Raw genomic sequence first — 57,671 nt, forward strand, 5'->3', positions numbered from 1 at the left:
TCCTTTTGTTGATTATGTTCTTGGCGAACAATCAACAGGATACGCCACCTAATTTATTTTTCACATACACCAGATTCGAGCATAACTCCTTTAAATCCTTTGGCTTCAAAAAATGGTTTTGCTGTGATGCTTACTTCAGAAACACCCTCTTTAGGTTCAAGTCATTTGCCTTCTTAAAGATTTCATTCGAGCTATTAAACACCTTCTTAGTTTTAATATCATATATTTTTGCTGTGCCATCCAAGCTTAAATAAAAACGATGGGTTGATGTAGGTTTTATGATAACTGCACGAAATATAATTCCTGGATAGACAAGTGATATCGAATATCCATCAAAGATGTTGGCAAATCACTGAAAACAGTAAGAGTAAAATTACTCTTTACTTTAAGCTCAGCTTTGATTAGTATTTTGATAAATGAACACTTATCAAAAAGGAAATTAATATGCCACGAGGCGGTAAGCGAGAAGGCTCTGGACGACCAAAGGGTAGTAACACCTACGGCGAGAGCACGCATCCATTGCGGATACCGGCCTCACGGTTAGAAGATGTAAAAGCCTTTCTGGCAACTGGCGTTACCAATTATGCGATGCCCTTGTTTTCAAGCACAGTACGAGCAGGTTCACCAACTTCTGCCGATGATTATATAGAAGATTATATCGATTTAAACACTCATTTTAGCAAACAACCAGGGAGTACATTTTTAGTGACTGCCTCTGGTGATTCCATGGTCAATGCCAATATTCAAGATGGCGACATGCTAGTTGTGAATAAAGATATAAAACCCACGCACGGTAAAATTGTAATCGCTTCTGTGGCCGGTGAGCTGACTGTTAAGCGATTGGCAATCCTACCAGGAAGGATTCATTTAGTTGCAGAAAATCCCAATTATTTACCCATTGTTGTTAATGATGAAACGAGTTTAGTCATTTTAGGTGTTGTTACTCATATTATTCATTCCGCCACTTAATTGTAAAACCAGGAGAAAATGTATGCTTACTCTATTAAAGAAAATTTTAAATGCTCCTGATCCAAAAAGGGAATTAAAAAACCGAACAAAGCGCGTAGTTAATTTAGACAGAATTCGAACTATTGATGAATAATTAAATTCAAGAATGTTGGAAGTAGGGACGTTAGTAGTAAATAGCCAAGGAGGGCATGATTTATAGATATCTTCCGTTAGACCAGCATTGCCGATCATGGATAACTACATCTTATACACAGAGTAGCTCCCCATCTTATTCATCACTCTTAATCGTTAGCTATTAAAACAACAGTCAGTCAATAACTGGCTTAGGAATTTATTTATTCAAAATTCTGATGTACGGGATAAGGTGGGCAAAATGTCACAATCAATGAAACAGATTTTACTTGTGGAGGATGAACTTGAAACGCGCTTAATCATTCATCTCATGTTACATCTACGGCAATTCGAGGTGGATTTTGCTGAAGATGGCCAAGCAGCAGTGAAAATGGCTAACAATAAAAAATATGATTATATTTTGATGGATATTGGGTTGCCTAAACTAAGTGGAATTGATGCTTGTATTGCTATAAGAAATAATGAAGCACAAAAAATGCAGCTAAAAGTAACACCCATAATTGCTATTTCTGAGCGTGTTCAACTTCCTGAGATTGAACAATGCCTTGAAGTAGGTATGAACGCTATTCTCCTCAAGCCAATACAACCCCAATGTTTTGAACGATTAATAACTTCTTTAGAGAAAGAATCTTCTTATTGAGAGGAGAGAGTAATTAGACTTTAGATTCAACTGAATAGTGCAACTTTAGACCGAGAAAAACATTAGGTTTTAAAACACCAACGATGTTATTTTTGTCCCATACAAATGATGAGAAAAGAGCGGTTGCATTAAAGAGTTGAATCCGCGCCTCCACAAGCTTCGATAAGTCTGATAAATATATTTAATCAGGCCAAAAGAAGTGGTAAGTCAACGTATAAATTATTTTAATATTAAAAGAGAAGACGATTTAACAGTGAAATCTGAGTACATCATAATAATCAACTCCGACAAAAGATATTAACTTAACACAATTATGGTACTTTAGTTGGATACTGAAAGTGAGATCTTATTAAAGCATTCCACTCAAGGAGAGAATCACATGAAACGTGTATTATTTGTCGGACAGAAACCGGAAACAGTGGATTTTTCCGACCCCGCTTTACCACCAGGCCTCAATGCAGAGAAAATCCATATTGGGATTGCAATTGGGATTAACAAATTGGAAGAACGCGGATGGCAAGCGGATGAATGTATGATCACACCCGACGAAAGGGGTTGCTCAACATTAGAGAGCCAGCTTACATCGACAAACTATGATTGCGTGGTCATTGGTGCTGGCATGCGACTACCATCTAAAGGATTAGTGATGTTTGAAAAGGTGATCAACCTTGTACATAAGGCTGCGCCCACTGCGGCGATTGCTTTCAATACGAGACCGGAGGACACCGCAGATGCGGCTGCAAGGTGGTTACAAGCAAATTGAGTATGTCATGAAACACGGATTGGTAAAAGAAGTTATCGATTGGCCTTACTCAAGTTTCCATCGGTATGTCAGTGAAGGTTTGTTACCGAAAAACTGGAGTAGAGAGTTCTCATGGTGTGATTTTGGTGAATGAGGGATAGGGAATTAAATTGAAATCCTGGTTGCACGCAACCAGGCTACGCTTGATCCCACTTTTACAGATAAATGCGGGCCGGTGAATTATAAAAGCGGGCCGCAACAATTATTGTTTGACTTTTCAACAAAAACCGCTAATTGATCCCCTATCATCCTTGTTCCATGCCTCTTTTATAAAAAACGCATTAATAGCAAAAGTTATGGGTCACTAACAGGTTTATTGAGCGCTTAGCCCCCACTGACTTTTGGAGATGTATCTGCAACGCAATCTTTGCTTGTGGGTTGAGATAAACTCATTTTTTTGAAAAACAGTATTCGATGGGGGGCAATTGACTTAAGATATTTAATTGCTATTTTCTCATTATTTTCAGCTTGGGCAGATAAAGGGTCTGGCTGATTGACCTGAATAGACTCTTGATTTTCTTTATCCTGCTCTGCTGCTTCTTGCTCTGCTGCTTCCTGGGGTGCAAAGCCTGCTTCTGCCGTGGGTAAATCGGGTTCTTTCTCACCAATCATCGTTGCCCATTGAGAATCCTGCATCCAGTCCTCCGGGATATTATTTTGGTCGAAGGGCTCGAAATATCCTGGAAGTTGGCCGTATGCATCTGTCATACGTGAATCAGCCTCTTCCTCAAAGTAGGCACTGTCTTCATCATCGGAATGTTCAAAAATAGCTGGGGGTTTAATCTTTTGTTTGACGTCTTTACTAAACAAAATGCAAGAGATGCGGTGCCACAATTGCTTTACCTCTTCGGGAACCTCAATATCGGTATTACAATGCATGTACTTATCAAAATCAAATAAAAATACATCACCTTCTTCCAAGTCCACATAAAAACCTTCATGGCAAGAATTAGAACTGTTGTTAGTACAAACAAGAACCCCTGGAAAGAAAGTATAGCCGCCTTTATAGGATTTAGTTGCTGGCCCCTCTTGAGCCGGGTTAGATGGGTAGATAACAAATAATGGATTTAACCCCTTTATTCGTTTTTGGTTTTTATCCGTATGAGTTGTAGTTTGCTTGTCGAAATTAGCTTCCATGGTCAACAGATGGCGTGAACCACTCAGGGTAAATGCTTTGGCATATCCCAGATCTTCACAACGCTGTTGGTACTGATTTGGTGCCCATTGCTGGTACAGTGAATCTGCAATTTCTACAATCGGCTTCATCTCAGTTTCGATATCAGGCCTGAATTCAGAAAATAGCGTGGGCCTTACTCGTGCCAAACTTGCGCCTACAATTCCAAAAGGCGCTGATCGGATGAACCGTTTTTGTTTCACATTGCTTTTTTCAACCTTGGATGACGCTCCAATTCTATTTAATGTGGTTTGAGTGATATCGGAAAGATCATTCCTAAGTTTATTGCTTATTAATTCGGGGGGGATAATGCCTCGACGATAAATACCAACTAATGTTCCTTTTTCGTCATAGAAGTTAGTGTCTTTATCAATTTTGAGTGAGTTAGGGAATGGGCTATTAATAGTTTCACCGGGCTTTATCGGTTTTTCTTTATTTTCAATTAAGGTGACTAAAGCAATATCAGTACCTTCCAAACCTTTCAAAGAATCATCGCTCTCACTGCTAACGTTCACCTGAGGCATAATGCGAAGCTTTTCAAATACCGTTTTTCTGGCGAGTTGATCGTAACTTGAGTTAAAGGCTGATTTTAATGATTTTGTAGTATTTTTATCAAAATTAAATCCCTGGAGAGACAAACTTTGTAAAATAACATCCCCTAATTGACTTCCTGTATGCATTCGCAAATAGATGTTACACAATAGGTGGTGTTGATATAAGTACATTAAATTTTGTACTGCAAGTGCCGGATTTGTTTTAGCCACTGGCATGACTTGCGACTCGATATAATTGCGCCTTTTAACAGGATCTTTGTAGAGTTCGCTTCTAGGTAAGCTATCCGCCATTTTTTTAACCGTAAATGGATAAGTAATATGGTGAGAGTAGGTGAACTTTCGTTTCAGTTCTTCTGGAAAGCCCCGTTTAATTTCTTTATGGGTATCGGCTCTTTTACCTATAGACGACACATGCTCCATGGAAAGGCGGCTGTAGTATCTCGCATTTTTTGCCAATATGATCTTTTGTTGCTCTTCCATTTCTGCGCTATTCGCCTTCTTCAACTCAATAAATTCAATTAAGTCAGGTGAAATGATTTTTCTTACTGTCGCGACCTTCTTAGTTTTTCCCTTGGTTTTTTCACTACTTTCTGCACAAACCGTTGGCGCAGAATCTGCATCAGTTGCCTTTTCCTTGCTTTTCTCTGAATCTGCAAGAGGCTTATTGTCCGTCTTTATTCTTTTAGCACGTCTTTTTGAATGGGCAGGGGTACTGGTAGTCGTGGCAGTCGAACTATCAGAAGGCTCTTTACGTTTGTTGGAGTTTTGCTGATCTGAGCGTGGTGCAAATACGTAAGCAGCAGGCGTGGGCGCGTAAGACGCAGGAATCGGGTTATTTTCAGGAGCCAATATTTGACGGCATTCGTCAAGACATGTATTGATAAAAGCGGGGTTACCCGTTCTTTTGATACTTCCCAACACAGAATACAATTTAATTTGCAGGTTTATAAACTCTTCGCTGAGAGGAATACTATCTGACAAGTATTCAGGTTGAACAGGATTAGGCCGGCTGGCAGGGGACTCATGCTTACTTTGCATTTTTAATTTACTCAAATGTCAATTTATATGTTTTTTATAAAATAAAGTAACAATAATACATGAAAGAAGGCACTCAGAAAATCATACAACCATTAAGATTATAAATTGGCCATTGTTTTTCATCCAGGATAAATGAATCTACGCTGCCAAGCTTCTTTCGACAGCTCCCATACTTCATGCTCTTTAAATCCAGGATCTACAAATTTAGCTGGTTCGGTATATAGCAGTCGAGCGCCCATTTTATCTTTAATTCGATGAGATCGGTTATTACCGACGGCATTGGTGAAAATCATTTTTTCAAACCCTAGAACGTCAAATGCGTAGTTTGTAATAGGAATTAAAGCTTCTGTCATAATACCTAGCCCCCAATATTTCTTGCCTAACCAAATCCACGGTTATCTGGATTAGCTATACGCCTCAGTTCAATAGCACCTATCAATTCGCCAGGGGATTTTTGGAGAAATAGACCCCATAGCCATCTTTCTTTACCTAAATAAGGAACGATTTCTTGGTTTAAATAATCCCGAACACCTTCAGCAGGGTATGGCCATGGCACAGAGGCAGTTAAATATCTTATGACCTCATAATCGATGAAATATTTTTCATAGTTTGCTAAATCAGCCTCAGTAACTTCACGAAGAATCAAGCGCTCAGTTTTAAAAGTTGGGATCATGTTGCTTTCCAATTAATGATGAGGATAAATTACGATAGAAAGTAGGCTTGGAATTTTTAAAACCTAACAACGTCTTCGATTGACCGCTAAACGCCAACAGCCAAAACGTCGCCAAGAGGAGCACTTGAGTATCTATAAGGATTCTCAAAGGCTACTATTTCCTCTTTTAGAAACATACATTTCAGAGTCAGCAAGAGCCATCATATCTCCAAGTGTTCGATGCTGTTTTGGATCATATTGGATAACACCCACACTGAATTGGATTGTATAATCTTTTGTTTTTGCAGATTTTAATGAATCTTTTAAGCGTTGAATAATACCAGAGACATCTTTTTGGTTTAGTCCGGAACAAAATACACAAAACTCGTCACCGCCTAAACGTGCAATTACATCATTATAGCGAAAATTTTGGAGAAGGCAGTTTGCGAAAATTTTTAATACCATGTCACCTTCTGCATGGCCGAATTGATCATTGATGGACTTAAATTGATCTAAATCAAAAAATAATAACGTGAAAAGCTGATTTCCACGTTGGCACTTTTGAAACAAATAGGACGCCAGCTTTAAAAATCCCCTACGGTTAGATAATCCGGTTAATTCATCAGTGATAGAGACTTGCAATTGCTCCAAATCCATTTCAACCATTTGAGCAAGATCGTAAATCACATTATGGTCGATTTCATTTCTTGCTCTGGGCTTATTATCAATTAAGCAAATCACACCTACATTGTATCCTTTGATTTTTAAAGGACAGCCTAAATAAAATCTGAAATGGGGTTTTCCCAGGACAAAAGGATTGTCATGAAATCGCTTATCTTTGGTTGCATCTTCAACTACCATGATTTCATCCGAAAGAATCACATGGCCACAGAATGACGTCTTTCTCTCGGCTTCTTTTATGTCAAACCCTTGGGTAGATTTCATCCATTGGCGCTCTGCTTCTAGAAATGAGATAACAGAAATGGGAACTTCAAAAAGCTTGCATGCAATACGTGTTATTCTATCGAAGCGTTCCTCTTGCTCAGTATCAAGTATTTTTAATTTATAGAGCGTAGCCAAGCGCCCGGCTTCATTTTCGGGTATGTCTGGAGGAATCATATTGTCTCGACAAATAAATGCAAAATATCCATATAAAACATTATAGTTGCACTTTCGGGTAGCGACAGAAAATGGGACAAAAATTTTATTAACAACTGGAAGATAAATGGGGCAGGCTTGAATCTTGTATTCAACGCTCAAAACTCAAGCACTGACCCTGACTTATCCCGTCAAATTTTGAAAAAAAAAAGATGTCAGTGGGATTCCACCATCATTGCATATCACGGGGAGCTACAACAATCCGAATAATTCCAGCAGGAGGACTATTTTTACCTCCCGCCGAGGCCCTGCCCCCATAGACTCTCTTAAGGGATCCCGTTTTGAGTTATTTCACCGACTGCTCTCCAGCTTCTGGCAGGAGTAGCATTAAAGCCCAGTGTCATTGGTTTTATTGATCAAAATGTTTAATTATGAAATAATATGAGTTTTTTATGATCTATTTGGTGTTTTAATTTCTGTTTTTTGCCACCTAACTAAGGTTACACCTTTTGGAGCAATTTTGTTAACAAAATTTAAATACGTAATCCTATGCAGTAGGCAATTGAAATTTTAGTCATAAGTGGAGAAAGCATGCAATTAAGTCGTGACGGCCAAACTCTTATTAGAGTTAGTGAGAGTGATATTGTCGATGGTTCTTGTCAAATTCCTGCCAGCATTACAGCCATTGGTAGTGCGGCATTTTATAGGTTTGTCAACCTGAAAACTCTAAGCCTTCCTGCTGGAATCACTGCTATTCATGCTGCAGCATTTCTCGAGTGTATCCACTTAAAAACGATAACCCTTCCTGTTGGGGTCACCGCAATTAGTGCTACAGCATTTGGGGAATGTAGGAGTTTGGAAGCGATAACACTTCCTGCTGGGGTTACGGCCATTGGTAGTGCGGCATTTTCCGGGTGTGTCAATTTAAAAACGCTAACACTTCCAGCTAGCGTCAAAAGCATTGGTGATATTGCATTTCTTCGATGCAACAGCTTGGCCCTAATTATCATCGCGAGCGATGATGAGACAGAGATAGCGCGAATAACTCACTTACTACCTCAAGAATTAAGAAGCAAAGTTATCTCCAAACGTTTATTTGATGAGGTTACTCACTTTCAGGAGCGGCAATTAGCCAGGCTTCTGTCCACACCCCAAACCAATCGTCTTTATCGTTTCTTTCATGATAATAACCTGTTTATGTCTAAACTTGTGGAAAAAAATGAAGCGGGACAAGCAATAAAGAAAGCGTGTATTAAGTTGCCAGACGATATATTTTGGCATATCAATGAGCAGGGAGGTGTTGCTAATCCTTATTACCAACAGGCACAAGTTGCTATTAAGCGCGAACCCCTACCTAAAACAACACAGGAGTTTGAGCGCTATAAAGAGCGCCTAGACGAGCTGGTCACGCAATACATTGTAAAGGCCATGGAACAGGCACAGCGTTTCAGTATGCCTAAAACGCCTAGAGTCGCTAACGAAGAGGTTACTGTGAGCGCTCCTGCCGTTTGATTAAGTTATGGGGGACGCGTGAAAGATTAGCATTACCTTAAACAAGGGTCTGGCCTACTGCAAAAGGTGGTTTAAATTTGGCGCTCGCACAAATGGGGGCAGGGCTTGAATCGTATATTCAACAATCAAAATTTAAGCCCTGCCCCCTATGACACATGCTTGTACAACGAATTTTTTATGTTTTTTTAGTTGTATCTGCTGGCCTTAAACAATAGGGTGGAGGGTTTGGATTAGTTGTTGAACAATTCCCTCCGGCCACTTTATTTAATTCCTCAGTGGATAGTTTTTTACCTTGTTTGAGAGGTTTTTTTGACTTGAGTAATTTTCTATTCATAGCAAACTCCGCACGGCAGATCAAAGACAATTTTCAGTTGGTACTGTATAATTTTAGTACATATAGGTGTCTTTCACATTCTTGGCTTGGCATAACGCATGCGACCAGGCCAGATTTATCTTCATCGAGGGAAGTAGTTTGAGGGAAAACTCTATATACAACAGGGGCTTGGCTTGAATCTTGTATTTAACCACCACCACTCAACCCAAATGGGCTAAACTGGAAAAACGCTCATGGGGAAGTGTAACTTATTCTTTGATCTGGCCTATTTGGCAGAAAACTTGATCTTAATGGCATTCTTTGTATGCCCATTAGAGGGCTGGCTTTAGATCTTTTCTAAGATAAATTCTATCATGGCCTAATAAATAATTGTCCAGACGTCCTATGACAAGGAATCCCTGCTTAATATAAAAGTCCTCTGCTTGAAATTCATAGGTATCAACAAATATTTTCAGAATATTTTTGCTCAAGGCTTGCTCGATAACCTTGTTAATTAAATGAGAACCTATACGGTTTTTACGATATTTTTCATCTACCCATAAGATATCAATATACAACGCATCACTGTGCTCCCATACAGTGGCACCTCCTATCATATCCCCTTGTTTGTTTTTAGCTAAAATACTAAATTGGCTAGCCTGTTCATTGAGGATTCTGGAATTAAATTCCAGTATTTTCTCTCTTAAAAGGGAGTTATCCCTAGCGTTAGGACTGTTATCAACGATGTAATTAATACTATTCATTATAATGCTCGTTTATATGAGATCCTGATATCCTATGAATGGGTCAAGGCCGGAATTTTGATTTTCTAATTGATGTAAAACTGGGGCAGGGTTGGAATCTTCGCTCAATATTCTGCTATAAAAATTCAATGTCGCTTCGCCAGTTTGAATGGAGTGGCTCATCAAATGTGCTCTTTCTACATCCCTAAAGAGGTTTCATATTATCGAATAATAAGAAATACTCAAGCTTGCAGAAAGTCACTGATAAACAGGGTATTCACTTAGCCCGGGACTTAAGTGGAAATGTGTCCATGAAAAAAATTTTTCGTTATGCCAAACTCAGTCAGGGCGGCCATAGAAAGTCTTAAACCATTGATTAGCTAACTGGGGAAGTAAGATGAGATTTATATGTAATATAGATAAAACAGATCGCATAAACCGGGCAATAATTGGTTTAGCACTGTGTATTGCGGCACTGTTTGGAATGGGAAAGTATTTTTATATTGCATTAGGACTGGTATTGATCATAGAGGGCGTTGTTGGTTGGTGCTCTATCCCCTATGTGCTGGCTAAGGTCAAGCGACTGTTCTAAAGACAATTAAAAGAACGATCTCTTGCTGGTCTTGAGGCTGCTCGGGGTCGGCAAGGCGGTAGATCAGAAAAATTTACTGATGAGCAGAAGAGGCTAGTCAAAAACCTCGTAGTCTCGCAGTTAATAAAAAACATTCCATGCAATTGCTGTGTGCTTGGAAAAATGATCAAATTGATATTTCTAACTTAGAGCTTGTATTTCTACCATAGACGAACTTGTGATTCCCAGGCGACTAGCAGCAGCATAAGAAAGATCTATAAGTCGCGTACTGTAAAAGGGGCCGCGATCATTAATACGAACTACGACTGTTCGTCCATTTTTTAGATTCCTGACTCGTAGTCGGGTATTAAATGGAAGCGTAGGATGTGCTGCTGTCATAGAATACATATTGTATCGCTCTCCATTAGATGTCTTACGATGATGGAAGCGTTTACCATAAAACGTAGCGAGTCCTCGTGCTTTATACCCTTTTGCAGATCTAAGAGGTGTATATACTTTACCCCTAACTTTATAAGAAGCTGGTTCATGTGCTTGATGCTTTGTTTTCATACAGGCGGTTAAACTGAGTAGCAATCCTGTAATGACAAAACAGTGCATAGTTTTAATGGCTATTCTCATGTTTATTCCTAAATACCAAATGAGCTTTGAAAAATAACATATTGATTAAAATCTGGCGACCTATTCATTCAATCCGGCCTAGTGTAATGAAAAAAGAGTGCCTATACAAACAACCACAGCGCGCAATTCCCTGCGTTTTTCAAAAGCAAAAAATCAAAATAAGCGGCCAATGAACTGGATAGTTAACGACCATTAAAATTATAACCAGTGTTAATGATCGGTATTTGGTAATTCATCAAATCGTTTTAAATCAGCTAACCCATCTTCCCAAGCGGAACGACTGGCAAAATAAATATGGGCTGTTGGCTCCAGGGAACTATCGCTATCCAGTGTTCCTGCAGGTAAAACCACATGAGAGTTCTCTTCCTGTCGAGGAAGTGGGCTTCCACAAATAGTGCAAAATGCACGTTGCTTTCTTGTTCCCTTCAACGCGAAATAAGTAATATTATTCTGACCCCTTTCCCATGCTAATAGAGCATTGCTAAAGAAAACATTGGCCCCATGGATGGTACCAGTTTCTTTTCTACATCGACTACAGTGACATAAAAACATCGCGGTTGGTTTCTCTCCGGTAATGACGTACCGACAAGAGCCACATAAACATTCACCTGAATATTGATTCATTATAGAAACTCCTAAATTCCTAAATTCTCAAGCACGAAATTCCATTGAGTATACTTCTCTAAAAGTTAAAAAATATAGAAACGTGAGCGCATTATGCGTTTCATATTAAATGAGAAGATGGATTTTTCTGATTATTATTTTTTCAACTGAAGAAAAATTGATCTATTATTAAAAAGTACCTTCTTTGCTATAGGACAAAATCATGAAAGAGTCTCCAAGAAAACCCTCTAAAAATAAGAAAATCGTTAAAAATGAGGATTTAAAAAATATTTCTGGAGGTGGTTTAAAAGATGCATTCAATCCACCGAGAAACAACGATGATTTGCCCGATCCCGCTGAGGAGATTCGTCGTATACTTAATGAGAAACTTAACCGTTAGTCGCATGAATTATTTTAAATGGGCAACAGCAAATTCCGACCATCACAGCATCATGGTCAAGGTTTGATTTTTGTATTTAACCATCAAAATTCACACCTTGACCCTCATAGTACTCTAAATCATGATAACTTATGCCGTTTACAATACCACCGCACATATAGCAAAATGAGAACTCCATAAAGGTGACGGCATTTGAAATCGATTGGATTTTAGATATTTACTGCCCTATAAAAGATGAGCATTATAGCCTAATCTTTATTTTTGCAACGCAGCCCGAAATAATACCGGGGAAATGGATTTTATCAATGCGAAAACTCGTTAAAATAACCATTGCATTAGTTATTTTGTTTTTTTTAAACAATGCTTATACAGGTATCCCATTATGGACTGTTATACCTGATCCCAATTACCCGACCAGTCTCTATCTTACTCCTATGGGTAAGGCAAATGTCGTATATACCGTCACCAACAAATCACACAAAACACATACTTTGGCGATGCAACCCATTCGAGGGGTAACTCAAATTACCTCAGGGGATAATTGTTCGAGTGTATTTACTTTAGCGTATCAAAAATCTTGTACACTGAGCTTATCAATTAATGGCAATCTTTTGACAGGCGATATACACGGCGGACCTGTTGTTTGTGAGCAGGGAGGTACATTTGAGTGCTATCAACCAAGTTTTCCCAATATCTTGAATATTATCTTTATCCCTATTGCACGATATCTAATTACGCCTATAGCAGGTGTAAATGGGGCAATTAATCCTGATAATCCGCAGACAGTACTCGCTGGAAGTAGCTTAACGTTTACTGCCAGGCCAAACTCCGGATATCAGGTTGATCAATGGTTGGTAGATGGTGGTATAGCTCAAAAGGGAGGAAGTACTTTTACCCTGGCGCAGATTGATACCAATCATACCGTAGAAGCTACCTTTACCCGAAGCGGCACAATCTTTGTTGGCACAGCAGGTGGAGAAGTTTATTTTTCAATAAATAATGGCTTAAATTGGAATACGACAACAACGCCTTCACCTGGATTTTCAGTGAATAGTGTCTTTGCAACACCGACTACACTTTATGCAGGTAGTGCAGATGGTAAAGTCTACTACTCAACTAATAATGGCGTTACGTGGAATGCAACTGCAGCCGTTCCAGGTGGAACAGAGGTAAACAGTGTTTTTATTACGTCCATCGGCAATGTCTTAACTATTTATACCGGAACCCAAGACGGGCATGTTTATTATTCTATTGATGGAATAACCTGGAATGCAACAACAAATCCGGGGGCTGGCGCAGTCAATAGCCTTTTTATTACACCTGCAAATACGCTCTATGCAGGAAGTAATGACGGTAATGCTTATTATTCTACCGATAACGGTACTAATTGGATTCAAATTATAGGGCCTGAATCCAACTTGGCTGTCCCCATCCAAAATATTTTTGCGGTCAATAACCAGCTGTATGTCAATATTCGCAAAATTTCATCCAACAGTACCTTACCAGCCGGAACGGTTGATTTTGAATACACCTACACCAGTAATAGTTTGACGAATACCAACCCTACATGGAATTTATTATCGCAAATAACGTACACCTTATTTGTCAATGCAGATGCCAGTGCAATTTATGCTGGCACGCAAGATGGCTATATATTCTCATTAACCACAGGCGATGAGCTGGGATTTATTACCTATAGCCCTATCTCCAGCTTATTTTTTATAAGTTAATCCAGGGAACTCTTTCATGACAAAACTTAAATTTTTGTTGCCATTGGGGTTTATTGTTATGACTTCCTTTGCGGCTCAAACAACGACTTTAGTCAGTTTACCTAACCCTGGGGCACAGTTACTTAATCAAGCCCGCTTAATTAAGGAGGCCGCAGCAGACACTCAATTCTCATTTAATGTCTGGTTAAAATTACGTAACAAACAAGACCTGGATCAATTGGTTCAGGATGTTTATGATCCTAAGAGTCCACGTTACCAGCAGTTTTTAACGCGCGCTCTTTTTGAAGAAAAATTTGCACCCGACCAAGAAGCAGAAGAAAAGGTATCTCATTTTTTTCTGAATCATGGGATGCAGGCCAACATAGTGAATCACAGTATTCGTGTCACTGGTTCTGCGGCACAAATTGAACAGGCCTTGCATGTGCAAATGAACTACTATCGCTATAAAAATAAAGTTTTTCACGCCAATGCAGGTACCCCGAGACTAATGCCTGAGATTGCTCAATATGTGGCTGAAATTACAGGACTAAATACCATACCCGAATTTCAGGAAAACATCGGTCATGCTAAAGCGGAAACTCAAAGTACAACTCATGATTTAAATTTCCTCGAGAATAATTTCATCCCTACCGCACTCCCTACTACTATTTCCTTACAGGGATTTTCTGGTGCCAATCTACGAAAAACGTATAACTTAAGTAATATTCCTAAAATTAATGGAGTACGTTTAAATGGCTTGGGACAAACCTTAGTCATTGTCGATAAATGTGGTACCAATGGGCCCGCACAAATCTTAAGTGATGCGAATCAGTATTTTAAGATGAATGGCATCGCCCCTTTTATTATTTCAGGTCCTGCAAAAAATTTTGCAATCGTGAACCCTGATGGAAGTCCCTTTACAAATTGTCCAAATGCATCATCTTTCAGTAGAGAGATTGTTCTCGATATTGAAGCGTCACATACCATCGCCTCAGGAGATAATACCGTTTTGGTTTTAGGTACTGACCAGCGAACTACGTTAATGGATGTCATTAATACGTTAATACAGAATAATTATACTATTGCCGGTTTTACCAATGCGTATGTGATATCGAATAGTTGGAGCAGCCCTGAAAGCTTTGATGCGGCACTTGAATCAAGTTTACAGCTTGCTGCCGCTGCGGGAATTAGTATTAACTTTTCTTCAGGTGACTGTGGTGATAATACCTATACCAACGCAGGAAAATGCAATGGCTCGCCGCCTTTAGTAACTGTCAATTATCCGTCAAGTTCAGCCTATGTTACAGCAGTTGGCGCAACAGCCTTGTTTGTCGACAATAATTACAATTATGCGTTTGAAACCGTTTGGGGAACTGTGGAATCAGTCGGTGGGGTATTATCATACACTGGAGGAACAGGTGGCGGAATTAGTCAATTTTATGGGCCAGTTCCCTGGCAAAGTTCGATTAGCAGTTTTACCGCAGGAGGTTATGGCATTATAAATAATTTTGGTAACCGCCGTGCTTTGCCAGATGTTGCCATGCTAGGTGATCCTCGTACAGGCTTATTGATTATTGCTAATGGGACACAAGTACAAGATGGCGGTACCAGTCTGGCTTGTCCCTTATTCTCGGCAACGCTGGTATTAGTGAATCAGGCACGCAGCCTTCTCAATAAGGCCACACCAATTGGCCAGGCAGCACCTTACTTATATCAGCAAAATAATCTTTTATTAGCCAATAGGGCAATTAATCTTATTATTCCACCGAGCATAATGATTAATGGAGCCACCCAACCCCCTTCAACATTAATAGATAATACGCCCGCTCCCGCTTCGTCATTTACAATCGGTAATGTGACCTTTGGTTGGGATTCGTCTCTAACACTTGAGCCAGAAAATCAATTTTGGAATGATGGCGTAGGAGTGGGCTCGCCGAATATCCCTAATTTTGTAATGGCAATGGCCAATATGTAATGGATTGATAATGTAGGGAGGGCTTGAATTTTGTATTAACCATCAAAACCAAAGTCCTGTCCCCATCGTTTTGAAAAGCATGCAGCAACCTTCCAAATGTGAAGTATATATAACGATAAAATTACCGATGTGATACGGTGTTCCGGGCTTGGGAGTAACAAAATAGGTTGGGTGATAAGGTCGGGCACAGGACCCGACCGATACTGCATCAAGCAAGAATGGCCGTTTGCAGAGTTGGGCCTTCGTCTACGCTGCTTTTTTCTTTCATTACTGGCGCATACAGTAATGAGTAACGGCAGCGCAAAAATCGAGTAGTACGAGAGCCTGGGTTCTCTAACTCAGTATGGGTAAGTTCTTCCTCTTGTGAAGGATTTGATAAGTCCTTAAACACCCTTACTTCCTCATTAAACGCATTTAAAAACTTTAAAAAATTAGCAGAAAATTGACAGCCATCTGACAATTGACTAATTTTTTCCAGTTCCGCCATGATGAGGCTAATTTGCTCAGGATCACCATTCTTGTCATTGAATCTTGCTGCACAAGCAAATTCAACTTTGAGTTTATATAGTCTTGCATAAAGCTTGCTTTCCAAATGCTGCATTTTAATGTGCTTGAAATCCAGGGCTTCAAGTTTTTCAATCAGCACATTGGCACGCTTTAACAAGGAGGTATTTTTTTCGTTGTTCGAAAACCCTTTCAATGTATCAACCAATGCCTCTTTTTCTCGCTCTAATTTTTCAAGCTCGCGGTTCTCCTTTTCCCAATCAATGACATAATTCTCGTCCATTTCAAACGCTTCCTGATTTCTATCCTTTAGAAAACCTGAAACATTATTGAGCACGGAGTCAGTAAGGGCTTTAATGGTATCTTGCAGTAGTTGCTGACGCATGTTGGGTTGATTAGTGGCGCTTGCACTATTAAGCACTTTGCCAAATTTAACGGGTTTTGCCGGTTTTAATTCGTTATTGACAGGCTCTAACAATTGACTTCTTTCATAACCGTCGTCGGAATCATAAGGGGCAACGGGCGTTTTCAACCTTTCTCTTAACAAGTCATTAAGTGGCGCGTCAATTTCTTCTGATAGGCGGAAAGTGCTGCGATCATCTTGCAATCGCTTGAAAATGTGCATTATTTTCCGTCCGCCGCCTGTCCTCCTGGTCATTTCTTCGCGCTTCTCATCTTTGCTTTTTAAATCAGATACGGTTTTATTACCATCTTCCAGGAACGTGACATCGCGCTGTATTAGAGGCATGGCAGGAATGACTGCTTGTTGGGCATTGAATATTGGTTTTAAGGCCTGACTGACAAGTAACTCGTTAGACATTTTGTCCAGGGCGTCCTGACATTCCGGTGATAAACTGGCAAACGTTTTCTTTAAACGGCCAATTTCGCTGCGTGAAAAAACGGATAAAATAGCATGGCAACCGGAGTAATCTTTGAGCTCGTCAAATAGATAATGAGCGACCCAAATCCAGCGCTCTATGATAATGGCTCTTTCTTCAATTGAATTGGCATCCAAAATAAGCCTTCCCACATAATCAGCCAAATTATTGTACTGGGCAGTATTGGCCATAATGCTGGGAGAACTCTTGAAAGCCCAGGGAGAAAATAATTCCGACGCTCGAATGTTTAAAAACAATTCTTGATCAATCCTTGCGATGGTTTGCGCGTAACGTATGATAATTTGCTTATTTAAATTTCCGACTTTGGCTGCAAAAATAGGGTTTGTTCTGATTTTGCTTTTCACTGCGGGATTCATAAGAAAGTCATTAAACGCTTGAAGGTCTAAGTTATTTGCCTTGAATCGGCTGATTAACTTTTTAAGGAGCTCAGCGGGATTTTGTTCGGCCTTGATTTGTTTCCTCTTGGTGCCTATTTGATCAAATAGAGGCTTGCAATCTGGCGGTGCGACCTGGAAGGTCCCAACAAAACCCTTATTAAATTTTTCAAAACTTTCCTTGCCCTTTGGGGTGTACTTGGCTTGCTTTAATGTATTGTAGGTTTCAGCCATTTCTTTATACATGGCCTCGAGTGCTATCTGTTCTTTTTTAACTCGTTTTTGCAGACTATCTAAATCGTCCAGGCCAGAAATTTCGGGAAGTTTTTTGCTGAGGTATGCGGTTAGACTCTCGTATTTTTCCAGGTACTTTGCCTGGTATTCAGAAAGTGCATTAATAAATCGTTTCATTTGCGTTTTCTTCATCGGCTACCTCTTATTTTTGTAGTTAAAACTTAATGTATAGTTGTATAGTAAGGTATGGCATGCTCCCTTGCAAAAAATCAGGTTGAATTATACTTGATTAATTTATAAAGGGTATCTGTCCATGCGAGAATAAAATATTATTTTGGTTTTCTAAATTTCTTTTCCTAAAACTGGGCAAAGGGAATAGCGCGACTTGCAGCAAAAATCTTTCGAAATTAGAGACTTATCAGGTGACAATTGAGAGCAAATGCGAGCAGGGTTTAGGCTATTCATACCTTTAAATCGCTTTAAAAAGCTGGATCTGGAATCATAAGGAATTGAAATAAAAGCAATAAATTTTATTCGCCAAATAATGCTTGGGGTAAAATAAATGAAATTTGGTTGAGGATAGATAATATTTTCAACTTATCTTGTCCACTTATCTGCAGTTCTTCCACATAACCTATGTGATTATTATGCAATTTCTGGTACTTTTTAATTTCTGTTATCCATGTCAATATGGAAAACTATTAACTACTTTATGAGTTATTTAAGGGATGAAGAAATTGATAAATAGTAAATATGGACTTCTCTTGGCTTTCGGATTAACTTCAATTGTAGTCCAATGCAGTACTGCTGCTGTGGCTGCATCAACAGTAAAAAAACAGACTGTATGGAAAGATCAAGTGGAAAAAACGGAAAGCAGGGTCTGGAAGCCGCTTATCGCTTTTTCTGCTGGAGCAGCGTTTAGTGACAAGATAGGTCGTTCACAATTTATTCCTATTAGAGATCCTATTGAGGATCAATTTTTTAGTTACGCTGCAGATCATTCCACGCAAAGTAAATTTATCTATGGTGCTTCTTTGGGAATAGAATTCCTATTAAATCCCAAATGGTTTTTGCAAACTAATGTGAGTTATTATCAACCAATGAAGTTTCATGCGCATGGAATAGTGACGCAGGGGGCGGATGCACTATCAGCTGATTCATTTTCTTATGCGTATGATATACAGGTGCGCCAGGTATTATTTGAAAGTAAATTATTATATAACTGGCTCTATCGCTCAATGTCTTTTTATCCCTATGTTTCAGCAGGTATCGGGGTAGGGTTGAATTCAGCCAGAAATTACAATGTCAATATTGTTCCTCCATTTACTACCTTTAGTAATCAATTCACCAATGAGACAAATACTTCTTTTTCTTACAAAGTAGGTCTGGGTGTTGACTACGAGGTGGCTAATCATGTTCGAGTAGGTGTTGGTTATCGGTTTGCGGATTTTGGCAGAGTTAAACTTGGAAATGCTTCAATTAATCAAATTCCGACATTAAATAATTTATCACAGTCTCATTTATATACTAATGAAATACTGGGACAAATAACCGTGGTAATTTAAACAAATCTGGAAATTTTATTTTAAAGAAAACGTCTTCTATTTGAAGGAAGATGGAAGTTTGGTTAGTCATTAAATTGAAGAAATTTATTTAATGATGGCAGGCCTATTTAGAGATAGGCTAGGTCCTGAAATAACGAAATCTCTGTTTCATTTGATAAAATAACTAACTCAAAGGATGAGTAATGAAATACAACGCTTGTTTTTATTCTATTGGCTTGGCAGGATTTTTGGTGTCGATGACGAGCTATGCCCTACCTTTCACTATTATTCCTCAAGGGAATTTACCTACATCTGTTAGCCGGGGAGGAAGTGTTGATGCAGCCTATATTGTGACGAATAATACGTTAACAACTCGTGCTAATAATTTTGTGAAATGGTTTCCTCCGAATGTGACTCAAGTGCTTGATCCGACCGATCCCACAGTGTGTACGAGACAGTTTACTTTAGGGCCACATTATGCGGCTAATCAAAGTTGCACCTTAAAGTTAACTATATCGGGTGTGGTAAATGCTAATGATCCTGATCCTGCGCATCATTTATTTGTTTGCTTTCCTGGAGGAAAAACCTGTGCGGGCCCAGCACCTGCCAATTCATTAAATGTGAGTGAAGCGAGTAATGGCCAAAGTCCCACCAGGCTTTCTACGGCTGTAGGGGGATATCAAGTTGGCGCGGATAGTCTTCCTCTCGCTTATACAAGTAGTGACAACGGAGCGACTTGGACTGCCTCAGTGCCTCCTACTACGGGTCTTCTGGGAGTGGCTTTCTATTTTGGTGTAGGGTGTAATGGAACGTTTTGTTCAGCAGTTGGTTTTTATGTGGATGGTTCTGGAGCCCAACTTCCGGTTTCTTCTTCAAGTTCAGATAGCGGCGTTACCTGGAGTGATCCTTATTTTCTTTCAGTAAATGGTCTTCCTCCTGCTGCGCCAGGTAGTCAAACCTATACGCCAGCTATTAGTTGCTCTGGCAGTAAATGCTCTGCTGTGGGCTTCTATGAAGAGCCAGGAGGTTCTCATAAGCCACTTACTTATTCCAGCTCTGATAACGGTGTTACCTGGTCACAACCCTATACTCCTTCAACAGCCGGTTTGCCAGCGTTACCAAACCACTTTTTGGGTACTGTAAGCTGTACTGGCACTAATTGCACCGCTGCTGGTTTCTACAATACGTTAGCAAATCAACGCCAGCCTTTAGTTTATCGCAGCACTGATAATGGGGTGAGTTGGTCTGCACCAATTATTCCCTCTGTAGCAAGCTTGCCTGTTGGTAATAGCAATCCTAAAATACTTGGGATAAGTTGCTCTGGAAATAATTGTACGACTATAGGGCAATTTGATGATCCTGCTAACTCCATTCCATTCACTTATCTAAGCTCAGATGGAGGTGTTAGCTGGTCTGCTGCACATATACTGTCTATAGCAGCTCTTCCCGTGGGAAATCAGGGGGCAATACTTAATTCGATCAGTTGTGTAGGAAATAATTGTGTTGCAGTAGGATATTATATCGATAATGCCTCTAACAGACACTCGGTTTATTATACGAGTGCCGATCGGGGGGTGACCTGGTCTCAAGCCTTATTTCCACCCGAAACAGATATTCCTCTTAACGCCACAGATACAGCGTTATACAGTACTTCATGCATTAATAATACCTGCTCTGCCGTAGGATCTTATAATATTGGCGCTACAACATTTCCTTTAACGTATTATAGCGTCAATAACGGCGTAACATGGACCATTTTTTTACCAACCTTACCTTCCACCCCTGGTACTATTTCCGGTGGTCTTTTTGGTGTAGGTGGTTCACAAAGTGGTGTTTTACTCACCTAGTGATTATCCATTAGCCGGTTTTCTTCGGTGAGGTCAGGGCTTGAAGGTTGTATCCATGATCAAAGTCCAAGCCCTGATCCCATTGCACTGGAAATCCAATTCCCAAATAAGTTGCCCTGTCCGGTCGATGGCCTGTTGCCCCGCAACTAATAAGTTAAAGCCAGCCTTTTTTCCTGGGGCATATCTTCAACGAAATTGATAGTATTTTTCAGGGTGTTGAATACGTAAACCGCAGTGGGGATGACCATTGAGCATATAAGGGTTGTTGCAATTGGAGTTCCCAGCATGGCTGCTGCTACGGTTAACGAGCTTAATTCGATTAAAAAACTTGATGTATCTTTCAAAAAAGATCTAATTCTTGGGTTTTCTTCTAAAAAAGAACTATCCTCAATGAAATCCTGCGTTATAACCTGAGGAAAAGCGCTCAAGAAATAGGCCAGGGCACCTATCCCGGCGAATGTGGCGAAAGTACCCGCTGTGCTTGCCATGGCAGGGCTAAAAAAAGAAAGGCTATATTTTCCTATAATTCCGCTAGTACCATTGGCTAGAGCTCCAATTGGTGCGGAAATAGCTGCTGCAACACCAATGTCTACTAAATCAATCCGAACTGAAAAAAAATCCGGCTTAATAGCTCTGATTTGCTTGGATATCTTTTTTCTCACAGTTTCAGAAGAGTTTGATAATACCTCACGAATATCAGTAATTTCTTCTTTTGACAAATCCCCATCTCTAATTAACGGAAGAAGAAGTAAATAATAATCATTTAATTCTTGAAACAATTCTTTCTCACCGTCCTTATCAGGGTGATACCTTAAAACCGCTTTTTTATACTGTTTTTTCAAATTTTTTAAATCAAAATTTTCAGAACCAAAAAGTTCAATTATTCTTTCAAATTGCTTTGGCATATTGAGTTTATCGCTATCATTATGAATAGCACATTATAACCTACAAAAATGATTAGCACAGGCGTAACTAGAGGCCAGGACATGAACTATCCCGTCAAAGAGTTGCATGATCATAATTTGCCCAGTCCATAAACTGTATTGAATTGTAGTTGATAGGGCCACTTGTCCGGCTAACCGTAGCGCAACCATAGAATTGACCCCATGGTACTGGTTACTGAGCCGACTCCTCTCCGAAATTCTTAATTTTTCCTTAATGATGCCCAGATATAGTGTGCCCTAAAGTAGGGTATCAGGCGAAGTAATTAGTGAAATCATCTAAAGGCATTAAAAGGTTAATAAAGCTCGATAAAGACTATAAAGACGAGAAAAAAGCAGAGCGAATAATTTCAAGTTTTTGGCAAGAAGTGGATAACACCGATTTAAAGGATCAATCTTATTTTCAAAATCAAATTAACGCCTTAAAACAATATTATTTTTCACCTGTAAAGCAATCGAATTGCATCATAACAATTAACCAGGAAGGAAAATTTGTTAATAAGAAAGGCGAGTTACTTGATGGCCGATATATTTTTATAGTTAATAAGGATAAGCAAATCATTGGATTGCCAGCCAATCCAAGGTTACATCATTCGTTTCTAGCTAATGGCAAAAGGGTAAGGGGTTCGGGATACATGGTTTTTGAGAATGGAAGTTTAAAGAGCATTGATAATGATAGCGGGCACTATAAACCTTCAATTAAACAAATGTATGAGCTTTTATCTTATCTTGCGAAGAGAGTTCTTAATAACGTTACGTTTACAGATTACAGCCACCAAGAGGATAATTTTCTTTATCAATTTAACTTAAAACAGATGGTCAGTTTTATCAAAAAAGAAGGATATGAATTTGAACTGCTGAAGGAGAGTGCTGTAAAAATTAGACCGGATGTAATACGGTTACCCAGAACGGATAAAATGAGTGAGCGCCTTGCGTACGTAGAAAAAAATATCGCTCAATTAAGGTATAATTTAAATGCACGGCTGTGTGAGAATGAAAGTTTCGACGAACCTGTTTATCACTATGTGAGTCTAGCCGAAGACGGTGATACCCAAACGAGTGATAAAGAAAATTCTGATATTGAAGGTTTGATGGCTACAAATAGTTGGGTAAGGGGCGTTAATGGCCCTGCCTAATCAGGAATTGACTCTTCGAATAATGCCCGCAGCAGTATATCGGCCGAGCCAGCGAAGCTGTGTTGGAGCATTGCGCAATCACGGGTTATTTATCTACTTTCCGTATCATTAGACCTATAAAGTATCTTTAAATGTTTCTTTCATGCAAAAAACAACCAGCAACATGACCAGGCCTGAAAACATCAGATAAAAACTAGGTGCTATTATTGTCCCTGTTATTTTGATGAGATAGGTTGCAACCAGGGGTGCGGTGCCGCCAAAAATAGCATTCGATAAATTATAGGGCAAGGACATGGCGGTATAGCGTATTTTTGTTGAAAACATTTCAACCAAGGCGGCAGGAACAGCTCCGTAACACAGTGAAATTAATATCGCAAACGCCATTTGAGTCAGCAGGGCAGAATAAAAGGTCCCGCGCATCATGAGTAAAAATAAGGGGTAAGAGAACAGGCAAATGGAAATAGCACCAATTGCCAAAATAGGTCTTCTTCCGAATTTATCTGATAAATGTCCGACCCAAGGTATAACAAATAATATAATAACCATACTAATTGAATTAATAATTAATGCGGTATGAAGGGAAAGCTTCATATAAATTGTGAGGTAAGTGGACAAATATACAAAACATAAATAGAAACCCATCGCAGGCAAGAACACAAGTAAGGTAGCTTTTAAGAGATTTAATGGATGTTCGCGAAAAGAGTCTAGCAGAGGGTGCTTGGCTGTATTGCCCGCTTCTTGAAGCTTTATAAAATCAGGTGTTTCAGGCATTCGTAAACGAAGGTATAAACCAACAGCACCTAATACAACGCTAAACAAAAACGGAAATCGCCATGCTATTTCTGCGTAGGCTGTTTGTTCGGACAAAATACCCGTCAATGCTGCAACGGTCGATCCTAAAAGTAATCCTGCAAAGGCGCTAAACATGAGCAAGCTGCCATACATTCCACGTTGCTTTAAAGGGGCGTGTTCCAGAATATAAACAATAGAACCAGAAAACTCTCCACCTACCGCTAATCCTTGTAACAGGCGGCAAGCGCATAAAAGAATGCCAGCCCAAATGCCAATTTGGGCATGAGTGGGCAACAGTCCCATAATGACTGTTGATACGGCCATTAAAATAACCGAGGTTGCCAAGGTTTTTTTTCGTCCATACCGATCCCCAAAATGGCCAAAAATAATAGCCCCTATAGGACGCATTAAAAATCCAACTGCAAAAACTCCGAATGTTTTAATAAAGGCTGTTGTTTGATTATCTGTTGGAAAAAACAGAGTAGATATCACTGAGGCAAAATAACCATACAAAGAAAAATCATACCATTCAAGAAGATTACCAATCATCCCTGGAATAAGGACTTTATTATTTTTAGATGGCAAATCACCCATATTATTTCCCTGGAGATAAGATAAAATGCAAATCTTTTGAGAGAGTATTCATTTGAAAATAGATGAAAAATAGGAAGGACTCAAGCCTACATCTGTTGCTGCCGTTCAACTGCTTTTTCAATAAGATGCGCAATCACCTTGCTGCGCCGTCGTTTTGGCATTGTTCCATTCGGGACGCTATTTGATCAGGAATAGAAATTTGAACTTTATTTATCGTTAATCTCCATTTATATCAATGCTATTCATGTCCTGGGTGAGGTTGTCTTGAATTTTATATTCCGTATCCAATTCAAGCCCAGCCTCAAAAACCAAGATTTTTCAAAAAATTTTAATTCAAAGTCAATCCCTGCAGTTCCTTAGCCACAGTATTGAGTTCTTGCTCCTCTGCCGTTATCTCACGTGAGAAGAAGCCGAAGTTGCCTACTAACCGGCTGATAGTATTACAGAGTCGAGTAACAGAGGTGATGTTGGAAAATATTTCTGACCAGCCGGAATTCTCTGTTAATAAAGGTTTTTCCCCTTCACAAGCCCTATGGCACTTCTGTTTAAATTGCTCCCCGTCTATTATCTTGGCAATAAAAAAATCATGACCTGCTGACAACAAAGCGTCATGCAGTTTGATAGCTCGATCTCTGGTTTCCTTGCCAGTGGACATATCAATGAGTCTCGTGTTAATTCTAAATAAAACGTCTTTAAATTTTTCTTCTGCAAGTGCTAAAGGAGCAATTTCCTGCACAGGGGGTTCACTCTCATTCCCAAGCTCGTCAGGCAACGCCTCCTGAGTTACTTGATTCCCAAGCTCAGCAGCCAATTCCTGAATTACCTCCTCTTCATTGACAGTGGTATTCTCAGCTACATATTTTTTTATACCTTGGATAACCTTCGCATGAGTTTCATAGCATGGTGTCAGAATTAATTTCTCGCCTCTTTGATCTTCAGAGAGTACTTGGATTACAGGAAGACTCCTCAAAGATAATTCATCGAGCTCATACGCATAGCTAAACATTCCATCTTCTGGCCAACATAGTAATTTTTGGCTGGCCAAACGACATCTCAAATTGTAATCGACTTGCTGAGTATCAACCACAACATTGATATGAGTAAGGGGTTGTTTAAAGCTATTTAGCTTATCGACAATTTTTTCAAAACGTTTTAAATCATGGGCTAATGTATGTTCCGTATCTACAAGTTCGATATAGGAAACCCTTTTTTCAGCCCTAACCAGCCTGGATTGATTATTCGCTGCGATAGCATCCAGAAGAATTTCAAAGTCAGGATGATTGATAACGTCAGAATTTAATCGTAATCGCCTTATACCAACGTTTTTCTCAAGAATACGGGCTAAAGTCGTGAAAAACATTTCTGTAGCTTCTAACTGAGATAAATCCAGGCAAGTGATACTCTTATTATTTTGTAAAGAGACTTCCAATAAAGCCAAATTGCATGGCGGTAAAGAAAGTGTTTGCAACTTGCAATCCTCAATCGCCAAGACTTCTGATAATCGCTTTATTTGTTCATCGGTTAGTGCCGAATTAACATCAAAATTTCTCAGATAAGCAGTAGGCGCTGATTGGGTTGAAACGCTACTCTTTTTAGCTTTAGCATCGGAGCGGATTTTCTCCAGCGTACTATCAAATAATGCCTCCAAATATAATCTTATAATTTCATCCCTTATGCTAAACAGATCAATTACCTTGGCATTCAGTGGTATTTTACCAATCAATTTTTGTTGAATTTCAACAGGAAGTTCCTCTGGACTAATTAGAAATTGACAACCTCGGGCAGCGGCTTGCTCATCCTCTACCAAACGATAAAGTTGTCCTAATGTAAAATGTTCCAGGAGCAAGTGAGTATTTCTTGCATCAATTAAAAGAATGGTTCCATTTCTAAGAATGCTTAAAATGGCTTCAAATACTTTATCATCTTTTTTTTTAAATAATGGGATAGCTCGAATAATTAGGGCTTCAAGATCTGCCTTTGAAGCAATGGCGAGCAGGATATCATGGGGCAGATTGGTTTTTGCCTGTGTTCTTCGGCGATGTAAAGGCATAGGTGCTCGTCTCAGTGTAGGTTTTCCCTCTGAAACGATATTTATCAATTCGTTATTGTTTGATAGGTTTAATGTCCTGATAGAGTGGGCTGATTTGATTAACGGCAGTAACGATTTAACCGGAAGGTCAATTCCACTTAAATCCAGATCTTCCCAGACCGGATTACCAGATAGTAGCTTTGTCATCCACTCTGCAAATTTAGTAGTATTTTGCGGGGAAGTCACTGCGTAATTGATTTTTAATTTTTTGAACTGTCTTATTTGATGCTGAATAGATGGTTCATCTTTTTCTAGATCGCTATCTACAATGGTTATCCAACAAAGGCCATCTTTATCTGCCTTTTCCAGGGTTTCAAGGTTTAAGGGCATTACTTTTCTCTTATTATTGACAACTAATCGTAAGGTGGACTCACTAATGACTTTTTTCAATTTTCACAAAGTGAGCAATTAAAGAAATTTTAATCCACTGTTGACTGTATTAAAACATGATTCTATGCGCAAAAATAGTATTTTCCAGGCAATAAAGAGGCTGAAATTAATTTTTATCGTTGCCCAAAAATTCAAGCCTTGACCCATAGTTCAATCATCGTCATTCAAAGCTAACTCTCATCCAGTTCATCCAACAGTTTTGCAAACTCAGGATTCAAATCAATAGAGAAATCTGACCATTCTTTTGGTTCCGGATATCGTTTTAAATAAGCAGTTTTTTGCTCTTCAGTCAGTGCATGCCAAAAAGGGCGCCAAACATAGTCCATCCAGGGCTGACCAGCCTCTCGCCAAAAAAAATCAAGGGGGCCAAATTCTGGATAGAGAATCCAGGGTGGTTCAATCATTTCAGTTTCTTTCAAATCAATGGTGGGGTATCGAATTGTAACTGATCATGGTGATGAAATGGACTTCCCTTCTCACAGGGGGGATAATATTAGTGCCAAGAGGCGTCTATTTCATTACACCAGCCCTTATAAAGACATCAGGGGGAGGAAGTTTTCGCCTCTCAGGGGATATGAAGGATTGAATCAAATAGCAATATAAATTTGAAATTTTGTTTTTCTAAAATCCCTTATCTCCATCTATACTGAAAAAAACGATAAAATTAACATGGTACTGTTATGCCTCCAAATACAAAAGTTAAAGAGTTTGCCGGGTCGAATACAAATTTTCAGCGCGTATTGGCAGGGAAAGTGACTGTCCAGGATTTCTTTACCAAGCCGGAATTTGCTGAAGACAAAGAAAAATTCATGAGTATCTATAAAGAAGCGATAGGAGAACGTTCGCCGGATAGCCTTTTTAATGATGAAAGTGTAGCTGCAGCCTGGATTGCCAAGCTTAGATTTAATCAGCAGATGACTGATGAGCAGTTTACAAAACTCATTAATCGCTCTGAAGAAATTTTTAAAGGCAATTTTGATGATTTAAACTTAACTTCGACGACCCCTGAAGAAAATGATAACTGCGCGATTATGTGGGGCATTGAGGCGTTAAACGGGACTCAAGCCTTTGACTCCGGCGCAACCCGTGTCCGTTTACCAACGGGTGTCGCTCCTAAAATAGTCAAAGCTTTAGAAGATGGCGGTGCATTTGCCAGGGATAGTACCCATGCTACTGGCACAAAACTAGTCGATAAAGGCTTAGGTAAAGATATCGCTCAAGAATCTATGAGGGCCTTCACGCCGAGGGGAATGGGCGCTCTATTAGTTGTCCCTACTTCCCCCGATGGAAGTGGTACGATGGTCAAAACCCCCGACGCTCGTCTTAGCCCACATATAAAAAAGGGGGACTATGATTTGCTTTTAAAACGGGAAGACTATGGTTTTAACGATTCCATCACTCATAGCCTTGTCCATTCAAAAGTTGGTTTTTTAAATCATCTAAGAGAAATCAGAAGCCAATATCAAGAAGGAATAGCCCTGATTAGAAACAAATCAGATCTTGCTAGAGATGCCGAAGCAATCCATGGAAAAGGCCCTCAAATTCATAGAAAAGAACATTTAAGTGAACTTAAGGGACAGTCCAAGACCTTAATCGATATCCTTGAGGCAGGAAAAGAACAGGGATTATTTAGTGATTTTACAACGAAGTGGACTATCCGCATAAAATGGCCTCCTTTTGAGAAAAAAATCGTCTCAGCTGATCCGGACAGCCGGAAAGGGGTAGGGGATTTTTTACATCAAATAGCCGAAGCTGAAAAACAAAATCCCGAATTTGCAGAAAAAAATAAGAAAAACCTGAGCAAAGTTAGAGGATTATTACAACAAGCGGAAGAATTGCGTTCTGGTCCTTTTGAACGCTGCCGTGAAGGCAACGAAGTATTGGTAAACTGCGAGTCACATAAGGCTGTATTAGCTGATCCGATTGCCAAAAGTACCGATAACAAACCTGTTAATAGAGAAGAACTGGTTGAAGTCGGGATGGTATCGGAAACCGATCCCGAACTTAGTAAGGTAAATCAACAAACTCTGAAAGATTCTTTGCGGGATTTTAAAGAAGAGCAGGAGAATGTTTCTCAAGATACGCCTAAAAGCCATTTTTAGGACTACGCATACTAAATGCGGGGCAGGGCTTGAAGCTTGCGATAGTAAAAATTCAAGCCCTAATCCAGGTATTCTGAGCTTTAAATTGATCATTCAATATGAGTTTTGTAGCTTTTGCATTTTGCAATGCAGCCAAATTTAATACCAATTACGCCTCATGTCTGTTAGGAGTATTATTGCTTGATTAAGACTCCTTCATGGATCAAAGAGCTTGGATACAGGATTACTTCATCGCCTGACTCTAAACCACTCTCTATTACTGCCTGATCCGGATTAGGGTGTTTAATAATTATTCTCTTCTTATAAGCTCTGTGTCCTTTCACAACATAAACTGCCCAGTTTTCTTCGTCTCTAAATAAAGCACTCATAGGCACCACAAGAGAATGAGCCGACTCAAAAAGGACAATTTCTACATCTACCCTATAACCATCTCCAAGATTCTTCCATAATTCGTAGGGTGTTGTTATATCAATAATGACATTGACCCGCTGCTCTTCTATTCCAAGCGCTGATATCTTCGTATAACCACTTGGTTCAACAACTCGTACACGACCTTCCAAAGGATAAGCCCCTCCCCACCGTCTTATCACTACTTTTGCATGGGGAGGAATTTGTGCTGCATCCTCGCTTAATATATCGGCTACGATTTCAAGACCTACAACATCAGCAATGTCCATAATTTTTGTACCAGGCTCAATTGTGGTTGCGCTTTTTTCGATGACTCTCAAAATTGACCCGGTTACAGGAGAATGAATCTCGATCTTATCCTGGTGATTCTTTGTCTTGATATCTGTGCCCGAAAGGGATGCTTTAACTTTTAAAATGTAATGTTCTGTTGCATGTAACTTACGTAATACGGCATTATATTCTTTCTGTCTTAATTGATATTCCAATTGAGTATGTTCTAATTCTGTTTCCGAAACGAAGCCCTTTTTAGCCAGTGGTTCCTTTCTTTTTAAATCCGATTCGGCAGTCTTAAGTGCTGCTTCAGCACGAATCGACTCTGCTTTTGCCTGTTCATATAACGCTTCAGCGGTACCTAACTCCTCCTCTAACTCTTGTCTGGCTCGAATATCAAGCAAAACTGGGATTTTTGGCTTTATAGTAGCAATTACTTCATCTTTTTTTACTTTATCGCCTTCAAGCCAATTAATGCGTATTAGTTCACCTGAAACTGGAGAAACAATAGTGTATATTTTTATAGCGCGTGTTTTTGCATCATCTTCAATATACTGAATAAAGTGATCGTACTTTACTTTGGCTGTTTCAACCGGGATACCTTTATGAGAAAAGATCCAGAGGATAACACCAAAAAGGACAATGATTGCAAGTGAATATCCGATTAGTTTTTTTAAATTCAGGTTCATTATCTTCATTAGTCTGTTACCTTTAAGACAGAGGTCAAATTCAGATGGCTTGCTTTACGCTGAATAATATAAAAACTAATTAAACTGGCAAAAAATATAACCATAATTGCGATAATATAGGTTTTAAGCTCTATAACAAATGGAATCTTAAACCAATCGGTTTGCATTAGTTGCAGTATAGACCAGGACAACAGGTACCCAGTGATTAATCCTAAAGGGATAGCAAGTACAATTTCAAACAGGTGATTTAAAATAAGTAACGTTGATACTTCCCCCTGAGTAAATCCTAAAACTTGTAATGTAGTTAACTCTCGTGCTCTTTCTGCTAAGGTAATACTCGCATTATTATAAACTACGCTAACCGCAATAATAATGGCAAAACCTGCAAGAATAGTTGTAAATACAAGGATATGTTTCGCAAAGGTTTCTTCAAATGTCTTAATGATCGATGTTTTAAAAGTAATAGTACCTATCTTGGGTATTTCTTTTACCTTTTTATATAAATTTTTGACATATTTTGTGTCTACAGTAATGGCTGCTGAGTTGATTAACCGATCCTCATTTAATAAATGATTGAGTGCTTCAATTTTCATATAAGCAAACATTCCTACATAGTCATTTATAATTCCTTGGACTTCCAATTGAGTTTTTGCTTTGTTCCCTTCGAGTAGTTCAATCCCAAGCTTATCACCAATAGCCAAATGCAGTCGTTCTGCTAACCCTTCGCTGATTAACAAGGCATGTTTGGGAATATTCATTGGATTAAGATTTTTGTCTAATAATAGTTTCAGTTTGTTATTTTCAGGGATACCAAACACCGAGGACAAGTCACTGCGATGTTGGTAGGTTAGTCGAGCAGGTACAACACGATAACCTTCGCTATTGGTGACCCCCACAATTTTATTCAATTCCATTAAAGCTATTTTATTAACGGGATTAATAAAGCTAACGGCAGCATGTTCACGTTGCGCCATTATAAATTGAGTATTTATGAGATAACGTATAGCATCTTGCCAAAATAATCCCAGTATTACGATAGCCATTGCCAATGCAATACCTACGCATGTCAATATTGTGCGTAAAAAATGGCGGAAAATGTACCGGTACACCATTTTTACACTACTGGGAAGTCGGGAAAAAAGGTTAATTTTTTCAATCATGGTTGCTCGATACATCATAGGGGTTGGCGGTTTCATCGCGACAGCAGGCATAAGATTTATTACCTGATGAATTGCTCGCAATGCCCCCAAAATAGCAGCTAAAAAACAAATTAAGACGCCAATGATGGCTGCAAGATAGGAAAAAATATAGGGGAATTTAGGGAATCTAAAATATTCGGTATATAGCTGGGTCATCAAGTTACCAAACCATGCTCCTAATGACACCCCTCCAAGTGCTCCAATAAAAATAATAATCAGGATTATTTTAATATAATGATAGGCAATAGCTAAATCACGGTAACCTAAAGCCTTTAACGTTGCTATTTGCTCGCGCTCCTTACTTATTAAACGTCCTGTAACTAAATTTAATAAAAATGCTGCCACTATTAAAAAAACAGGGGGGATATAAGTTGCAATAATTTTTTGCTGTTTTATTTCATTCGTTATAAAGCGATCGGATATTTGATCTTTGCGTGTATAGCTAATAGTTAAACCATAAGAATGAAAAATTCTTTCTAATTGAGTTATTACAAATTGTTCTGAGGCATTTGGTGCCAGTTTAATACTAATGTCATTAAAAGCATCCTGCATTCCAAATGCGGCACTTAACGCCTTTCGATTCATCCAGAAAACACCGAAATGCCGATTGTCTGGAAGCAAATCTTCCCCGCGGATGGCATATACATACTCGGGTGATAAAACAATACCAACAATTTTTAGCTTTTCTCTATACTCATTTAATAATGCAATAATACTATCACCAGGTTTTAAATGATGACTCTTCGCAAAACTTTCATTGACTAATATCTCATCGTGGCGATTCTCGGCGGGCAGCCTTCCCTGGTGCAAAAATAATTGATTAAGAGCAGAGGTTTTATCAGATATTGATATAAAACGACCCACAGCAGGCTCGGGCATCCAAGGCAAGTCAAGTACGACATCTTCGACAATCCGGGTTTCCACTTGGGAGACCCCCGAAATTTCTGTTATACGCTTTTCCAAATAGTTCGGTGCTCTTTCCAATGAGGCAAATACATCCGCAAAATGATAATTTGAATAAAAATCCTGTTGCGCATTTTTCAAAGATACATAGGTATTAACTGATGCGAGTAAGACACTAACCCCACTGCAAACCACCAGGGCGATAGTAATAATTTGACTTTTTAGTTTGATAACATCACGCCATAATTTTTTGTTTAATACCGTTACCATTCTAATTCTTCTGGCTTGCGCTTGGATTTATTTTTTAATATTTTACTGATTGAACCATCGGCTATATAAATTACTCGATCAGCCATCTCACTGATCACGATATTATGGGTAATAATGACGACTGTGGTATTCAACTTCTTATTAGCTAATGCAAGGGTTCCTAAAACAATTTTACCGGTTTCACAATCAAGTGCTCCTGTAGGCTCATCACATAGAAGAACATCTGGATTCTTGGCTATAGCTCGAGCTATTGCAACGCGCTGTTGTTCCCCTCCAGATAATTGCGAAGGGAAATGGTTCATGCGATTTTCCAAACCAAGCAATTTAATTGCATCTTGAGGAGGCATTGGATTATCTGCAATTTCGGTAACAATAGAAACATTCTCTAAAGCAGTAAGGTTGGAAATCAGATTATAAAATTGAAAAACAAATCCTATATGCTCGCGTCGATATCGGGTTAAATCATGTTGGCTCGATGAAGTGATAGTATGATCTTTGTAAATTACTTCGCCAGACGAAGGAACATCCAAGCCACCTATAATGTTTAAGAGCGTAGACTTACCACTGCCAGAGGGCCCTAAAAATACGACTAGCTCTCCTTGATATAAGTCAAGGCTAACGCATCGCAATGCATGGATAACTACCTCACCCATTAAATAGGTTTTAGTTAAATTTCGAATAATAAATGCTGGAATTTGTGCCATTAAAAATCCATTGATCAGTTAATATTGTCTTTAGGATTCCCCACTGATTGTAATCATTTGTATCAAGTTGTTTTTTGTTAATTGCATTTAATTATTATCTGAATAGAGTTTTGCCAAAATTCGGCAATTATTCAAGGTGAAATGACCACACCTACGACTATATAGAATATACTGCTACGAGTTCAATCCAGTCTATTTGCAGATAGCAAGAGGCGGCGTGGTCTTATTTCAATCCCCTTATGATCAGACCTATTTATTTCAAAATGGGGTGCTTGGTGATTGATTATCGACAAATGCGGCTTAAACCATAGCAGTTTGGTTTTGGAGCACGAATACACGGATTACGCTATGTGCCATCAAGGCTTTGGTGGCTGATAGCCCAAAAATAACCCCCCTTTTTGAAAACTAACAGCTATCCATCTTTTCTTTTTTTTTACAAAGTTTACAAATCAGTTGCATTCATTACGTAATCATTCCTGGTTATTATGTAAAGGATTTTTACTAAATAGGAGTTGATAATGGGTCTGTTGAAAACTGCAAAAGAAGGTTTAAACAGTTTATTAGGCGGTGCTAAAGTTACGCTCGACGAAACTTCAAGCGGCCTAAAAAGTTCCGTTGAAAGTTTTATTGGTGATATCGTAATTAGAAGCACTTTCAATCGCGCAAAAACTGGTATTTTAAGTATCTTGAGTGAAGACAGTCCTTCTCCTGCAAGGCTTGCGAAAAAATCAGAACCTACTGCTGACGCTCTTCCCACGGTCCCTGCTGTAACAAGCAGTAATGATTTAATGGCCAGGTTAATGGGTAATTTCTCTGAGCCCTTAGCACAAGCTGCCAAAAAAATGGCTGTGCAATTTGATGACACGCTTACCAATGTAGGTGATGAGATCACCAGGGGGTTAAAGCGTACCATTAAATCAAAGGTTGAAAGCATTCAAGCGGATGATGTAGTGAATGGTCTTTCCCAATTCCTTAACGGCTCTTTACAAAAATTGAGCGGGGAAGAAGGGCTTCAAGATAAAAAAGAAGGTGAAAATTCAACGTTCAATCTCAATGGAACTATCCAAATGTTTGGATGGGTCTTGATGTCTGTCGGAACGTTGTTGCTGGCTGGCGGCTTAAATCAGGGAATTTTAAACCCCACACCTGTTCAACCTGAACCCGTTCAAGAAGAGGCGCCAAGATTCTCCTGCTAATTCCACAGGGTCAAGTCCCCCATAAAATGGATTTTAGGTGAAAATAAAAATTATTATTGATTTGACCCTAATTTTTCGAATGAACACTCAGACCAGTTCACTTGAGGTTGTCAAGCAAATGCATGTACTCAGTTAATCAATGTTCTGCATACTGGTTCAAATTGATTTGGATTTGCTACAGGTTGTCCCAGCCCTCCGGAACTTGCTCTTTTCACTGCTATAAATCGTTAACTCCAATCACCTCTCTTTCATTCCTTCCTATTCTTTTTATGCTCATCGAAGAAACGTATAATATCATCTGGATCAATTTTAAGGTCTGGAAACCCCTGTCTGCCTCCGGAAATATTCTTTAAATCCTCTTTTTTTACAGTTTCTTTATTTCTATTTTTTGAAGGTTGTTTTGAAGACTTTTTCATGATGTTGTCCTATAAAAAGAAAGGTATTTTTTAATCATAGTCTATATTTTCAACAAAGGCTGAGGCACTGGCCGCAATCGAGGTGCACCTCTAGCAAGTTTTTGAGGCATTCATCGTTTAAAATAATTCAAAACTCGGGAAGCGAATTTTATAACTTTAAATTCGCGGGCTTTAAATACGGGGTCAATAGGCGTTTGGAAGAGATGATTGGTGTAATTGGATAAGGTTTTTGCAGCGATAGCCAGTACAAGGTCAAGAATTTGTTTTTCCTGATACCCGGCATGAATAAATTCTTCCACGCTTTTTGGCGAAGGGTTTCCGCGTGACCATAACATTTCGCGCGTAAACTCAATCAGTGTTTGCATTTTTTGATCAGGCACAGGGTTATCATTTCGTATAGCATCGACTGTGTCCTGGGGAACTTTTGCTTGAAATTCGGCAGCAGTGGAGTGGGCAGCGACACAATAATCACAGCCATTTTCATAACTGATGACCAAAAAAATAATTTGTTGTTCAGCGGCTGAAAAACCCGAATGCCTGGCGAAATTATTATAAGCATCCAAATAGGTTTGTAAAATTTCAGGGGCATTGGCCATCGCCCTGAATAAATTGGGAATCATTTTTGCCTCAGTTTGAGAGCGCTCAAAAAGCTCCTTAACCCAATCGGAAGAGGCTTTGTCAACGAGGGTTGCTTTCATGGTGTATTTTTCTGTCATATCCATTCCCTTATTTAAGACACAAAAACCTGAAATTTATTAGCAAGGAAGGCAGATTAGTCTATTATCATGCCTGAAAGGGGTGATAATATTATCACCTCCCACACTCTCTATATTTAATGATAGCGTATCCTAACTGAGAGATAATGACATGGATGACAAAATTGTTCTAACCGGGTTGATTGGTTTGGTTGCGGCTGTTTTGGTTGGTACTGGAGAATTCTTACTTCACTTTACCAATCAGGGCTATGATTCAAAAATTCCTTATCATTTTATGCTGGATATTTCTCGCAATCGCTTAACGGTCGGCCATTTTATTGCTGTATTAGCGGCGCCGTTGTATTTGGTTGGATTTTGGCATCTTTATAAAATGTTGGAGCCTGCGGGCGGTAGTTTGCCTTTAATTACGACGATGGTTATTGGCTATGGCTTTATAATGGGCATAATCTGGATAGGTTCACGGGCAATGATTGGCTCTATCATTCAATCTAAAATCGGCCCCTCCGATTTAGCTGCCCTTATTCAATCCTATCAACTCTATGATGAATCGTTACTGCAAATTATTCGTTTTACCACATTACTGGGTTCAGCCGGCTTTATTTACCTGGTATTTAATGGCAACACCGCTTATCCGAGCTGGATGTGGGTTTTTAATCCCATCTTCTTATTGGTATCGGTCTTTTTAATTTATTTGATTATACCTGCGGTTGGAAAGTACATCATGCCTATTGCAATGAATGTGACCTATACCATTTTTTTCGCACTTTCAACCTACTTTGCGTTTAGACTCAGATAACGAAACCGAATGGATTCTGAACCAGATGATTCAGAATCCATTACCTATATCAGACAAAAGGATGTGAAAACTATTACATGGGAGACTCAGCCATCTCAAACTTAATCGTGCTGTTTATTGCAGGTGCTGAAATAATTTTTTCCTTGCCATTCATGTAATGTACCGTTAACGACTCAACCTGTTGTTCTTTACCCAAACCAAAGAAAATTTGGTTTCCCTGATAAGCGCATAAGCCTTGGGTAGGCACAAAAAACCGTGTTAATGTTTTGCCGTTTGTTAGTTTTAATTTTAAAACTGCCCCAAGTGCTTCCGGTGCATTAGGCATAATAACCTTGAGATAATTATTATCTCCCCCCTGGTTAATAAATGCTTTTAAGGGACCAGCTAAATTGGTATAAACCAGATCAGCATAGCCGTTTCCACTGAAATCAGTGCTTAATGGTGAAATGGCATAGTAAGGATCTTCAGCGTTTGCCTGTTTTTCAATCGATGCATAGGTGTTATTGGGTAATTCCTTTAAAACGCGTCCGGGTAAGCGGAAAATCCAGTGTAGAGGAAACTGGACATAATTTTGGGCAATTACCAAATCCTGTTTGCCGTCGTTGGCAAAATCCTGAAAGAGAACGCCCCAGCCAAATTCATAATCGGCCGTTTTAGTTTGTTTGGCCACGTCTTCAAATTGAAAATTGCCGCGATTCGCCAGAAAAATATTGTCCCTTAATAAGTACTGATTTTTGTCCAAATCGCCGCGTACAATGAAATTGGGAGGTGTTGAGCCGATATTCCACCAATAAAACGGACCTATGTTACTAAAGAATAAATCGGGAAGCCCATTGTTCTCATAATCGCCCACCGCAATACCCATGGGATAGGAATAGACAGCCGAAGTGGGGTTGGGCATATTCTTAAATGTTAAATTACCCATATTTTTATAAGTCCTGACTTGGCCGGTGTCGTGCGCAACCACGAGGTCAAGTTCATTATCCCCATCTAAATCTACAAATACGCCCTGAAAAGTATTATGGATATAATCAAGTCCGGCTGCATCAGTTATATCGGTAAAAGTATTGTCGCCATTGTTTTTTAAAAGCAGGCTTTTAGCGCCGTAGTTTTTCTTATTAAAGATAGTTTGACCTTCTACATAAGCCGGTTTCAGGTACATTGCAATGTAAAGGTCAACCGTTCCTTTTTTCTGTAAGTCTGCATGCGCAATAGAGATAGGAGCGAATCGTTCATCAATCGGGATATCAAGCTTCTTAACAGTAAAGACGCCTTGATTATTTTCATAAAAATAAATACCGCTGTCTCTGGCTACAAAGAGGTCGGGTAATTGATTCCCCGTTGCATCTACGGCTACGACAGCGTAGGTGGTGTCATTGGCTGGTTTGGTTAATCCAGCTTCGTTCGATACATCTATAAACTGGTTATTTCGATAAACAAACAATTTATCGGGCTGATTATAGCCGCCACCTACAAACAAATATTGTTCTCCCTTGCCAAGTAGATCGAAAATAGCTGCTCCCATAAATGGAAGGGAGTGATTCTTATCATATTGGTGAGTAAAACCAACATCAACTTCCTTAAAGTGGGGAATTGATTCGGTATAGGTTTGCTCCGGGTAGGGGTTCGTAGGCCAAGTAATTTTACGGAAGGTAATGGCGAGGACAAGAACGATTAGGAGAGTGAAAATAATTTTCAAGATCATTTTTAAAGATCCTTCTACTTAGATCTGATTATCTAAATCTTAGTATTTAATTGAAAGAAATCAAATAAATAATCTGTGGCAATCTGGAGAATTACTTTCGAGGAAGGCTTGAATTTTCCGCCCGGATTTAAGCCTCGTCTCCCTGGTTTGTTTGATTAGGGATTAGGTACTTTCATAATGAGGTTCTCGTAATACGCTCTATCAGAATTCTTATGATTGCCACTCATTAGCCCCTTCCAAACTACTATCAAAACGACTCCCCAGAAAACCATATTTAAAATCCCGGCTTCCCCCGCCATATAAATGTAATAAGGGTTTTTTACATTGAATTGATAGGAACAGATTTGCCACGTGGCATTAGAGGCCGAGTGGAATAGGACGCATGGCCATAGGCTTTGGCTTTTCAAGCGGATCCAGCCTATTGCAAAGGACATTAGTACTATTGTGGCGGTAAACAGTAAGGTGTTTATCAATAAATTACCTTCCTCGTAATAGGTGCCGGCAAAGATGAAGATAAAATGCCAAACAGCCCAGGTGATTCCCGTAAGAAATATGCCTTGTCGTAAGCCAAATAAGTTGATGAGCTTTGGTTGTAAAAATCCTCTCCACCCTATCTCTTCAGTCATTGCCCAAAGCAGCGGCCACATGAACATAAATAAAAAGGTGCGATAAATGACAGTATACGCGGGTAGTTTTAAGTCCAATGAGAAATACCCTAGAAGGGTTGCTAGTAGATAACTGGTTATAATCGCGGCAGCGGGTAAACAAATAGCGAGGAAGTACCATTGCACTTTACCCAGCTTAAAAAGACCTAACTCCATAAATCCCGCCATTTTCTGTCTGGACAAGAGAATCAGGCCTACCACTACGACGGCAGGGGCGGCTTGTGAAAGCGCATTCGCTAAAATTGAGTTTGAAATGGTTAATAAAAAAGTTAATGCGAAGGTCGTTATTGTGAAAGCGCTTATAATTTTTAGTTTATTCATGAATTCTCCGGAATCACATTCGATTAATTCAAGCTAAGAGAGCAAGGATTAACGCTCTGTAGTGACTCCTGAAAACATCAGGGAATCACCGCAGAGTAAAATAAGATTGTTGAGCATTTTTGGGGTTTTTAAATGCACTTTATAAGTGCTGATAGAAGGCGGCAATCAACTACCAGCTGACTACAATGAAACTGAGCTCATACTAGACGATTTCGCGTCTATTTTTCAATGGCTTGTTCGCAAGAAAACTTTTATTTCCTCTGAGCTATCCCCATGCTTGCAGTCTGGTAGTAAGATTGAGCCCAGGAAGATAACAACACCGAGCGTAATAACTGGACCCATGTTCCAACAATCACAATTTTGTATTGAGTGTATAGAAGAATCCATCTTTTATCGCCACTCAATAACTCATATTTTACCTACTGGCATTATATAAAGAGGGGTTTCTTCTTTAGGAAGTGCGAGGATTGCTCTAAAAGCTGGCTCATCCAAAGCCCCAATGCTAACGGTTCCAAGCCCTAGAGAAGTGGCTTGTAAGCACACGTTTTGTGCCGCATGTCCAATTTCCATATGTACATATTGTTTGCCGCGATTGCCATATTTCTTTGTAGTTCTGGCATACATAGCAGTCATTACTAGATTAACTGGTGCAAATTTTATTGAATTTTGCTGCAGGGCTGCTGCTGTTAACGCGGTTCGCTTATCGCCTTTGACCATGAGTTGTAGCGCATTTTCTGCTGGTAAATAATGATATACACCCGTCGGTAAATCACGAACGTTGCCACTAACCAGGTAAATTTCCAAGGGGTACAATGCACCTGCTGAAGGTGCTGTACGAAATCCCTCTGGCGAAGTGATGCCCTGTGCCGCCCAGAGTAATTGTGATACTTGCTGCAAAGTAATGGCATCCTCTTTATATTGTCTTATCGACCGGCGCTGTTTTAGTGCTTTTTCAAGGGAGGTTGTACTGTCATAAAGTGGAGCGGGCAATTTAATTTTGGTCTCAACTCGCACTCGTGATGAAGGGCTTGGTTTATTAATCCCTTGTATAACCAGACTTAAAATGATCACTCCCACAATGACAAGGAATAGTATCCAACGCTTTTTCGTTGAACTATTAGTCCAGTGCATATCTATTTCCCTTAGATTATGTTGTCAGCAAAATCTGAAATATTATTGACTTGACTTATTTGACAGACGACTGAGTAATTATTACAGCACTAACCCCATGTAAAACACACCATAGTGTTCACAAACTAACATGGTTTTCTTGCGCTAACCATTCTTTGATTGCCCTCTGAGAATCGTTAATCACCTGAATTAATTGATGATATAATTGTTCTAGCTTGTCACTGTGGCCAGCTTTATGATAACGCTCTAAATACTGACACGCATATTTAAGTCGAGTGGTTCCACAATAAACTGCGCCGCTTTTAAGCTTATGGGCCAAGTCTTCAACCTTATCCCAGTTTTGCTCATTATAGGCGCTTTGAATTTTTAGTGAATCTCCAGGAAGTTCCTGATTTAACATCAATGAAAGCAACTCTCGAAGTACATCTTCATTACCGAGATTGGTTATACCTGTTTCCAGATCAAATAGTGGATAATGATCTAGAAGAAAGAGCTCGTTTTCTGTTTCAGGCAAATCGACGCCTAACGTTTTAGTTTTTTGTATATTGCATGATTTAATAAATTGAGTGATTACCGTTTGTAATGTTGCCAGTTGAATTGGTTTACTTATGACCATATTCATGCCTGCCTGTAAGGATTCTGGCTTTGCAGCTGTGAGGCCATGTGCGGTTAAGCCGACAATAGGAATAGACGGTAGATTATTGTCAGTTTCCCACTTGCGGATGGCTCGAGCTAACTCGTTACCTGACATGCCAGGTAAGCCAATATCCGTAAGAATTAAATCAAAATGTTGAGAAGTAGCTAGTTCAAAGGCTTTTTCACCATCCGTTGCTGAAACAAAGCGACAACCCGTTTGTTGCGTAATGGTTTCTACAATTTTCAAAGCAATTAAATTGTCTTCTACCAATAAGAGGTATGGCGAGTCGCTATCAGCTGGCAGTTCTAAAATAGAATTTGAGGATTGAATGTTGATAGGTTCTTTTGAAGAAGGGATATTGGTCGGTTGAATAGGCTCAGAAATAACGGCATCTTCTTTTTTTCCGATAGCCATCGATAAGGTGAAATAAAAGGTAGTTCCCTTTCCTTCCTCGCTTTCTAATTCAATTTTGCCGCCTAGAAGGGAAACGTACTTTTCAACAAAGTGTAATCCCACGCCATGACCATGGTATTCTCCTTTATAAGAAGGGGAGATGCGATAAAATCGTTCAAAAACCTTGGATTGTAATTCTTTAGGAATACCAGTGCCTGTATCCGTGATTTTAAAATCAAGCTCTACGCGTTCATTACTCTTTGAACCTTGGGAAATGTCTATTAGAACGCTCCCATTTTCTGTAAATTTTATTGCGTTACCTACTAGGTTAAGTAGAATCCGGTGTAATTTAAACCGATCGGAGACAAGAAACTGAGGGATTTGTTGATCAATTTTCACCTCTAAATTTAAGTTTTTCTGGTATATCATAGGTTGTTCCAGCCGAACAATACCTTCAATACTTTGGCGAAGATCAAACGTTTCCTCATGGATATCTTCTTCACTTACTTGTTCAGCAGAAACGACATCTAAAACACCATTCAGTAATTTTAATAATTGCTCACCGCTTTCATTAACCCACCGTGCATACTGTTTTTCTTGAGAATTCCCGGCACCGTCTTCCAGGAACTTGGACATCCCGATAATACCACTTAAGGGTGTACGGATATCATGACTCATGTTTGCTATAAATTCTGTCTTTGCCTGGTTAGCTGTTTCGGCTAATTGACGTGCTTCTTTTAAAGCCGTGATATCGACCGAAATTCCTGCAACCCCCACTACTTTACCTGTATTATCTCGCAGTGGGACGCGACTTGTTAAAAGGTTTAACACGCTATTGTTAATATGAGGAATAGGAGGATCTTCAATACCAAAAATTGGCTGACCCGTAGTCATAACGTGTAGATCATCATTTTTTAATTTTTCAGCAAGACCTTTAGGCCAATTGCATAGCTCTGAAAGCTCCTCATAGGATTTTCCTTTGAACTGCTCACGGGTCATGTTTAGCATAGATAATACATTTTGGTTGCAGCCTAGCATCAAGCAATCTTTATCCATCCAGTAAACATTGCAGGGCATATTCTCAATAAGGGTTTCCAAGCGAAATATTTCGTTATGCTGTTTTTTAATCTCGTAGTTTGTTGTTTGCAAAATCAGGAAATTGGTATCATTAATTTTGATGCGCTCAATAAGCCATGCCAGGCTGATTTCCTCTCCTGCATTGGCGGGAATGGTGTGAATTAAATTCGCGCCAAAAAAACGCTGCCAGTCCTGCTTGGAAAAACAATTTTTGGTCGATTGAAGACAGAATTCATTAAACGATTTACCAAGCGCTTCAGCTGCTGGGCAATCAAATAATTTTTCAGCTATGGGATTATAAATCACAATCCTCGATTCATTGTCTAAAAGAATAATGGCTTCCTGACTATGCGTCACGAGAAATTGCGCAAGTTGATTATGAATAATAAAGTCGGTGTGATCGATTTTCACGCTAGTATGTTATCCTTATGCCATTTTGGTAAGTAATAAGTACTCGGAGTTTTCCTGGTTAATCAATTTATTTTATTTCTTTTGAATTATATACCATTGAGGATCCTAATATGGAGATAACCACCTGCCTTATTGGAGAGGATAGTTTAGTTATTCAGTGTGGTGATCAACTTTTATCTCGCAATCATCGCATACACTTAGTTATTTCGCCACTAAACAGTGTTCAAGAGTGGGCTGAAGAACATGGAATTTCTTGGATTGCCAGTATTGATAAGCTTGCAAATATCGAGCCTTTCCAGGTTGATTACTTGTTCAGTATTGTGAATAGTCGCATTTTATCAAAATCAATTCGAAATTTGGCCCGATGTTATGCCATTAACTATCATGATTCACTTTTACCTAAATTTGCAGGTCTGAATTCTACCTCCTGGGCACTTGTTCACAATGAAAAAGAGCATGGCGTCACCTGGCATATTATGAATGACAAGATTGATGAGGGGGAGATTGTTTATCAACAATCCTTGCCAATCTATCCTAATGATACGGTGCTTACATTAAATTTGCGTTGTTATGAAAATGCGATTTCATCATTTACACAGATGATTAAACTTATCGAAGCAGGTTTGCTTGCACCCAGAAAACAAGTGCTTGATAAGCGCAGTTATTTTGCTGCAAATCATCATTTACCTTGTTTTGGATTTATTGATTGGCGGCTTTTTTCCGCCAAAACGATTGAGCGCATAACCCGAGCTTTATCCATTCAAAAATATAGTAATCATGTTGGCACCTTAAAATTATTGGCAGACAGGGACTATGCTATTGTTTCCCAGGTTGAGTTGGGATGTGCTCCCAACACCGCTGAGAATAAATTAGGTACAATCCTGGATATTGATGAAAACGGCCTCGTCGTTAGTACAGTAGGTCAACCCATTAAATTTGTTGAATTACTCTCCTTGGCGGGTGAGCCAATTTCAATTAAAGATTGGGTAAATAGTCATGGCCTGCAAGTTGGGCAAGTCTTACCTTACTACCGGGTAAAAGATATAGAGGCGCAAAGGAAATACCACAGTTCTGCATTAGCTAACGAGCGATATTGGATTAGTAAAATAAAAGCGATATCTGAGCATAATACTTTTAATCTACAGCGGCTCAAACAATCGATGGAATTTGAACGTTTGGAAACATCCATTTGCTTAAATGACATTTTCCCCAGCAAGCAATTTGATAACAAGGTAGAACTGCTATTAACAGCCATATTAGTCTATTTGTATCGCTTAAATAACCAGGAGCAGCTATCAGTTTCGATTGTTCAGCCTGAGTATAATCATCTTCAAGAGCAATTCGGCCCTTTATTTTCAGGGTTTTTACCGTTGCTTTTCCATAAAGAAAATGATTTTTCATTTCAAGAGGCACTTGAGTCGGTAACCAAATCATTGGTCGAACTCGATAAGCGTTCTGTATTTCTGAGTGATATTGCTGCAAGACACCCTGAGTTGAAAGGAAGTCAAATGGAATCAGGGATTGTTATTAATCTTTCAGGGGCTAATAAGGATTATCCCTGCCAAACGGAAACTGTGCTTTATTTTAATTTGGATCCGGATAGAGGTAAAATTGAGATTCTGCATCGTATGGAGTTGAACAGAGATGATTCTTTACTGAAAGAACTCATGTCGCATTGTACCCAGCATCTCGTTAATATCCTTATCCAGTTAATTAATTACCCTTTTGTAAGTGCAAGAAAGTTTTGTTTTTTGACACAAGCCGAACGTTACAACTTATTGCAGGTATGGGGAAAAGGAAAGACGAGATATCTGCCTGAAAAATCACTGGCAATGCTTTTTGAAACCCAAGTGGCAAGCAATCCTGATAAGGTAGCTGTTTATTTCAATCATTTGTCAGTAACTTATTTGGAGTTGAATGAACTCGCTGAGCGGGTTGCTAATCGAATACGGCAGCAACAAATTCCTCCACAACATTTTATCGGATTGTACCTTCAGCGAAGTATAGAGATGCTTGCTGTGATACTAGGTATTTTAAAGGCAAATTGTGCCTATGTCCCTCTGGATACCAAATATCCTTTACTGAAAATAGAACAAATTGTTGAAGATGCTAATCTTTCTTGCCTTTTTATCCAGCAAAAATCAGTGGAACAATTTAACGATTTTTTCAAGCAAAAAGAAAAAAAGGTTGAGCTGTTAACCATCGAGGCCATTTTATCGACCCCGCAAAAAGCCTGCGAACAGGTACCAAACGGTTTAACCATAACCAACAAGATTGCTTATATTATGTTTACTTCGGGTACAACAGGAAGGCCAAAGGGAGTTGTTGTCACCCATAGAAACATTATTAATTATTGCAAGTGGTTCACGGAGACAACCCATTTTGATGAAAAATGTACTATTGATTTCTCCTCATCCATTGCCTTTGATCTCTCTGTACCTTGTACCCTCGCGCCTTTATTAGTGGGGGGGGCCATTGCTATAGCCACTGATGTTCAAAAAACAAACCCACAACTTTATCTGACCCATCTTAAAAAGCACCAGGTCACCCATGCGGAGTTAACCCCTGGTTATCTTGAAATGTTGCTGAATTATCCAGAAGAAGTGATTGATTTGGTTCATTTGCGTTATTTGTTACTTGGGGCTGATGTCGTTTTAAGTACTGATGTGAAACGATGGTTATCGCTATGCCCTCACCATCAGGTCATCAATGAGTATGGTCCTACGGAAACTACGGTGTCAGTAACTTCTTATTTTGTGAATAAGGATGAATTGGATAAAGGAACCTCTGTCCCGATTGGCCAACCGGCTTTTAATTCGACTGGTTATGTTCTCGATCAATACAAAAATCTCTGTCCTTTTGGTGTAAAAGGAGAGCTGTATATTGGCGGAGCTCAAGTGACCAAAGGTTATCTGAATCGGCCTGACCTGACACAAGAGAAATTTATCCATGTGGATTTCACAAAGCCTGATGAAGTGCTTTATCGTACGGGCGATATGGTGTGTTGGTTGCCAGGTGGAAGTTTGCAATTTTTTGGAAGAAACGATCACCAAGTCAAAATTCAGGGGTACCGTATCGAATTACCGGCTATTGAATCCATTTTGGTTAAATTTCCTGGCATTCATCAAGCAGTGGTTGTCGTGATGCGAGGAAAATCAAAAGAAGCCTATTTGCGAGCCTATTTGGTGACGGATAAAAAGCCAAAAACCAGCAACGAATTAAGGGAGTATTTGGCTGGCTATCTGCCTGGCTATATGATACCGCGCGAATTTTGTGTCATAAAATCAATTCCTTTAAAAGAGAATGAAAAAATAGATTTTACTTCATTAGAACGACAAGGATTTCAGCTTTTACGATTTAATGAACAAGATACAATTGATGCATTAACTCCCCACGAAAAGGAAATCAAAGGAATTTGGGAGCAAATTTTTCATAGGAAGGTTCATTCTACCCAGGAGGATTTTTTTGCCATGGGGGGCGATTCATTAACGGCTTTGCAACTCATATCCACTTTAAAAACGCATTACAATTTAAATTTTCCCCTGCAATTAGTGTTTGAGTATCCAACTATTTCAAGCCTAGCGACCAAAATTGAAGAGTTTTTAGCGAGTAAACGTTCAGAGAAGCATTTTTCTATCAAAGCAAATCCTTTAATTAAACTGGCAACCGGTAAAGATGAGTCACCTTTGTTTTTAGTGCACCCGGTGGGTGGCTCAGTATTTTGGTATAAGCAATTAGCTTCTTATTTGCATGGTAAATACACTGTTTATGGCATTCAGGATCCTAATCTGGATGGAATGCTTCTTCGCTTTAACGCTTTGGAGGATATGGCCAGCTTTTATTTGCAGGAAATAAAAAAAGTGTATTCAGGTGATCAATACTGCCTCGGAGGAGCCTCATTCGGCGCTACAGTTGCGTTTGAAATGGCAAAACAACTCGTCCATGAAAAAAAATCCATTCGATTTCTAGGGTTGTTCGATGGATGGGCTCATTATCCTCATGACTTAATGCAGGAGGATTCATCCACATTCCTAAGCCGGACAGAAGCTAATCAAGCCACTATCAATAACAAGACGAAAGAGTCTTTATATGAATTGGAACAATATCGAAAGACGTTATTACTCAATTATAAACTCTCTTCCTTGAGGGCGGATGTGACCTTATTTAAGGCAAGTGAATTATGGCCTTCATTTAAACTCATTGATGATTTTAATAATGGTTGGCGTCCTTATGTTGAAGGTGAAATTAGGCAGTATGCAATATCCGGGAATCATGAAACCATGTTTTTTGAGCCCTATGTCCAGAGATTAGTAGAATGTCTTTCCATGAAAATATAACAGGTTACCTAACAAATGGGGATTAACTAAATCTCAGGGGAGAGGCCTCTCTTTTTTTTCAAGCCACTTGAAAATAAACGTCGATGGTGTGTTGCCTTAAAGCGGGTCATGGCAAATTCTTGGATAGGTATAACCGCCAAAATTAATTCAGGGGTTCCATGATTCTCAGGATGAACGCATCAGCGGTTTTCCAGCTGTTTTTTATAGTCGCGCCACTGTGGCATAAATCGGGTCATCAACGCATGGAAACGCTTATTGTGGCTGGCTTCCAATATATGAACCATTTCATGAACTAAAACATATTCCAGGCAAGCCAGGGGTTTTTTGATCAGATTAAGATTCAGCCATATTCGTTGGGCACGGACGTTACAGGAGCCCCAGCGGGTTTTCATTAATTTGATTCCCCAGCTGTTCACTTTTACCCCGATGATTGGTTCCCATTTTTGTAGGAGTTGGGGTAAAACTGCTTTCATTTGCTCTCTGTACCAGCTTTGCAACAGGACTTGTCTAGTGGTTGCCGTCGAGTCAGCTTTGGTAAAACAGTGGATGAAGCTGTCATCCATAACGATTTTTGCCTGTTTACTATTCTCGTGAATAACGAATTCCAATGATTTACCTAAGAAATAATGAGGTTCGCCTGTTTCAAAACGAGGGCAGGGTTGGGGGGGATTTTGAGTTAAACGGGCTCGCTGGGCATGAATCCAGGCGCTTTTGGCCTCCAACTGGCGGTGAATCAGAGCCATAGAAAATCTTAAAGGTACGCTGACCCTAACTTCTCCATGAGGGGGATAGATGCGAAGATGCATGTTTTTTATTGGTTTTCTTATGATGTTTATAACAATCCCATCAATTTCAAGTTGATTGTGCGGCATAGAAGCAAGTAATAAAAAACAAGGAGGTGTAGTTATAAATTGGTGAGGGTAGATAGTCAATTGATTACTTGGATTATAGTCTTTAGCTTGAGAATTCGAAGCAATGAATCAGGGCTTACAAAAGACTTCGAGGTCGAGACAAAATTTGCTTTTAATTCGCTCATTTAGGTAGGCTAAACTCGCTCATTAAAAGCAAATTTTAACGAAGAGATTGGAGTTTTCGTAAGTCTTGTGAATCTATCAGAAGCGTTCATCAGGGACACAAGGGCTATCGACATATTCACCATTTATTTTCAATACCATATTCACGCTGGCGCGATGGTAGCGAACTAGTTGTTCGTATTGGGCGGGGGTAAGATAGCCGTAACTGTTACCACAATAAACCAGTGAATGAGCGGCGCGCGAAGATTTAACTTGTATGGGGATATCACAATCCCAACGAAAGCGTGTCAAATCACAGTTAGCAAAGGCTGTGCTCAATGGTAGTATAAACAGAAGCGAAGCTAGATTGATTGTTTTCATAGACTAACACTCCGTTGATCTATTCTAATATTAGCGGATATTACGCAGAACGCTGTGAATGAAGCATGCTTGAACTATGCCAAGTTAGTAAACGATTCCTTCATGGCGTAGTAGATCGGTTTTGTAATGCTGAGCGGTAGTTTGCCCCATATAGCCGCCGCAGCTGGTTTTGCCAACTACACGATGGCAAGGAATAAACAAGGCTAAAGGATTACTTTTACAAGCCTGGCCAATAGCGCGGGGACTTGATTGCAATGTCTTTGCCAATTCACCATAGGTAAAGGTGCGGCCTACGGGAATAACCAGTAAAGCATTCCAAACTCGCTGCTGATAGAGAGTACCTTGTGGTTTTAGTGCCAATTGAAAACGATGGTGAGGATTTTGGAAATAATGATCGATTTCTATCGAAATGGTGTTGGTCAGTTGATTAACCAGCTGGCTGGAAGTGGGCGATTCAGTAAAATTCGCACGGTGGATATAATGCTCATCGTACTCGACTTCAAGCCAGCCTACTGGTGTATTGAATGCGGTGACGATGAGCATTTTGGTCAGCAATTAACTTTCTTTTTTGCCAGTCAATTTTTCTTTGATACGTGCTGCACGGCCAGCTAAATCACGCAGATAATAGAGCTTGGCACGACGAACATCACCACGACGCTTAACAGTAATGCTGTCTACAACAGGACTGTAAGTTTGGAATACGCGCTCAACACCAACACTGTGAGAAATTTTTCGAACAGTGAACGCAGAGTTTAAACCGCGGTTGCGTTTGGCAATAACGATACCTTCGAAGGCCTGTAAACGCTCGCGTGTACCTTCTTTTACTTTTACTTGTACTAAGACGGTATCACCTGGACTGAAATCAGGAATATTTTTGCCTTGCATTTGTTCGGCATTTAGTTGGTCAATAATGTTCGTCATGGTCACTCCTCAAATTGGTATTCCTTTTAATCAGGAACCACCGTGTTCGCGTTTAAACTCGACAAGCAATTGCTTGTCCGTATCACTTAACTGTATTTTCTCTAATAAATCCGGACGTTTCAGCCAGGTTTTACCCAGCATTTGTTTTCTACGCCAGCGCTCAATATCTCGATGATGGCCACCTAATAAAACGGGCGGAACATCTAAACCGTTAATAGTAGCTGGTCTAGTGTAATGTGGGCAATCCAGCAAACCATTCATAAATGAATCTTGTTCTGCAGAGCCTAAATGGCCAAGACTGCCAGGCAGAAGGCGTATAATCGCATCGATAAACACCATGGCTGCCAATTCACCGCCACTTAAAACAAAGTCTCCCAGCGACCATTCCTCATCAATATCATGCGTAATGATCCGCTCATCAATTCCTTCATAGCGTCCTGCTATAAAAAGCAGGGGCTGTTTGCATGCTGCCACTTGATTCAAATCAAACTGGCGAACTACTTTCCCTTGTGGACTCAAATAGATGGTCTTACAAGAGGTCGGTAACTGGGTCTTTGCATGCTTGATTGCTGCATGCAAGGGCTCATACATCATGACCATACCCGGACCACCGCCATAGGGTTTATCATCCACCTGGCGATAGGGCCTTGTCGCCCACTCACGGGGATTCCAACAATCCACCTTCGCTAAACCTTGCTCAAGAGCCCGTCCGACTACACCGTGGTGCAAGCCATCAAACATCTCAGGCATCAGGGTTATCACGCCTAAATGCAGCATTATCTAAAAATCCGCATCCCAGTCAACTCTTATAAGATTTTGGCTAGGATTGATGTCCATAATAAACTGATCTGGTAAGTAGGGAATCAAATATCGCTTTGTTCCTTCTACAACCAAAACATCATTGGCTCCAGTCGGCATGATCTCTTTTACCTTGCCAAAGGAGATTCCTTGCAGATTAACAACCTCCATCCCAACAAGTTCATGCCAGTAATACTCGCCTGGCTTAAGTGAGGGAAGTTGAGTGCGACTAATCGCAATATCACTATTAGTCAGGTTAGCTACTTGCTCTCGTTCGCTATAACCTTCGATCTGGGCAAGAATCAACTTATCGTTGACTTCTATGTGCAATACGTTAAGTGGTTGCCATTGTTTGCCAATACAGGCATGCCAATCTGTATAACGCAGTATATTATCGCGAGGCTCGGTGAATGAGTGAACAATAACGAGCCCTTTAATTCCATGCGCACGACCAAAACGACCAACAACAACCCAGTCAGTAACCTTATCCACGTTATTCAGCAGCAGCGCTCTTCTTGCTATATTCTTTGATCAAGGCACGAACGCGATCAGATAACTGAGCGCCAATATTTTGCCAATGAGTTAATTTATCCATTTCAATCTGCAGGCGAACTTCTTGACCACGCGCAACAGGATTAAAATAACCAATTCGCTCAATATAGTTACCATCACGACGTCTGCGACTGTCAGTGACAACCATATTGTAAAAAGGACGCTTCTTTGCGCCAGCTCTTGATAAACGTATAACGACCATTGTTTTCCTCTACTTAGAGTGGTTACGTAAAAATGCCGTGTATTGTACGAAAATTAATTCGGCATGGGAAGTGATTATAGGAATTATTTCATATCATCGGGAAACAGTCCTTTTAAACCAGTCATGCCGCCCATGCCGCGCATTATTTGTTTCATGCCGCCTGGCTTGGTGAATTTCTTCATCATTTTTTGCATTTGTTCAAATTGTTTCAAAAGACGGTTAACATCCTGAATTTGAGTACCTGAACCAGCTGCGATGCGTTTTTTTCGTGAGCCGACAATAATTTTAGGAATACGGCGCTCTTTGGGGGTCATGGAATTTATAATGGCGACAGTCTGTGCCATGGCCTTGTCATTGACTTGACTTATTGCTTGTTGGGGCAATTGACTCATGCCTGGCAATTTACTCATCATGCTGGCAATACCACCCATATTGTTCATTTGGAGTAGCTGCTGTTTAAAATCCTCCAAGTCAAACCCTTTGCCTTTTTTAAGTTTTTTGGCCAGCTTTTCGCTGGCTTGCTTATCTGCTTTGCGTTCGACTTCCTCAATCAGGGTAAGAATATCTCCCATCCCTAGAATACGTGAGGCTATTCGATCTGGATGAAAAGGTTCTAGCGGATCAATCTTTTCACCGCTACCCAAAAATTTAATGGGTTGGCCGGTAATGTGTTTAACTGAAAGTGCTGCTCCTCCGCGGGCATCACCATCTGTTTTGGTAAGAATTACACCGGTCAACGGCAAGGCTTCATGGAAGGCTTTGGCTGTATTCGCAGCATCCTGGCCAGTCATGCTATCTACAACGAATAACGTTTCTACCGGATTGACTGCTTTATGGAGTGCTTTGATCTCAGCCATCATCTCGGCATCAACATGTAAACGGCCTGCTGTATCAAAAATGACTACATCCATATATTGTTTTTTGGCGCTGTCTAAAGCTCTTTGGGCAATATCCAAAGGCTGTTGATGTGCTTCTGATGGAAAGAACGTCACATCAAGTTGAGCAGCTAAAACTTTAAGTTGTTCAATGGCAGCGGGTCGGTATACATCCAAACTCACTAACATGACTTTTTTATTTTCTGTTTCTTTTAGGTAGCGGGCTAATTTTGCAGTACTGGTTGTTTTACCAGAGCCTTGCAAGCCTGCCATCAGGAATACTGCAGGAGGTTGGGTTTTAAAATTGAGCTCAGCGCGAGTATCGCCTAAAATATGCACCAATTCATCATGAACAATTTTAACCAGCGCTTGATCGGGTTTTAAGCTCCCCACGACTTCCTGACCAAGTGCCTTTTGTTTTACCTGCTCAATAAACTCTTTAATGACAGGTAAGGCCACGTCTGCTTCAAGCAACGACATACGCACTTCGCGCAGAGCATGTTGCATGTTTTCTGGAGTAAAGCGACTTTGACCGCTAATCGTTTTAAAGGCTTGCGTTAAGCGTTCGGTTAAGTTCTCAAACATGGTAATTACCTAATGCAAAAATTCTAACTATAGCACAGTGGCCAGGTTGCCAAAACTTTTATTGGCCAGGAAAGACAGGATTGATTAATAAATTAGTCTCTTACTAATTTTTTTCCGTGCTTTTTAAGGTAATTGGCCATAGATCTTGTCTTTTTGATATGATGAACTAATTTTCTTTGCAATTACTTGGGGATATGTAGTGCATTTTTCTTTTTCTTTACCCACTCTTCTAATTGCGTTATTGCTGCTGGTTTTATTATCAGCTTTTTTTTCTGGTGCGGAAATTGGCATGATGTCTTTAAACCGTTACCGTTTGCGCCATTTAGTCAAAAAAAATGATAAACAGGCTATACGTGTTAACCAAATGCTGGCTCGCCCTGACAAACTACTTAGTGTCGTGTTAATTGGTAATACCTTGGCGAATATAATCGCCTCTACGCTAGCAACGCTTGTTGGCCAGCGTTTATATGGTGATGCTGGTGTAGCAATAGCGACTCTGATACTAACATTGGTCATTCTCGTGTTTTCTGAAATGACGCCCAAGACCTTGGCCGCTTTGCATCCACAACAGGTTGCTTTTACTTCCTCTTTTCCGTTGCAAATTTTGCAATTTATTCTTGCTCCTTTGATTCAAACAATCACATGGATAAGCAATGCTATCTTGCGTTTATTTGGTGTCACCCTCGATAAAGTGCAAAAAGAAGCTTTATCAGGAGAGGAATTACGTTCAGTAGTCCATGAGGCGGGGGGGCTCTTACCTGTTGAGCATAAAAGTATGTTAATCAGTTTGCTTGATTTGGAGCAAGCAACTGTTGAAGACATCATGATTCCGAAAGCGGATATTATTGGTCTTGATTTGGAGCAATCCTGGCATGACTTACTTGAGCAGTTAGAAACGGCACAGCATACCCGGCTCCCTCTTTATCGCGATACGATCGATAATCTAGTCGGTATGGTCCATGTACGTAGTGTACTGAATTTGGCTTTAGAAGAACGTCTTGATATGGATAATTTATTAAAAATTGCGGATGCACCTTATTTTATTCCAGAAGCAACCCCTCTTAATGTGCAGATTTTAAATTTCCAGAAAATGAAAAAACGCAGTTGTTTTGTGGTGGATGAATATGGCGAACTGTTGGGGTTGGTGACGATGGAGGATATTCTGGAGGAAGTTGTTGGTGAGTTTACAACTGATATTGCAGCCTTGAGCAAGGATATTACCCAGCAAGAGGATGGTTCTGTGATTGTTGATGCCAGCATTACTTTACGTCATTTAAAGCGCTTACTGAACTGGCAGTTACCTTCCTTGGGGCCACGCACATTGAGTGGTTTAATCATTGAGCATTTGGGCTATATCCCTCCACCGGATTGTTGTCTACAAATCGAGAGTTTTCAAATTGAAATACTCATGGTCAGCGATAACATGATTAAAACAGTGCGTATGCTTAAGGTGAATAAGAAGAGGAAATAATAGGGCAGTTTATATTTCTACTATCTTGGCGCTTATGGTGCGATTTTCTTCGCTTCGCTGCTCACATACCGGCGTGTATGCTCTACTGCGATGCTCGAATATCACATCATAAGTACTCAAACTGGCCAAATATAAACAGCCCTGGTGTTAGTTATTTTATTTCTTCGTTTTCTTTGATAGCTAATACCCGTGCTGTAAATAAATAACCGCCATTTCTAATGGTTTTAATCAGGGCGGGTTTTTTGGCGTTAGGTTCAATTTTTTGCCTTAAGCGGCTAATTTGGACATCAATGCGCCGATCAAAAGGGGTCAAATCGCTATTTTTTGTGAGTTGTAGTAAAAATTCACGACCTAAAACACGTTGTGGTTGCCGTACAAAAGCCAGCAACAACTCATATTCACCTACACTAAGTGGTAACTCTTGATTTTTATTATCAAAGAGTTGTCGTGAAGCGGGATAAAGTCGCCAGTTGGCAAAAAGGAAAACATTTTTTTCAGCCTCTGTTTCTTGCGTAGAGCGTTGTACCCGCCTACTAATGGCTGAAATACGAGCATGGAGTTCACGAGGATGAATGGGTTTAATCAAAAAATCATCGGCACCAGCCTCGAGCATGCGTACACAGATATTTTCGTTCGCTTGTTCGCTAATAATAATTAAAGGCACCTGAAAACGATGATACAAATCATCGATCTGAGCGGGATCTTCTTGAATAAGAGCCCAATTGATTAGCAATGCCTCAGGTTGCCTAATATTCCCACTAAGTAGCGAGAGATCAGTGTGTTGTTCAACTTGATAATCAAATTTAGCAAAATATTCTAAAAGACGCCCATCTGGTGGAGCATTGTCAATGATGAGCAGATATTTGCCATGCATGAATCACTCTCCGTCATGAATGCAAATCAATTCTATACTTGGCAGGATTATATACTGTTTATTATCAAATTTGTGATTTTTTAGTTGATTGCCTTTATTTTAATTGCAAGAATTTTTTTTCCTGGCTCTAACTATCGCACCTTCTGCTGTTTTCAACAGTCATTGCTAGTAATCGCTGTTTCTAATTTGTAGAATAGAGCGCGTTTGTATACAGCGAATACTCATTATCAAATTTATAGCTTGAGGGGAAAAAAGCATGAATAAAATTATTGGCTTGGGTGGTTTAATAGTCTCTTTATTGCTGAGCAGCTGCTCTAAGGATATCGCGCCTGGTGATTACGATGTCAGTGAGGTTGGACGGTTAAAAAAAGTTGCCTCTGGCACAATTATTTCAAAACGCGCTGTTAAGTTTCATAGCAGAGATACTGCGAATAAAAAAACGGAGAAAGCACCGGGTAGTGAATACATCGATGGCGGCCGTGGCTATGTTTACGTTATTAAATTAAATAGCGGCTCAATTGTTTCTGTCGCTCAGGCAGAAGATTTGAACCTAAAAGTAAAACAACATGTTCTGGTTGTTTATGGTAAGAATACACGCGTACTACCAGATAACGGCACTGATAATTAATTTCAGGCACTACAATTTGCCGAGAGGTATTTTAATGTACCTCTCGCTTACCAATTCTGGAATTATTTAAAGATAATTTTTTGTATTCGGGTGGCCGGGGTAATTTTACCGACTATATGAATAAATAACTTTGCCAACGTGGTTGGGTAATCATTAAACGCTTCGCGGTAATTCACGCTAATTCTCCAGCAAGGACATAGGCTCTACAAGAGCAAGGCTGGTTCCTGGCCAGACATGGGTGATGCACAATAGGCTGTATAGCCTAATAATACAATTTGCCGGGAAGACCAGTTATCCATATGGATTTGAGAAACAGCGTCAAAGTAAAAATCATCCGTTGCAGCCATCCTATTAAGACGTTTGGGAATTTTTCCGCCGATGGTGCTCAGGAATAGGCACAATTTATTTAATTGATATCCAACAGATTTGGTTTAAGTTTTGATTTTGGATAAGAGGCGAGCTCATTTTTATAAAATTGCAGGAGTTGTTTTAACATTTCTGGGGCAGGAGAAGTTTGGGCAAATGATGATTCCAGGCTATCAGTCCATTTATCATCGCTTAGACGTAAAATCACGGTAATATAATGGAAGTCATCGGGATATAAAGCAACAATCCAGTCATCGTCAAGAATTGCGTATAGCTTTAGTGCATCTAATATGGCCAGTTTATCTTTACGTATTTGCAATTGCCCATTTTCTGGATTAACTCTATACAATAATTTTCCTAATTTTCTGGCTTTTTCTCTTGAGACAATCTGATTAGGTAATTCACCGCTTTCCAGCATAAATACTCGGTTATCAGGAGGCGGTTCGTGGTGAGTAAGTGCATTGAGTAATGAAATGCCATCAAAATTTTTCTTTAAAGGCAAATTCAGGAAGGCATAGATTGTTGGGGCTATATCAATCAAAGCCACCCGCCTGTCTATTTTGCCGGGAACTGTTATTAACTGCCCCTGATTAAAAATTTTAAAACCCAGAAGACAAAAAAATTGTGCTGGGCTAAGTAAATCTGAACCGTGTCCTGCACTCATTTCTAAGGTTGTGGAGGTCTTGCGCTTGAAGTAATCGCTTAATTTGTTTTCTTGCTTACCTTGATAGTTTGCGAGAGTAAGAGGGCGTGATCCTGGTTCGTAGAGGGCTTCCCCATGATCGCTCAGAACAATGACCAAACTATTTTGTAACAGATCAGCCTGTTGCAATGCTGTCAAGAATTTACCAATTTGTTCATCTGCCTTATAAACGGCGTCTAGATATAACTGTCCTCGTTCTTGCACAGAGTATTCATTTTTTACTTGGGCAGGGGAAGAAGCTGCCCAGGCGTAGGGCCAGTGAGGCAGGGTAAAGTGCACTGCCATAAAAAGAGGTGTTTGTGGGTTATGCTGTTTTATGAATTGATGCAGGACTCTATCAAAAGTACTCGGGTAATAAGAAAAATGACTGGAACGGTTAAGATAATTATAAGGGAACAACCAGCGACTGATAGGAAGATTAATCAGTAAGTTACTTAAAGGAAAATCGTTAAAAGTGCCTAAGAGCACATCATTGACACCCAGTTTAGGCCCTATCACTTTTTCAAAACCAAAATCGTTACTGATACTGCTAAACCGTCTATCATCCGTGGCAAAAACGGTTTGATAACCCATGCTCTGCGCAGTCCAGACAATGCTTTCCTTGCTTTTTACAATGTCCGCTGGCATCAAATTATAACGGGCTTGGTGGTGCAGGGGATACATACCTGTCAGTATACTTGCCCAGGCCGAATAGGTACGCGCCAGAGGGCTAACAGTTTCTTTGAATACGATACTCTGTTGTATAAATTTATCGAGATTAGGTGTATTTTGAGCACTCACACGTTCAGGACTTAGTGAGTCAATACCAATCAGAAAGATATTCGGTGTGTTGGAAACAATCCTGTCATGCTTTATTTGATCTTTTTCATAACTAAGAAAAAATAGTGTGCTTAAGCAAACTAGAAAAATACAGCTGAAAACTACAGGACGACGATGCCAAGCTTGCCATAAAGTATTTAAAATCAACAGGCCCAGTATCAGCAACGATAGGTAAAAGGTAATTTTGAGTAAAAGTAGCGGTAACCCAGGTAAAAACAAACGACTGAAAGCGCTTAAAGGAAAGAAATAGCAATTAGCGGTCAGCAGGG

At 39.7% G+C, this 57,671-nt stretch carries 51 protein-coding genes (1 of these 51 running past the window's edge); 18 read left to right on the plus strand and 33 right to left on the minus strand.

Features of this window, described 5'->3' with window-relative positions; translation table 11 throughout:
* Nucleotides 1-444: 444 nt before the first annotated feature.
* From Lfee_RS03315 to Lfee_RS17755, 4 genes are all read left to right on the plus strand, one after another.
* Nucleotides 445-969 (plus strand): LexA family protein, encoded by a 525-nt coding sequence (locus Lfee_RS03315; protein WP_058443873.1) that lies wholly within the window; start codon nucleotides 445-447, stop codon nucleotides 967-969.
* Nucleotides 970-1,342: 373 nt separating this feature from the next.
* Nucleotides 1,343-1,741: a response regulator gene (locus Lfee_RS03320; protein WP_058443874.1), complete on the plus strand. Its 399-nt coding sequence runs from the start codon at nucleotides 1,343-1,345 to the stop codon at nucleotides 1,739-1,741.
* A gap of 379 nt (nucleotides 1,742-2,120) precedes the next feature.
* On the plus strand, nucleotides 2,121-2,504 hold the full coding sequence (locus Lfee_RS03325) for a hypothetical protein (protein ID WP_058443875.1): 384 nt from the start codon (nucleotides 2,121-2,123) through the stop codon (nucleotides 2,502-2,504).
* A 7-nt stretch (nucleotides 2,505-2,511) separates the two neighbouring features.
* On the plus strand, nucleotides 2,512-2,637 hold the full coding sequence (locus Lfee_RS17755) for a hypothetical protein (RefSeq protein ID WP_256593745.1): 126 nt from the start codon (nucleotides 2,512-2,514) through the stop codon (nucleotides 2,635-2,637).
* Between the two features lie 230 nt (nucleotides 2,638-2,867).
* Here Lfee_RS17755 and Lfee_RS03330 read toward each other — a convergent pair whose 3' ends face one another.
* The 4 genes from Lfee_RS03330 to Lfee_RS03345 all read right to left on the minus strand — a co-directional run bounded on the left by Lfee_RS03330 (nucleotide 2,868) and on the right by Lfee_RS03345 (nucleotide 7,221).
* Nucleotides 2,868-5,309, minus strand: a complete 2,442-nt coding sequence (locus Lfee_RS03330) for a hypothetical protein (protein WP_058443876.1) — start codon at nucleotides 5,307-5,309, stop codon at nucleotides 2,868-2,870.
* Between the two features lie 119 nt (nucleotides 5,310-5,428).
* The gene (locus Lfee_RS17760) at nucleotides 5,429-5,662 is read right to left on the minus strand and encodes a GNAT family N-acetyltransferase (protein WP_058443877.1); all 234 of its coding nucleotides are present in this window, start codon (nucleotides 5,660-5,662) and stop codon (nucleotides 5,429-5,431) included.
* A 26-nt stretch (nucleotides 5,663-5,688) separates the two neighbouring features.
* The gene (locus Lfee_RS17765) at nucleotides 5,689-5,982 is read right to left on the minus strand and encodes a GNAT family N-acetyltransferase (protein WP_058443878.1); all 294 of its coding nucleotides are present in this window, start codon (nucleotides 5,980-5,982) and stop codon (nucleotides 5,689-5,691) included.
* 144 nt (nucleotides 5,983-6,126) lie between these two features.
* Entirely contained in the window at nucleotides 6,127-7,221 is a 1,095-nt protein-coding gene (locus Lfee_RS03345; RefSeq protein WP_238584856.1) for a sensor domain-containing diguanylate cyclase, read from the minus strand.
* 429 nt (nucleotides 7,222-7,650) lie between these two features.
* Here Lfee_RS03345 and Lfee_RS03350 point away from each other — a divergent pair, with 429 nt between their 5' ends.
* On the plus strand, nucleotides 7,651-8,571 hold the full coding sequence (locus Lfee_RS03350; RefSeq protein ID WP_058443880.1) for a leucine-rich repeat domain-containing protein: 921 nt from the start codon (nucleotides 7,651-7,653) through the stop codon (nucleotides 8,569-8,571).
* A 175-nt stretch (nucleotides 8,572-8,746) separates the two neighbouring features.
* On the opposite strand, the gene Lfee_RS16890 is transcribed toward Lfee_RS03350, so the two are convergent.
* Nucleotides 8,747-8,905, minus strand: coding sequence for a hypothetical protein (locus Lfee_RS16890; protein ID WP_156413355.1), 159 nt, complete (start codon nucleotides 8,903-8,905; stop codon nucleotides 8,747-8,749).
* Nucleotides 8,906-9,216: 311 nt separating this feature from the next.
* Nucleotides 9,217-9,648: a GNAT family N-acetyltransferase gene (locus Lfee_RS03355; protein ID WP_058443881.1), complete on the minus strand. Its 432-nt coding sequence runs from the start codon at nucleotides 9,646-9,648 to the stop codon at nucleotides 9,217-9,219.
* Between the two features lie 376 nt (nucleotides 9,649-10,024).
* On the opposite strand from Lfee_RS03355, the gene Lfee_RS03360 reads away from it, so the two are divergent.
* Nucleotides 10,025-10,219, plus strand: a complete 195-nt coding sequence (locus tag Lfee_RS03360) for a YgaP family membrane protein (protein ID WP_058443882.1) — start codon at nucleotides 10,025-10,027, stop codon at nucleotides 10,217-10,219.
* 180 nt (nucleotides 10,220-10,399) lie between these two features.
* On the opposite strand, the gene Lfee_RS03365 is transcribed toward Lfee_RS03360, so the two are convergent.
* Nucleotides 10,400-10,837: a septal ring lytic transglycosylase RlpA family protein gene (locus tag Lfee_RS03365; RefSeq protein ID WP_058443883.1), complete on the minus strand. Its 438-nt coding sequence runs from the start codon at nucleotides 10,835-10,837 to the stop codon at nucleotides 10,400-10,402.
* Nucleotides 10,838-11,047: 210 nt separating this feature from the next.
* Nucleotides 11,048-11,461, minus strand: coding sequence for a GFA family protein (locus Lfee_RS03370; RefSeq protein ID WP_058443884.1), 414 nt, complete (start codon nucleotides 11,459-11,461; stop codon nucleotides 11,048-11,050).
* Nucleotides 11,462-11,663: 202 nt separating this feature from the next.
* Here Lfee_RS03370 and Lfee_RS16895 point away from each other — a divergent pair, with 202 nt between their 5' ends.
* The 3 genes from Lfee_RS16895 to Lfee_RS03380 all read left to right on the plus strand — a co-directional run bounded on the left by Lfee_RS16895 (nucleotide 11,664) and on the right by Lfee_RS03380 (nucleotide 15,524).
* Entirely contained in the window at nucleotides 11,664-11,840 is a 177-nt protein-coding gene (locus tag Lfee_RS16895; RefSeq protein WP_156413356.1) for a hypothetical protein, read from the plus strand.
* Between the two features lie 305 nt (nucleotides 11,841-12,145).
* A complete protein-coding gene (locus tag Lfee_RS03375; protein ID WP_058443941.1) occupies nucleotides 12,146-13,570 on the plus strand; it encodes an InlB B-repeat-containing protein in 1,425 nt (474 codons plus the stop codon).
* A 16-nt stretch (nucleotides 13,571-13,586) separates the two neighbouring features.
* The gene (locus tag Lfee_RS03380; protein WP_058443885.1) at nucleotides 13,587-15,524 is read left to right on the plus strand and encodes a S53 family peptidase; all 1,938 of its coding nucleotides are present in this window, start codon (nucleotides 13,587-13,589) and stop codon (nucleotides 15,522-15,524) included.
* A gap of 208 nt (nucleotides 15,525-15,732) precedes the next feature.
* Here Lfee_RS03380 and Lfee_RS03385 read toward each other — a convergent pair whose 3' ends face one another.
* On the minus strand, nucleotides 15,733-17,727 hold the full coding sequence (locus Lfee_RS03385) for a RasGEF domain-containing protein (RefSeq protein ID WP_058443886.1): 1,995 nt from the start codon (nucleotides 17,725-17,727) through the stop codon (nucleotides 15,733-15,735).
* A 536-nt stretch (nucleotides 17,728-18,263) separates the two neighbouring features.
* Here Lfee_RS03385 and Lfee_RS03390 point away from each other — a divergent pair.
* Both Lfee_RS03390 and Lfee_RS03395 read left to right on the plus strand, forming a co-directional pair.
* A complete protein-coding gene (locus Lfee_RS03390) occupies nucleotides 18,264-19,100 on the plus strand; it encodes an outer membrane protein (protein WP_058443887.1) in 837 nt (278 codons plus the stop codon).
* 182 nt (nucleotides 19,101-19,282) lie between these two features.
* Complete coding sequence (locus Lfee_RS03395) at nucleotides 19,283-20,926, plus strand: sialidase family protein (RefSeq protein WP_058443888.1); 1,644 nt, start codon at nucleotides 19,283-19,285, stop codon at nucleotides 20,924-20,926.
* 146 nt (nucleotides 20,927-21,072) lie between these two features.
* On the opposite strand, the gene Lfee_RS03400 is transcribed toward Lfee_RS03395, so the two are convergent.
* Nucleotides 21,073-21,831: a J domain-containing protein gene (locus Lfee_RS03400; RefSeq protein ID WP_058443889.1), complete on the minus strand. Its 759-nt coding sequence runs from the start codon at nucleotides 21,829-21,831 to the stop codon at nucleotides 21,073-21,075.
* A gap of 305 nt (nucleotides 21,832-22,136) precedes the next feature.
* On the opposite strand from Lfee_RS03400, the gene Lfee_RS03405 reads away from it, so the two are divergent.
* Entirely contained in the window at nucleotides 22,137-23,003 is an 867-nt protein-coding gene (locus Lfee_RS03405; protein WP_058443890.1) for a hypothetical protein, read from the plus strand.
* A gap of 114 nt (nucleotides 23,004-23,117) precedes the next feature.
* Here the strand turns inward: Lfee_RS03405 and Lfee_RS03410 are convergent, their stop codons facing one another.
* From Lfee_RS03410 to Lfee_RS03420, 3 genes are all read right to left on the minus strand, one after another.
* A complete protein-coding gene (locus Lfee_RS03410; RefSeq protein WP_058443891.1) occupies nucleotides 23,118-24,389 on the minus strand; it encodes an MFS transporter in 1,272 nt (423 codons plus the stop codon).
* A gap of 328 nt (nucleotides 24,390-24,717) precedes the next feature.
* Nucleotides 24,718-26,808, minus strand: a complete 2,091-nt coding sequence (locus Lfee_RS03415) for a hypothetical protein (RefSeq protein WP_058443892.1) — start codon at nucleotides 26,806-26,808, stop codon at nucleotides 24,718-24,720.
* A gap of 230 nt (nucleotides 26,809-27,038) precedes the next feature.
* Entirely contained in the window at nucleotides 27,039-27,272 is a 234-nt protein-coding gene (locus Lfee_RS03420) for a hypothetical protein (protein WP_058443893.1), read from the minus strand.
* A gap of 276 nt (nucleotides 27,273-27,548) precedes the next feature.
* Here Lfee_RS03420 and Lfee_RS03425 point away from each other — a divergent pair, with 276 nt between their 5' ends.
* Nucleotides 27,549-28,970: a hypothetical protein gene (locus tag Lfee_RS03425; protein WP_058443894.1), complete on the plus strand. Its 1,422-nt coding sequence runs from the start codon at nucleotides 27,549-27,551 to the stop codon at nucleotides 28,968-28,970.
* Between the two features lie 173 nt (nucleotides 28,971-29,143).
* Here the strand turns inward: Lfee_RS03425 and Lfee_RS03430 are convergent, their stop codons facing one another.
* The 3 genes from Lfee_RS03430 to Lfee_RS03440 are packed head-to-tail and all read right to left on the minus strand — an operon-like array spanning nucleotide 29,144 to nucleotide 33,413.
* Nucleotides 29,144-30,346 (minus strand): efflux RND transporter periplasmic adaptor subunit, encoded by a 1,203-nt coding sequence (locus Lfee_RS03430; protein ID WP_058443895.1) that lies wholly within the window; start codon nucleotides 30,344-30,346, stop codon nucleotides 29,144-29,146.
* A complete protein-coding gene (locus Lfee_RS03435) occupies nucleotides 30,346-32,709 on the minus strand; it encodes an ABC transporter permease (protein WP_058443896.1) in 2,364 nt (787 codons plus the stop codon). The genes Lfee_RS03430 and Lfee_RS03435 overlap by 1 nt, the downstream gene beginning before the upstream one ends.
* Complete coding sequence (locus Lfee_RS03440) at nucleotides 32,703-33,413, minus strand: ABC transporter ATP-binding protein (protein WP_058443897.1); 711 nt, start codon at nucleotides 33,411-33,413, stop codon at nucleotides 32,703-32,705. The genes Lfee_RS03435 and Lfee_RS03440 overlap by 7 nt, the downstream gene beginning before the upstream one ends.
* A gap of 527 nt (nucleotides 33,414-33,940) precedes the next feature.
* Between Lfee_RS03440 and Lfee_RS03445 the strand changes: the two genes are divergently transcribed.
* Nucleotides 33,941-34,609, plus strand: coding sequence for a hypothetical protein (locus Lfee_RS03445; RefSeq protein WP_131753173.1), 669 nt, complete (start codon nucleotides 33,941-33,943; stop codon nucleotides 34,607-34,609).
* A gap of 248 nt (nucleotides 34,610-34,857) precedes the next feature.
* On the opposite strand, the gene Lfee_RS16900 is transcribed toward Lfee_RS03445, so the two are convergent.
* Both Lfee_RS16900 and Lfee_RS03450 read right to left on the minus strand, forming a co-directional pair.
* On the minus strand, nucleotides 34,858-35,025 hold the full coding sequence (locus tag Lfee_RS16900) for a hypothetical protein (RefSeq protein WP_156413357.1): 168 nt from the start codon (nucleotides 35,023-35,025) through the stop codon (nucleotides 34,858-34,860).
* Nucleotides 35,026-35,135: 110 nt separating this feature from the next.
* Nucleotides 35,136-35,741, minus strand: a complete 606-nt coding sequence (locus tag Lfee_RS03450; RefSeq protein ID WP_058443899.1) for a carboxymuconolactone decarboxylase family protein — start codon at nucleotides 35,739-35,741, stop codon at nucleotides 35,136-35,138.
* A gap of 151 nt (nucleotides 35,742-35,892) precedes the next feature.
* Between Lfee_RS03450 and Lfee_RS03455 the strand changes: the two genes are divergently transcribed.
* Nucleotides 35,893-36,537 carry a DUF6796 family protein gene (locus Lfee_RS03455; RefSeq protein WP_058443900.1) on the plus strand — a complete coding sequence of 215 codons (645 nt, stop codon included), beginning with the start codon at nucleotides 35,893-35,895 and terminating at the stop codon, nucleotides 36,535-36,537.
* Nucleotides 36,538-36,610: 73 nt separating this feature from the next.
* On the opposite strand, the gene Lfee_RS03460 is transcribed toward Lfee_RS03455, so the two are convergent.
* The 4 genes from Lfee_RS03460 to Lfee_RS03475 all read right to left on the minus strand — a co-directional run bounded on the left by Lfee_RS03460 (nucleotide 36,611) and on the right by Lfee_RS03475 (nucleotide 42,877).
* A complete protein-coding gene (locus Lfee_RS03460; RefSeq protein WP_058443901.1) occupies nucleotides 36,611-38,242 on the minus strand; it encodes a CRTAC1 family protein in 1,632 nt (543 codons plus the stop codon).
* Nucleotides 38,243-38,397: 155 nt separating this feature from the next.
* Nucleotides 38,398-39,228, minus strand: coding sequence for a CPBP family intramembrane glutamic endopeptidase (locus tag Lfee_RS03465; RefSeq protein ID WP_058443902.1), 831 nt, complete (start codon nucleotides 39,226-39,228; stop codon nucleotides 38,398-38,400).
* A gap of 408 nt (nucleotides 39,229-39,636) precedes the next feature.
* Nucleotides 39,637-40,359: a SagB/ThcOx family dehydrogenase gene (locus tag Lfee_RS03470; RefSeq protein WP_058443903.1), complete on the minus strand. Its 723-nt coding sequence runs from the start codon at nucleotides 40,357-40,359 to the stop codon at nucleotides 39,637-39,639.
* Nucleotides 40,360-40,477: 118 nt separating this feature from the next.
* Nucleotides 40,478-42,877 (minus strand): PAS domain-containing hybrid sensor histidine kinase/response regulator, encoded by a 2,400-nt coding sequence (locus tag Lfee_RS03475; protein ID WP_058443905.1) that lies wholly within the window; start codon nucleotides 42,875-42,877, stop codon nucleotides 40,478-40,480.
* Nucleotides 42,878-42,987: 110 nt separating this feature from the next.
* Here Lfee_RS03475 and Lfee_RS03480 point away from each other — a divergent pair, with 110 nt between their 5' ends.
* Nucleotides 42,988-47,214 (plus strand): amino acid adenylation domain-containing protein, encoded by a 4,227-nt coding sequence (locus Lfee_RS03480; RefSeq protein WP_058443907.1) that lies wholly within the window; start codon nucleotides 42,988-42,990, stop codon nucleotides 47,212-47,214.
* A 179-nt stretch (nucleotides 47,215-47,393) separates the two neighbouring features.
* Here the strand turns inward: Lfee_RS03480 and Lfee_RS03485 are convergent, their stop codons facing one another.
* From Lfee_RS03485 to ffh, 8 genes are all read right to left on the minus strand, one after another.
* Nucleotides 47,394-48,086, minus strand: coding sequence for a M48 family metallopeptidase (locus tag Lfee_RS03485; RefSeq protein ID WP_058443909.1), 693 nt, complete (start codon nucleotides 48,084-48,086; stop codon nucleotides 47,394-47,396).
* A gap of 240 nt (nucleotides 48,087-48,326) precedes the next feature.
* Nucleotides 48,327-48,608, minus strand: coding sequence for a hypothetical protein (locus Lfee_RS03490; RefSeq protein ID WP_058443911.1), 282 nt, complete (start codon nucleotides 48,606-48,608; stop codon nucleotides 48,327-48,329).
* A gap of 84 nt (nucleotides 48,609-48,692) precedes the next feature.
* The gene (locus tag Lfee_RS03495) at nucleotides 48,693-49,151 is read right to left on the minus strand and encodes a methylated-DNA--[protein]-cysteine S-methyltransferase (protein ID WP_058443943.1); all 459 of its coding nucleotides are present in this window, start codon (nucleotides 49,149-49,151) and stop codon (nucleotides 48,693-48,695) included.
* 12 nt (nucleotides 49,152-49,163) lie between these two features.
* On the minus strand, nucleotides 49,164-49,529 hold the full coding sequence (gene rplS / locus Lfee_RS03500; protein ID WP_058443913.1) for a 50S ribosomal protein L19: 366 nt from the start codon (nucleotides 49,527-49,529) through the stop codon (nucleotides 49,164-49,166).
* Between the two features lie 30 nt (nucleotides 49,530-49,559).
* Complete coding sequence (gene trmD, locus Lfee_RS03505; protein ID WP_058443916.1) at nucleotides 49,560-50,309, minus strand: tRNA (guanosine(37)-N1)-methyltransferase TrmD; 750 nt, start codon at nucleotides 50,307-50,309, stop codon at nucleotides 49,560-49,562.
* Nucleotides 50,310-50,819 (minus strand): ribosome maturation factor RimM, encoded by a 510-nt coding sequence (gene rimM, locus Lfee_RS03510; RefSeq protein ID WP_058443918.1) that lies wholly within the window; start codon nucleotides 50,817-50,819, stop codon nucleotides 50,310-50,312. It abuts the gene before it with no gap.
* Between the two features lies 1 nt (nucleotide 50,820).
* Nucleotides 50,821-51,081, minus strand: coding sequence for a 30S ribosomal protein S16 (gene rpsP, locus Lfee_RS03515; RefSeq protein WP_058443920.1), 261 nt, complete (start codon nucleotides 51,079-51,081; stop codon nucleotides 50,821-50,823).
* A gap of 83 nt (nucleotides 51,082-51,164) precedes the next feature.
* Entirely contained in the window at nucleotides 51,165-52,541 is a 1,377-nt protein-coding gene (gene ffh / locus Lfee_RS03520; RefSeq protein ID WP_058443922.1) for a signal recognition particle protein, read from the minus strand.
* Nucleotides 52,542-52,740: 199 nt separating this feature from the next.
* Between ffh and Lfee_RS03525 the strand changes: the two genes are divergently transcribed.
* A complete protein-coding gene (locus Lfee_RS03525) occupies nucleotides 52,741-54,012 on the plus strand; it encodes an HlyC/CorC family transporter (protein WP_058443923.1) in 1,272 nt (423 codons plus the stop codon).
* Nucleotides 54,013-54,163: 151 nt separating this feature from the next.
* Here the strand turns inward: Lfee_RS03525 and Lfee_RS03530 are convergent, their stop codons facing one another.
* Entirely contained in the window at nucleotides 54,164-54,886 is a 723-nt protein-coding gene (locus tag Lfee_RS03530) for a response regulator transcription factor (RefSeq protein ID WP_058443925.1), read from the minus strand.
* A 256-nt stretch (nucleotides 54,887-55,142) separates the two neighbouring features.
* On the opposite strand from Lfee_RS03530, the gene Lfee_RS03535 reads away from it, so the two are divergent.
* Complete coding sequence (locus Lfee_RS03535; protein WP_058443927.1) at nucleotides 55,143-55,514, plus strand: hypothetical protein; 372 nt, start codon at nucleotides 55,143-55,145, stop codon at nucleotides 55,512-55,514.
* A 203-nt stretch (nucleotides 55,515-55,717) separates the two neighbouring features.
* Here the strand turns inward: Lfee_RS03535 and Lfee_RS16905 are convergent, their stop codons facing one another.
* Nucleotides 55,718-55,861 carry a hypothetical protein gene (locus Lfee_RS16905; protein WP_156413358.1) on the minus strand — a complete coding sequence of 48 codons (144 nt, stop codon included), beginning with the start codon at nucleotides 55,859-55,861 and terminating at the stop codon, nucleotides 55,718-55,720.
* A 59-nt stretch (nucleotides 55,862-55,920) separates the two neighbouring features.
* Nucleotides 55,921-57,671: the 3' portion of a sulfatase-like hydrolase/transferase gene (locus Lfee_RS03540; protein ID WP_238584857.1), read on the minus strand. It continues 328 nt past the right edge of the window; only the last 1,751 of its 2,079 coding nucleotides appear in the window; the start codon falls outside the window, past its right edge — the gene reads right to left on this strand; the stop codon is at nucleotides 55,921-55,923.

Origin of the sequence: Legionella feeleii (genome assembly GCF_001467625.1) — a bacterium.
GTDB lineage: Bacteria > Pseudomonadota > Gammaproteobacteria > Legionellales > Legionellaceae > Tatlockia > Tatlockia feeleii.

Coding starts and splice junctions, on each gene's coding strand:
- Lfee_RS03315 (WP_058443873.1), top strand. CDS start 445: ATGCCACGAGGCGGTAAGCGAGAAGGCTCTGGACGACCAAAGGGTAGT.
- Lfee_RS03320 (WP_058443874.1), top strand. CDS start 1,343: ATGTCACAATCAATGAAACAGATTTTACTTGTGGAGGATGAACTTGAA.
- Lfee_RS03325 (WP_058443875.1), top strand. CDS start 2,121: ATGAAACGTGTATTATTTGTCGGACAGAAACCGGAAACAGTGGATTTT.
- Lfee_RS17755 (WP_256593745.1), top strand. CDS start 2,512: ATGAAACACGGATTGGTAAAAGAAGTTATCGATTGGCCTTACTCAAGT.
- Lfee_RS03330 (WP_058443876.1), bottom strand. CDS start 5,309: ATGCAAAGTAAGCATGAGTCCCCTGCCAGCCGGCCTAATCCTGTTCAA.
- Lfee_RS17760 (WP_058443877.1), bottom strand. CDS start 5,662: ATGACAGAAGCTTTAATTCCTATTACAAACTACGCATTTGACGTTCTA.
- Lfee_RS17765 (WP_058443878.1), bottom strand. CDS start 5,982: ATGATCCCAACTTTTAAAACTGAGCGCTTGATTCTTCGTGAAGTTACT.
- Lfee_RS03350 (WP_058443880.1), top strand. CDS start 7,651: ATGCAATTAAGTCGTGACGGCCAAACTCTTATTAGAGTTAGTGAGAGT.
- Lfee_RS16890 (WP_156413355.1), bottom strand. CDS start 8,905: ATGAATAGAAAATTACTCAAGTCAAAAAAACCTCTCAAACAAGGTAAA.
- Lfee_RS03355 (WP_058443881.1), bottom strand. CDS start 9,648: ATGAATAGTATTAATTACATCGTTGATAACAGTCCTAACGCTAGGGAT.
- Lfee_RS03360 (WP_058443882.1), top strand. CDS start 10,025: ATGAGATTTATATGTAATATAGATAAAACAGATCGCATAAACCGGGCA.
- Lfee_RS03365 (WP_058443883.1), bottom strand. CDS start 10,837: ATGAGAATAGCCATTAAAACTATGCACTGTTTTGTCATTACAGGATTG.
- Lfee_RS03370 (WP_058443884.1), bottom strand. CDS start 11,461: ATGAATCAATATTCAGGTGAATGTTTATGTGGCTCTTGTCGGTACGTC.
- Lfee_RS16895 (WP_156413356.1), top strand. CDS start 11,664: ATGAAAGAGTCTCCAAGAAAACCCTCTAAAAATAAGAAAATCGTTAAA.
- Lfee_RS03375 (WP_058443941.1), top strand. CDS start 12,146: ATGCGAAAACTCGTTAAAATAACCATTGCATTAGTTATTTTGTTTTTT.
- Lfee_RS03380 (WP_058443885.1), top strand. CDS start 13,587: ATGACAAAACTTAAATTTTTGTTGCCATTGGGGTTTATTGTTATGACT.
- Lfee_RS03385 (WP_058443886.1), bottom strand. CDS start 17,727: ATGAAGAAAACGCAAATGAAACGATTTATTAATGCACTTTCTGAATAC.
- Lfee_RS03390 (WP_058443887.1), top strand. CDS start 18,264: ATGAAGAAATTGATAAATAGTAAATATGGACTTCTCTTGGCTTTCGGA.
- Lfee_RS03395 (WP_058443888.1), top strand. CDS start 19,283: ATGAAATACAACGCTTGTTTTTATTCTATTGGCTTGGCAGGATTTTTG.
- Lfee_RS03400 (WP_058443889.1), bottom strand. CDS start 21,831: ATGCCAAAGCAATTTGAAAGAATAATTGAACTTTTTGGTTCTGAAAAT.
- Lfee_RS03410 (WP_058443891.1), bottom strand. CDS start 24,389: ATGGGTGATTTGCCATCTAAAAATAATAAAGTCCTTATTCCAGGGATG.
- Lfee_RS03415 (WP_058443892.1), bottom strand. CDS start 26,808: ATGCCCTTAAACCTTGAAACCCTGGAAAAGGCAGATAAAGATGGCCTT.
- Lfee_RS03420 (WP_058443893.1), bottom strand. CDS start 27,272: ATGATTGAACCACCCTGGATTCTCTATCCAGAATTTGGCCCCCTTGAT.
- Lfee_RS03425 (WP_058443894.1), top strand. CDS start 27,549: ATGCCTCCAAATACAAAAGTTAAAGAGTTTGCCGGGTCGAATACAAAT.
- Lfee_RS03430 (WP_058443895.1), bottom strand. CDS start 30,346: ATGAAGATAATGAACCTGAATTTAAAAAAACTAATCGGATATTCACTT.
- Lfee_RS03435 (WP_058443896.1), bottom strand. CDS start 32,709: ATGGTAACGGTATTAAACAAAAAATTATGGCGTGATGTTATCAAACTA.
- Lfee_RS03440 (WP_058443897.1), bottom strand. CDS start 33,413: ATGGCACAAATTCCAGCATTTATTATTCGAAATTTAACTAAAACCTAT.
- Lfee_RS16900 (WP_156413357.1), bottom strand. CDS start 35,025: ATGAAAAAGTCTTCAAAACAACCTTCAAAAAATAGAAATAAAGAAACT.
- Lfee_RS03450 (WP_058443899.1), bottom strand. CDS start 35,741: ATGACAGAAAAATACACCATGAAAGCAACCCTCGTTGACAAAGCCTCT.
- Lfee_RS03455 (WP_058443900.1), top strand. CDS start 35,893: ATGGATGACAAAATTGTTCTAACCGGGTTGATTGGTTTGGTTGCGGCT.
- Lfee_RS03460 (WP_058443901.1), bottom strand. CDS start 38,242: ATGATCTTGAAAATTATTTTCACTCTCCTAATCGTTCTTGTCCTCGCC.
- Lfee_RS03465 (WP_058443902.1), bottom strand. CDS start 39,228: ATGAATAAACTAAAAATTATAAGCGCTTTCACAATAACGACCTTCGCA.
- Lfee_RS03470 (WP_058443903.1), bottom strand. CDS start 40,359: ATGCACTGGACTAATAGTTCAACGAAAAAGCGTTGGATACTATTCCTT.
- Lfee_RS03480 (WP_058443907.1), top strand. CDS start 42,988: ATGGAGATAACCACCTGCCTTATTGGAGAGGATAGTTTAGTTATTCAG.
- Lfee_RS03485 (WP_058443909.1), bottom strand. CDS start 48,086: ATGCCGCACAATCAACTTGAAATTGATGGGATTGTTATAAACATCATA.
- Lfee_RS03490 (WP_058443911.1), bottom strand. CDS start 48,608: ATGAAAACAATCAATCTAGCTTCGCTTCTGTTTATACTACCATTGAGC.
- Lfee_RS03495 (WP_058443943.1), bottom strand. CDS start 49,151: ATGCTCATCGTCACCGCATTCAATACACCAGTAGGCTGGCTTGAAGTC.
- rplS (WP_058443913.1), bottom strand. CDS start 49,529: ATGACGAACATTATTGACCAACTAAATGCCGAACAAATGCAAGGCAAA.
- rpsP (WP_058443920.1), bottom strand. CDS start 51,081: ATGGTCGTTATACGTTTATCAAGAGCTGGCGCAAAGAAGCGTCCTTTT.
- ffh (WP_058443922.1), bottom strand. CDS start 52,541: ATGTTTGAGAACTTAACCGAACGCTTAACGCAAGCCTTTAAAACGATT.
- Lfee_RS03530 (WP_058443925.1), bottom strand. CDS start 54,886: ATGCATGGCAAATATCTGCTCATCATTGACAATGCTCCACCAGATGGG.
- Lfee_RS03535 (WP_058443927.1), top strand. CDS start 55,143: ATGAATAAAATTATTGGCTTGGGTGGTTTAATAGTCTCTTTATTGCTG.
- Lfee_RS16905 (WP_156413358.1), bottom strand. CDS start 55,861: ATGGCTGCAACGGATGATTTTTACTTTGACGCTGTTTCTCAAATCCAT.